A 47,420-nucleotide genomic window follows, 5' to 3' on the forward strand; every position below is an offset into this window, starting at 1 on the left:
TTTACTCTACCGGCAGAGTAACATCAAAAGGGGAAAGTCGTCAAGGGTAATTTCGGTCCAATTTCGGCCGGTTTGGGGGAGAAGCTGTTGCTTTCCTGACAATTCTTCTGTTGAAGGGGTAGCGCTACGTAAGCTGTCACCAGCCTCAAAGTAGCGGGCACTTTACGTATAAGAAGCTAGAATAGCATTATGTTTTTATTCAGAGCAAGGGGATTTTCTCTCTTGCATGTACATAGATGTTTTTCTGTTGTGTTGAGTGAACTTCTTCGTTATACTCCGAACGTTACTGCTGGCTTTGACTCTCAGAGGTGAAACTGGCAGATCATAGAGGTGAAATGGGGAGTGAAGAAGAAGAGATATGAAATGTCAATGGGAGCATGAAGAGCTAATCGAGCATTGGATACTGAGTGCTTGGGACCAAGCTCAAGTAGGGAATAAGACTGGAGCGACTCGCTTAGGATTTGCGGTGTTGCTCAAATTTTTTCAGCGCAAGGGGCGCTTCCCGTTTTTCAAAAACGAGATTCCTGGGGGGATTATCTCCTTTGTAGCAACACAAGTAGGCGTAGAGCCATCGGAGTATTTGCAGTATGATTGGCAAGGCCGCACGATTGAATATCACCGAGCCTTGATCCGTAAGGCACTTGGCTTCAAGGAGTCGAGCCAGGAAGATGCTGCACATGCAACAGTGGCTCATGACAGAAGTGCTTCCGCAAGAACATCAAGATGAACGCTTACGGGAGCAGGCATATACATGGTTCAAATGTCAGCATTTAGAGGCTCCGACTCCAGACCGTCTGACTCGCTTGATGCGGTCTGCTGCCTCCACTTTTGAACAACAGCTCTATGATGAAACGCTTTCTCGCCTTCTCGAAGCGGCGCAGACAGCTCTGGAAGCGCTACTGATACCAGAGATTACTTCTGCACAAGAACACGAGGATGAAGCGCAAGGGGATTCTCCAGATCGATCAGCTACAACTGTCAGTCCTCTTCAGCAGCTTCGCATGGACCCAGGACGAGTTGGGTTGGCGACGATGCTGGAAGAGATGGCAAAACTGAGACGTATTCGAGAACCCGGTTTGCCTGACGACCTATTTCCGGGCATTGCACGCAAAGTCTTGATCGTCTATCGAAATCGCGCAAGCGTTGAAGAACCCTCACGCCTCCGTGCGCATCCCAGAGCGAAGCGCCTGACACTCCTTGCTGCCCTCTGCTTTCTCCGCGCACAGGAGATTACAGATGGCCTAGTAGATCTCCTCATTCACATTGTTCACAAAATTGATGTACGGGCCGAGAAACGGGTGGAACAAGAATATCTCAACGAATTTAAGCGCGTGGCGAATAAAGAAGGCATCCTCTACCGCATTGCTGAAGCTGCGGTGGAACATCCAGATCAACCAGTACGTGAAGTAGTCTTCCCGGTGGCTTCGGAAAAGCTGCTGCGTGATCTCATCAAAGAGTACAAAGCTCGTAGTCCTGCTTTCCGTAAGCAAGTACATGTCATCATGCGTGCATCCTACAGCCACCACTATCGGCGCATGGTGCCAGAATTGCTTGATATTCTCAGTTTTCGCTCGAACAATGAGCTGTACCGTCCAGTGGTTCGTGCGCTCCAATTGGTTCAGGATTATGTCCGTTGCCCACGCCAATATTATCCTGACCATGAAATCATCCCCATTAAAGAGGTCGTCGCACCCAAATGGCGCGAGTTTGTGGTCGAGAAAGACGACGATGGGACGGAAAAGGTGAATCGGTTGAATTACGAAGTGTGTGTATTGCAGGCGTTGCGGGAGAAGGTACGGGTGAGGGAGATTTGGACCGTTGGGGCGAATAGGTATCGTAACCCTGACGATGATCTGCCCACCGATTTCAGCCAAAAACGAGATACGTACTATGAGGCGCTTCACCAACCTACGGAAGCTGACACGTTCATCGACTCCATCAAAGAGGATATGCGTAAGGCGCTGCTCTCCCTCGACGGAGCCATGCCCCACCTTCGCGATAAAGTCAAGCTCCTGCCAGGTCGCAAGAAGCCCATTTGTCTTTCCCCGCTGGCCCCCCAGCCTGAACCTCGCAATCTGCTCAGCCTCAAGCAAGAGGTGGGGAGCCGCTGGCCCATGACCAGCTTACTCGATATGCTCAAAGAAACAGCTTTGCGCACGAATTTTCCTGATTTGCTCACCTCAGTCGCGAGCCGAGAACGCTTGCCCCGCGAAGTATTACACCGACGGTTGATCCTTTGTCTCTATGGGCTGGGGACCAACACGGGCTTCAAGCGCCTCCCCAGCGCTGATCCTGGCACCACCTACTCGGACCTGCGCTATGTGCGCAGCCGCTATATTCACAAAGAACAACTACGCAATGCCATCGCCCATGTTGCCAATGCCATCTTTGAGGCGCGGAGAGCGGAGATCTGGGGAGAAGGCACAACGGCTTGTGCCTCTGACTCGAAAAAGTTCGGAGCCTCGAACCAGAACTTGCTCACGGAATGGCATATTCGCTATCGTGGGCCTGGAATCATGATTTATTGGCACATCGAAAGGAAATCTACCTGTATTTATTCGCAGCTCAAAAGTTGTTCTTCCTCAGAAGTAGCTGCAATGGTTGAGGGCCTTTTGCGTCATTGTACTGACGCTGAAATCCAGAAAAATTATGTCGATACACATGGACAGTCTGAGGTAGCATTTGCTTTTTGCCATCTCCTGGGCTTCCGCTTGCTGCCTCGACTCAAGGATATCGCCTTACAAAAGCTCTATCGCCCGGAAGCAGGCAACTCTTCCGACTACGAGAACTTGCAGCCGATCTTGACCCGGCCCATCGATTGGGATCTCATCCGCAATCAATATGATGAGATGGTCAAGTACACCACCGCGCTTCGGCTCGGCACAGCAGAGACGGAGGCCATCCTTCAGCGTTTCACGCGCAATAACCTCCAGCATCCTACGTACCGAGCGCTCGCAGAGTTGGGCCGGGCCATCAAGACCATTTTTCTCTGTCAGTATCTCGAATCAGAGGAACTGCGCCGGGAGATCCATGAAGGATTAAATGTCGTCGAAAACTGGAATTCCGCCAATTCTTTCATTCACTATGGAAAAGGGGGAGAATTTACCTCCAATCGCCTCGATGATCAAGAGGTCTCTATGTTGGCGCTGCATCTCTTGCAGATTTCGCTGGTCTACATGAACACGTTAATGATTCAAGATGTGCTAACCGAGAGTACCTGGCAGAAGCGACTGACCAAAGAAGATTATCGAGGGCTGACGCCCCTCTTCTACAGCCATGTCGAGCCATATGGGATGCTGCAATTGGATATGAGCAGGCGGTTGGCACTCGCTTCATGGGATGAAAGCTCCACTATGTGTGTCAAAACCGTTGGTTTGCTGAAATACACTCCACCTACAAGAGATTTTCGGGCGAGGGATGAACCAGCGTCGAAAATGATCTTCTCATGAATTTTGAGTCTTCCCGTTGCAATGCTGCCGCTATCTCCTCTAATTCGCTTCTTGTGTCGCCTAATTGCTTGAGGGCCTCAACTAAGCGCACCTGAAGATAGTGTTCAGGGAGAGATAATCCCTGCACATCCAGTACCAACAACTGGGCTAATGGGTCTATCGCTTGCCGATTCCCCAGGTGCCCAAGTGTTGCAATCAAGCTCATTTGAAAGCCCGACTTCGGGGTGAAATCTGGATAAGGACCTGGATAAGGATGAAGAAGCGCAAGCAAGGCATCGAGCAGATGAGGAGGATGGAGTCGTAGCAGCGTCTTCAGCAAATCACCCTGAAAATTCCCTGCGCGGGAAGAGGTAGGCTCCGGATCAAGGAACAACAGGAGCCGATCAGCGATTGCTCCTCCCCCGATGTGCTCTAGCGCTTTGAGCAGATCCCTCTGATAGTCGATCTCTTTGCTTTGAGGATTGAGCAACCGAAGAAGCGGTTCCTTGGCGCTGCTCTCCTGTAATCGGCCTAATACCTGGATGATCTTCCTCTCATTTGGGTACACAGGGATCAGGGACAGTAAGGGTTCCACCGCTCGCTGATCTCCTCGCGCCCCCAGAGTGAGTGCGGCTTGCAGCGCCAGTTCTGGTTCGGATGCACCCGAGAGCATCAGCAAGCGTTCCCGTGCCCCTTGCTGATCATACATCTGATCAAAGTCAATCAAGATTTTCAGCAATTCTCTTACCGCAAATCGCATTTCCTCATTTGCTGTTTCCAGGGCGGAGAGCAGTGGGAGCGTGATCTGGACCGATTGCAGTGCCGTGAGGATTTTCACGACCATCGGACCTAGATATTCTTTCTGCCATCTCTGATCGAGGTCGTGGGAGCGAGGGAAACGTTCCCTTTGCAACCCGTCGTTGAAAAAATTGAGGATCCGTTCTCTGTGTTCCCAGGAGTTCAGGAGATCAAGCAAGCGGTTGGCTGTCTGCTCGTCTGCACCCAGACTGAGGACATCTTCCACGAAGTCGGAGAAGGGATTCTTGAGAAACGTAGAGAGCAGAGGGCTGTCAGCGATGGCTTCTTTGGTCAAGCGCACGCCTGCTGCCTCCGCAAGAGCGGACATAATCTGGAGAGAGTCATAGTCGTCATTCTCAGTAGGCGCATCTGAGAAGCCTGCGCGGCGAAGCAGTTCTTGCACTTGGGGTGAAGGATTTGTGTAGAGGAGTGTGCCAGGTTCAGCGCTGACAATGGGTGTCCCATCTTCCGCATAACAAAACCAGGTATGTCCATTAACCTCGTGATTCAAGACTGAGACTGCTCTCGTGCCAGCAGAGATGGTGTGCAAGACTTCTGGGATCTGCCCCACGTATCCATAATCTTCATAGACAAAGGCCCATTCACCGCATTGACCTACCCAAAGCACCGTGCCAAAGAGCCCGAATTGCTCTATCGCGTTCTGGTCGTCGAACGAGACGAAGCGTGCCTGGGAAAGTTCCCCGCCGAAACGCTGCAAGAGTTCTCTTTTATCCAGGCCCTCTACAAACGTCATGCAATACCCTCTGTAGTTTTCGCCTACATTTGGGGTTGCGATCCTCGCCGCTGTGTTTGCCAGCATCGGAGGCTTTCGCTCCGCTCAGGCGTTCAGCAACGGGTTTTCCCCGGCGATGAGCGTCGCGGCAGCTCTGTCACTGATAGGAGCCATCGCTGGCCTGGTACTACCCGGCAGGCGCGCAAGAACTGTCGTAAAAACGCAGGCAAAGGCATCTGAGATAAGGGAAAACGAACTCTCCGGCGCGCCGGAGCAATCCTCGATCTTGTAAATCCCAGAAAGAGTAGCTTGAGCTGTAGAAGTCGTAGAGACGAAGGAATGATTGCATCACGATTCAAGCCTGCAATGGAGCGTCAGTTCCGTTGCAGGCTTGAGCAACGATTCTACCTCTATGGGGAGAGGGTAGGTGTTACACGTCCCTCCTAGGATTCATCATGGGGAGTTTCCTCTTCAACCGTACTATGCCCTTCCTCAACAACAGCTGTATTGCCTGGCACTTCTTCCACGCTGTCGCCTTGAGTTGACTCTTCCTCTTTTGTTGCAGTAGCACCGGCCTCCGCTTCCGCAGCAATTTGTTCTGTTTCGATCGCCTCCCCCTCTGCTTCTTCTCCGGCTTCTTCCACTTTGGTCGTCTCCCCCTTCCGCTTCTATAACGGCCTCTTCAGCGGCAATTGTTTCAACCTCCGCCTCGGTTGCGTCCGCCTCGGCCTCTACAGCAGTTTCCTCCGCGCCTTCTGCCGCTTCCTCTACAACAACTGCTGCCACCAGAGTATCGTCTGCTGCCTCTTCCGCTGCACTGGCCCGGACAGGAGCTTCAGCAACGATCTCTTCTTCGACCACTGCTTCTTCTCCTGCAACCATTGCTTCTGCCTCTGAGACGGTCGCCTCTGCTTCCGCTTCTGCAGCGGCTTCCTCTGCTTCGGTTGCGTCCGCCTCGGCCTCCACGGCGACTTTCTCCGCAACTTCTGCTGCTTCTTCAGTGAGAGTTGCCGCCCCCACTGTATCTGGGGGTTTTTGCATATCCCCCGCGCACGAGTACACCGTTTCGGGGGATATGCAAAAACCCCCTATGTCAGAGAGGCAAAAAAGAGATCGCAAAGCACTGAGCCATCTGCATAATTCTACAAAAATCGCCAAAATACGCATAATATTGTTTCTACCCGCTACTTTGCGGCGGGTGACACCTCGTATAATAAACCCATTAGCTTCTGGGAGGAAGTGAGGCCGTTCAAATCCTTGCTGGCCTCGACCGCGTAAAGTAGATGGCCCCGGCACCGACTCTTATGAGTGGTTACTCATATTTAAAGTATTCATTGCGACAAAACTGGCCTTTTCCCACTGGAAAATCCACTTGAGGAGCTGAGAAAGCGTCAGGGTTGCGACTTTTTATCGCAATCAAAAGTTGCAATATGTGTTACCACTCATAAAAGTCGGTGCCATGGCCCCCTTCCTCTCCACAGGCAACTCCATTCTGGACCGTATCCAGTGGCATTGACCACGCATCACGAGGAGAGAATGAGGATGCCCAGGACAGCAACTTCCTAATGGGAACGTTGTTTTTCGTTGCTTGAGGAGGATTGACCTTGCAAAAGCCATCGACACCTGTTTCCTACCACCTCTTTGTCGGCATTGATATTGCCAGCGAGACCTTTACTATTGCTCGTCTTTTGCCAGAAACAAAGCCGAAAGGGGAGCTAAAGCCTTTTGAACAAACTTCAGCAGGTTTCGCACGCTTTCGCACCCTGCTGCTGACACAAGGTATTGCACCTGCCAATACCTTGGTGGTCATGGAAGCAACTGGCAGCTATTGGATAGGGCTGGCCATCTTCCTCACCGAGGCAGGTTTCGCCGTGAGTGTCGTCAACCCGGCGACAGCCCACTATTTTGCAAAAGCTCAACTCAAGCATGCGAAAAATGATATGCTAGATGCCTGTACTTTGGCCCAACTCGCGCAAGCCCTTCTCCCTGCTTGTTGGACCCCACCTCCACAGATCTACCATGATCTCCAGCAACGGTTGACTCAACGCGCCAGTCTTCTTGAACTGCGTACTCAAGTCACCAATCAACTGCACGCGCTCTCTGTCCACCCCAATGTTGTTCCTTCCGTCCGTCAGCGACTGCTTCAACTGCTGGAGCTGCTCAATCAACAGGTAGCCCAAGTTGAAGCTGAAATCCACCAGTTGGTAAAGATCGAGCCGCCACCGCAGAAGCCCTGCTCACTTGAACGTAAACCGGCAGACGAGAGTGAGGACGTTAAAACGGTCGAGTGGAAGTGGAAACAATCTATTGTCCTGCTACAAACCATTCCTGGGATCGGGATATGGTCAGCCTGTTGGCTCACTACTGCGACCCTCAATTTCACTCCGTGTACGACAGCCGAAGCGCTGGTGCAGTACGCAGGTTTGGCTCCTTTGGAACGAACAAGTGGAACGAGCGTGCGAGGAAGAGCACTGCTGCGTCACCACGGCCATGCTCGCATCCGAACCATGCTCTATTTAGCTACCCTGTCTGCGACCCGCTACAATCCTGCGATCAAGACCCTGATTGTGCTCGCCTGCTTGGGATTCACCCCAAAACGTTGCGCCAATGGCTCCAGCAGGATGCCTTGCCCCTTTCCGCTCATCCGAGAGATGCTCGCATCAAGTGTCTGACTGCCCAACAAATTGAGCAGTTGGCTGTTGTCCATCATCGTTCACTTCCGTCTCAGTTGGAGCCTCAGACCAAGCAGGAAGTCGCTTCGGCTCAGCCCGCACCCCGCCAAGAGGTGTTGATCTCTTCCTCTGCTTCCCAGCAAGAAGCACCTCTTTCCCAGAAACTTTCCTTGTTGGAAACCAGAATCGCCCAGTTGTCTGAGCAGGTCGCTCACCTGACGCTGGCATTGCTAAAGGCGCGAGAGCGCACGGTTGAGCGAAGACTCTCGGATTTGGAAATGGTCGTCCAGGAACTGGCAGGGATGCTCAGTCTTTCCCCTCCGCTTCCTGTTCGTTTGGAGCAGCAGGCCGAAGGGAAGCCAGTGGCCGCGCGCCCGCTCATTGAGGCAGAACTCCGCGCTCGGTCCCGTATGCCCCCATTGATCGAATACAGCGCGCAAGGAACCTATGTGGTCGTCAGCTCGCTGGAGGGCGAACTGAGCTTGATGCCTGCTTCGCGAGAATGGTTTGATTGGCTGGCGACTCTTTCTTCGTTCCGCTTCGTCGGACAATCTGGTCGCTTTACTGCTTACTGTGAGACCAATCATGGCAAACCGACACGCGGTTGGATTGCCCATCGTAGTCTCCACGGTCGCCACTACAAACACTGGTTGGGTGTGACTGACCGCTTGACTATCGACCATCTGGAACAGATGGCGGCCCGCCTCCAATCTCGCCTGACGACGCTCTAATTGCTACTCTACCCAAACGGGAAAAATGAGCATGATTAGCAATATATATTAGGGATTGCTAGCGAACAAAGTAATATATTGCTTCCATTAAAGTGATACATATGCTACACTCAATTTTAGCAATCAATTGGTGTAATTGCTAAAATTGGCAGCATGTTGTTCATGCGCGCTCACAATCTTTCGAGAAGGCTGTTCCACTTTCGCTTTCCAGAGGAAGACAGAGCAAGGCACGACGACATCCCGAGAGAAAAAGGAAGGAGACCCTCTTTTGAATGAACAATGGGTACACGACTACACTGTCCTGGTGTTGAGGCTGCAAAAGGCCGTTGATGCGCGCACTTCCTACGAGCCCGTTGAGGAATATCTACCGCCGGAATGGTCTGAGCAGGTGCAGCATGAGCCTGTTCAGTTGGGAGAGACGCTCGTACGCGATACGCAGGCGTTGATGGATACTCTCTCTCAGCAACATTTTGAGCCGCAACGGGCAGCGTATCTGGCGAAGTTGCTGCGCGCGCTGGAAACGGTCAGCCGTCGTTTGCGGGGTGAACGCTTCTCACTGCAAGAGGAGGTCCTGCGTTGCTATGATCTTCACGTGGATTGGCTACCCGAGAGCATCTTCGAGCAGGCGCACGCTCTGTATGATGAAGCACTGCCCGGAAGCGGCGACCTGACTGAACGCTTCCAGCAATGGAAAGCGGCGTTCACGTTGCCGAAAGATCAAGCTCATTTGTTGCCTGTTTTTCTCCAGCGTGGCCTGGACGAGGTCCAGCTGCGCACGCGGGAGCTTCTTCCCTTGCCAGCGGATGAGCAGGTAGAGATCCAGCCTGTTGTGGATCGGCCTATACGAGCGATAGCCTGTTATCTGGGGAATCATCGCTCACGCATCTACCTCAACCCTGCGGTGCCGTTTCCGCTGACCGATCTCTTCTATGTGCTGTGCCATGAAGGGTATCCCGGTCATCTCGCAGAGGCTGTGCTCAAAGACGAAGCGCTTATCCAGCAACGAGGGTACCTTGAGCAGCGAGTCAGCTTCTCTCTGCCCGCCGCGCCGCTTTACGTGATCAGCGAAGGGCTTGCTCTTCACGCGCATGAAATGCTCTTTGGTCCTGGAGAAGCGGAGCAGTGGCTGGCCGAGCACATTTATCCAGAAGCGAGCATGACTCCCGACGGCAGCGATCTGACGAAGATCCAGCGCGCCACGGATCTGTTGCTTGGAGCGGTGTGCAACGCGGCCTGGCTCTTGGGCGAAGGACGTTCTGACACAGAAGTGAAAGAGTATCTCATGCGTTACGCGCTCCTGGACGAAGAGGCTGCGCAACGCCAGCTTGCCTCCTTGCAGCGGCCATTTCACGAGACTTACATTTTTACGTACTTCTATGGCCGCCGCCTGCTCGAAGCGAGCTTGCAGGGACCACAGTGCCGGGAGCGCCTGCATCAGTTGCTCACCCAGCAGATCTTGCCATCTGATCTAGAAGAAAGGTCACAGTAACTCGTGGAGACGGGGGCGCAAAGCTCCCGTCCCTGCATACAGGGAAGATAGGGAGTCAGCACATCCAAACCTTAGCGTACACTTTTCAGGTTTGGATACGCTGACCCCTAATTTGCTAAGCCGGGCTAGGAGGTTCTGTCAGAACTGAGAACGCAGAAAAGCTTACTGGACACAGAGAATGCTCGCCTTATCACTCGTGTAAGCTATGAGGCTGCTTGTATCATGATCTGGAGAGTGGCAAGGTGCTGGATAAAAGACTGCCGTTGTTCCAAGAGTGAGACTACTTCTCCCCCGGTACGGCGCGGACGGAGATAGTTGCACAATTCGTCAAAGGCACAGCAGAAACGTGCCGCTGCTTCAAATGTTTTAAAGCCATGCATCGGATAATACCGTTGCTTCATCCCTCGATGGTCTTGCTCCAGCAGATTATTGAGGTACTTGTTGGTTCGATGCTGGGTATTGCTGCTCATTGTTTCGCGTATAGCTCGTGGATACGATGCATGGCCATCCGTCGTCACTTGGTTGGGAATGTGGCCTACCACACCAACAGCCTGCTGAAAAAAGTGTTTGGCCGCTTCCATATTTCTCTCTCACTCAACCGAGAATCAACGAGCTTGCCATCTTGATCAATAGCTCGATACAAATAGCACCACTTCCCATGTACCTTCACGTAGGTGTCGTCAACGTACCAAGAAGCTCCGGCTTGGCCTCGCCGTTGCATTCGTAACTGCCCTGCTATTAATGGTGCAAACCGTGTTTCCCAGTCTCGAATGGCTTCGTGCGTAAAAACAAAGCCACGTTCAAGAAACATCTCCGCAACGTCACGTAGACTGAGTTTATAACGCAGCCGCCAGACAACTGCGAGGAGGACAATGTCCGTCGGAAATTCCAGATAGTTGAAGGGCGTGCCAGTTCGTTCATTGAAGCTATGGTGACAGTGAGGGCAGAAGAATGTTGCGTAGCCCAGTTTTGTTTTCTTCGTTCGCTTCCTGGTAGTAGTTGCAGTACAATGGGGACAATTCATAAGCCAACATTCCTTCTTGAAGCCCGTTTTGCTGTGATCAGCATAGCAGAATTCCGGTTTCTTTACCAGAGCATTGTCTGAGTTCTGACAGAACCATCTGATCGAACAAGATCATCGGTTCATCAAGAGATTGACGAAACCTGGGATGGGCTTTTTCTCGTTCGAGACGGCCTGGCGAACACTCCAAGGATACGAGGTGATGAATATGATCAGGAAAGGGCAACTGCAGGCAGTGGTCAAAGGGGATGTGAAAGGCCAGATGGCTTTGGTTGCCATACTCTTTGGAGTGGCCGTTTAAGAAAGATTGTAAGGAACCATTACGCTCAGTTTCTTCTTTGCAATTGCTTGCAACACAACCTTCTGTGGAGGCTGCGCTATAAGTTGAGTTTGCGCGATCTCGCTGAGATGTTTCTAGAAAGAGGTTTTGTGTTCACCCACGAAGCAGTTCGGGATTGGGAGGCTCGTTTTGCACCGCTCATCGCTGATCAGCTGCGAACCCGCGCGACGCGGACAAGCAAGCCGGTCCTGGTATGTTGATGAAACCTACATCAAAGTGCATGGGAAATGGTGCTATCTCTATCGTGCTATTGATCGAGATGGTAATCTGGTTGACTCCATGTGAAGTGAGAAACGGAATATGGATGCAGCCAAACGGTTTTTCAAGCAAGCCGTCGAGACGGTTGGTCATGCGCCAAAGCGAGTAACAACGGATGGGCATGACGCCTATCCACGTGCCATTTATGAGACGCTTGGTGGTGACGTTCTCCATCGGTGTAATCACTACCTCAACAATAGAGTAGAGCAAGATCATCGCGGGATCAAACAACGCTATTATCCGATGCGCGGTTTTGGAAACTTCGTGTCTGCCACACAATTTTGTCGAGCCTTTGATGAGGTCCGCCAGTTCTTTCGGTTCCGTACGACGATCAGGCAATCTGTTTCCCTCGCACAGCAACATGACCTGTTCCGTGAGCGGCTGAATGCCTTCACGACACTGATTTTGAGAGCGTAATACCAATCCAAATGGTGGGCGAGCAGTATCAAAATGCTCTGTTCTGTGCTTGTATTCTCAGTTCTGACACATCCATAAATACTACTGGAGAATGATCACGCTTTACTGGGAAAGGATATGACCGTCAAGCTTTGAAATCTTCGTACGCATCGTTGATACGAAGGGAAAGTTCCTGAGGTGACTCAAATACCAACAGATCAAGCCACACACGCACTCGTCTTCCTGTTCCCTTGCGTAGGTTCATCTCTACTTTCCAGCCCCAAACGTTCATGCTTACAACATTTTTGTAGTTGATCACAAGGGATGCGAGCTTCGCGCTCCTTTTCCCAGCGACGACACCCATCGGACAAAGAACCAGCAGCCGGTCATGATCGATGATCCACGTTCCTGTTGCCGCAAGAAGCCCAAAGAAAATTATCAGAAGAGCGATCATCAACAACGTTCCTGTTACCACAGTAAGCCCAGAGAAAATTATCAGAAGAGCACCCACCAACAATGAAGGACTCAAAACCAAAGCCAAAAGAAATCCCAAGCCCGAACCGAGAAGGCCATTTCCAAGACACTTTCTCTTCACTTCTGCTCGCGAAGCGTAAAAGACGTGCCAACTCGGAGGAATATCACCATCACGAACTCTCCTCAATACTTCTGTTCCATCAATATCAGGAACAACAGGTTGCCGTGTTTTCTGAGAGGAGGCTCTGACTGAGAGAGTATTTTTCTCAGGTGAAATACCTGTAGGAACTGCGCTGCGCGCCCCATCCGCTTTGTTTTCACTGGAAGTTGGCGCAGGCTGTATCTCCCTCAGTGCAGCAAGAGAGGTATCTAGCGCCGCATGAGGAGGCATAGCTACGGGAGGAAATGCCTGCTGAAGTGGTTGAGCAGGTATCCAAGGGGTGGTGGGAGAGGAGGAAATGGACCTTTGGTTGGAAATGGCATGGGGGGATGACGCATCGGGCATTTCTTGCGTCACCTGTTCAAGAGCTACGGCAAACTCCTGCACTGAAGGGAAACGCTCCTTCGGTTCTTTGGCAAGCGCTTTGAGAATGACCTGATCCACCCGAGATGACAAGCCAGGAAGTTTCTGGCAGAGCGAGAGTGGCTCCACGGTTAAATGCTTGATGGCAATCTCTTGGGGTGTTCCAACAAAAGGAAGTTGGCCACAGAGCCACTCATATGCGACGACAGCTAAAGCATATTGGTCGCTCTCGCGGCGCGGATGTTGTGTGATTTGTTCAGGAGCCATATACGGGGCGGTCCCAGCAAAGTTTTGGGTGCCGATGGAGGAGGTACTGTGTGCGATGGCAACAATCCCAAAGTCAGAGAGCACAATTTCCCCTTGTCGGCCAATGAGCATATTGGCCGCTTTGACATCGCGATGGATAAGTCGATAATCATGGGCGTGTTGCAGGGCCTCGGCAACCTGTTTCACATAGGAGACCACGTTTACTAAAGGCACCTGTTCTCCTCGGGGATGGCGCTCACGCAGCGAACCATCAGGGTAGTACTCCATCACTAGGAAAGGGATACCTTGTTGAATATCAAAATCCAAGACATTGACAATGTGAGGATGCTGGAGGGCAGCAATGATATTCGCTTCTTGTTGGAAAGCTTTAACGTCTTGCTCAGAGACGCTCGTATGCAGGATTTTGATGGCTGCATATTTTTGCTGGAGCCGAAGATGTTGCCCCAGGTACACCGAGGCTTGCCCTCCCTTTCCAATCAGGCGCAGCAACTGATAGCCACCAAACTGCTGATTGATGAAATCTGCCACAGACGTTTCTCCTCACGACTTCAAGCATGCGTACAGTGACGAAAAGAAAGGACAATGCCAAACGATGGGAGACAGGATACAGTACGCTTGGCAGAGGAGAAAAAGGAGCGACCAATGCCTAAAGCAAACCTAGATTTTCTCTGCCATTGTTCTGATAACAGCATACTCAGTTTTTGAGAGAAAAACAACCCTTTGCCTTATATCTTGGATCTTGTCCGTTTTGACGCATTTCTGAGACAACAAGTTCAGAAATGTTTGTGTATTGGAGCCTCTTTTTATGAGAGTGAACCAAAGGACATGTTATGGTTCCTAAATGGGACCAAGAAAGAAGATATGCATCAAAACGGAGAACTACACCACACTGTTCGGTTGCTGTCAACTGAGGAGAGAAGCCAGTCACTTGACACTTTATGGGTCAATCAGCAGGACAGAAAGCAAGACAAATCACACTCTGGAAGAGATTGCCTACTACTTGGGACATATCACCCTCAGAGGCACGCCTGCAGTGCAGACAACGATTCGCTATACGCAGATGACGCGAGCGCAGGTCAAAGAGAAATTGAAAGCGCTCAAAGGATAGTCATACCTGAAGGAGCATCGCAAGGCTTCTTCTGAAAATGCTCCTCGATTGTAAAGAGGTGCACCTAAATTATGCTATAGCACCTTTCTCCTGAAGAGAGACAATAAAGGGGCACTTTAGAGAACTCGACGCCGAAATTTGTAGTTAAACCACTCAGGACCTTGCTCTGCAAGAGGTTCCCAGCGATCAGCAAGTAATCTTGCCTTCATAGTATCACAAGCCTGGACATCTTTTTTAACACCTGGATGGGGAAAATTCGTGGAGATAGTGACGCTTGGATCTGTAGCCATGTAAGGTCCTCTAGGGCCAAGAGCCTTTGCAATAAAACGATGAGAGAATCCCAGAGCACCAACAAGCTCATATTCAATCTGACAATGTTCCCACACCGACTCGGTTGCGTTTGCCGTGATCCGGATACCACAAACGTGACAAAAGTTTGCATTGTCCGGCTTGAGCGTACCAGCAGAACCGAGCCGTCTGGTGCCGCAAACATGACAAAAGTTTGCGGTAGATAGCAACTCTGCTCCACATTGAGTGCATGAATTAGGAATAGCCATTGCAATCTCCTTCACTTCCTCCTGATTAGCCCTGTGCTCCATTGAGGCGCGTCATTGCGGCCTGTGGAAGATCACTCACCGATACGAGCTTGACCATCACAGGTCATCTCGGTTAAGATCATTCGGGCGAGCGACCAAATACAGTCGGCCCTAACGCCGCGCACCTCATGACAACATCCTAACAAGGCTTCATTCCAGGGACAGCCATTTGCACCGCAAAAGATCCAGCTTATTATTTACGCTCTCTCTATACTCTCTTGTCTGCCACCGCATTTCATTTGACGGTCAATTTTCTTCTTCCACTCAGTCCTCGCTTCTATCTACACCATTTTGGCTCAGCCTTGTGATAGCCTTACGTCGTACTTGCTCCAAGTTAATACCCAAGCTTTCCAGGACACCTGCCGCAATACCCTCTCCCTCGGCAACTAATCCAAGTAAGAGATGTTCTGTACTGAGTGACTGATGATTCAGGCGACGAGCTTCATCAGAGGCAAGCTCTACTACCTTCTTGACACGGGGAGTCAGACCGACTTCACCCAGCACAATACGATCCCCACGACCAATAATAAATTCCAGGGCACTGCGGACTTTCTCAGGCTCTACGCCAAGCTCATTCAGTAGTTTTCCTGCTCCTCCCCCAGGCTCATCTAGAAGGCCGAGCAAGAGATGTTCTGTACCAATATAATTATGCTGGAAGCGCTGAGCTTCTTCTTGAGCGAGTCTCAAGACCTTCCTGGCTTGCTGGGTTAACAACGCTCCATCATTCTTCGACTGGGCAAGTTCTTGTCTCCCTTGAACGGAATATACCTGGTTCTCCTCATCCCCTTTGGCAGTTGTTTGAGTATCAACCACTGGGATTTCTTCCTCGCTCTCTGTCTTGAATTCCGTTTCTTGCCGCTCACGAAGCATGCGCATAGCCTCATTTAAGCGCCACTTATCGGCTTCTGAACTCCCGTCAGAGTTTGCCCCCTGAAGGACACTGCTGATGGCTCTAATCGCTGTGCCAATGTCCTCGACATCTTCATATTTATAGTGGCATAATGAGAGCGCTGCTACCTGGCGAATATCTCGATCACTACTTTGTATGAAGAACCTGATTCCTTGAAAAACTTCTTCAGCATTCATACTGGCGAAAACTTCGTCTCTCATCTTGCTGGCATCACCTTCCTTGATCATTTTTGTCTTTATGATCAACCTCGTAAGACAGGCGATTCCGCATTGCTTGAGGCATTCTATATCGGCTCTGGTCGGATGTCCCTGGGCTATTTGCGCTATCGCAAGGTCAATCTCATCTTGCGCTATCACAAGGTCAATCTCAATCTCATCGTTCTCAGTTGCCCTGGCTGTTTCGACAGCTTCCCCTTTGTGGACTAAGACATTCACCTGTTCTTGCAGCGGACAATGGCGGATGTATATGGCTCATCTCCCATATACATCCGCCATTCCTCCGGCGTCAGGTCATAAGTCAAGCGAGAAGATGCCTCATTAATCAGGTCCTGTGGCTTCCAGAGCCATACCTTCGCTGTCCCATCCTTACTCGCAGTAATCAGGTAGGTATCACCTGGGCTAAAGATCGCTGCATAGACTTCGCTTTCATGTGTCACACGGGCCAACTGACGGCCACTTGGCACTTCCCAGATTCCTGCTGTTCCATCCCAACTTGCTGTTGCCAGATAGGTTCCGTCAGAACTAAATGCCACTGCATGTACAGCTTTCTCGTGGGCTAAACGAGCCAGCCGACGGCCACTCGATACTTCCCAGAGACCCGCCGTCCAATCATTACTAGCGGTGGCAACATAACGCCCATCGGGACTGAATACCGCTGTTCGCACCTCTAATTCGTGAGGAAGGTGAGCATGTCTCGTACCACTCGACAGATCCCATATCTCTGCAGCTCCTGGATCAAGGAAATTGCCACCAGCAGTAACTAGGTAGCGCCCATCCGAGCTGAAGTTCACATCAAGGAGTCTTTTCGACGTGCCTTGCGACTCATTGAGATAGTCATGGATGAAGTACGCTTTACATTGCCCACTGTTTACTTCCCAGACTTTTGCTGGAGCAGTGACAAGATCATGCCCTTTATATGAGCCAACTTCACTTACTGTTGCTATATACTTGCCATCTGGGCTAAAGGCGACTGCCATGACTGCATATAAATGGGTAAGCCGAAAAAGCCGACGGCCACTCGGCACTTCCCAGATCCCCGCAGTCCCGTCCGCACTGGCAGTGGCAAGATAGCGAGTATCTGGACTAAATACCACATCCACAACTGCTTCTTCATGAGAAAGCTGAACAATCAAATTGCCGCTAGGGATGTGCCATATTCGGGTGGTATGGTCTCCACTTGCAGTGGCGAGATATTGTCCATCCAGGCTGAAGGCGACTGCACGTACCGAACCGTTATGAAGTAAACGAGTTTCAAGATGACCTTTGACAACGGTTGGTTTACTCTTGCTTTGTGGGGTGATACCTTTCCACAGTTGTGTGGTTCCATCCTGAGATCCTGTGGCGAGATATTGTCCATGAGGGCTGAAGGCGACTGCATAGACAGGACCATCGTGGCTCAGACAAGGGAAGTCAGGTGTACTTGGCACTTCCCAGATCCGCACCGTACGATCATTGCTCGCGGTTGCGAGGTAATGCCCATTTGGGCTAAACATCACAGACTGGACATTCCCCTCATGCGTTAAGCAGGCAAGTTGACGGCCGCTCCGCGTCTCCCAAAGTCCTGCTGTACTATCTCCACTTGCCGTAGCCAGATACTGTCCATCAGGACTGAATGCGACTGCTCCAACATACCCCTCACCATGTTTGAGTAAAGCAACCTGCCGACCACCAACGGCCTCCCAGATGCGTACAGTCTGGTCATCACTGCCAGAGGCGACATAGCGACCATCTGGACTAAATGCGACGGCATAGACTGCCCCCCAGACAGGGTCAAAGGGGCTATATCGAATAGTTTTTTTCTCATGAGTAACAAAAGTCATGACTCGACCAGTGGAAACTTTCCAGACTCGTGCTCTACAATCACGACTGCCAGTGGCGATGAAGCGCCCATCTGGGCTAAATGTTAGTGCTTGCACTTCCCCAGAATGCTGCAGATAACCCACCGGACGAGGGAATAGGGCTAATCGGCTACGGAGTGCTTGATCTGCCTCCAGACAAGGAAAGTGCAGCATGGCCTCCATAGCTAAGAGCATGCTTCTTTGTAGCATGTGCGTTTTTTGATGTTGTACAACTTCAGCCTGAACAGCAAGTTGACGGGAGACCAGTTCCCGACGTTGGCGTTCAACAGACTTGCGGCTGATCGTGATAAAATCTTGCTGTGTCAGATCAAAATCGAGAACACGCTCTGCCATCCAACGTTCCGCCTCATCCAGATCACGCCCACGCAATAGTCGGCCTTCATCGCGCAAAAGGGAATCAGCCGGGTCTGTCTCTACCCACAACTGAACGCGTTTCTCAAATTCCTGGCGCCATGATAAGAAACTTCTATCCTCTTCGATCCAGCGATGCAATTGTTGCCACTCATGCAACAGAACATCATGGATAATTTCCACAGACTCTTCACCGTCTCTCGGGTCACGACTTGTTATAAGAAGCCTAGCTTCTGCCAAGCGAGCAATTACTACATGAGCATCTTTTTGTTCAGGATAGAGCTCAGAGAGTGTTCTCCTTTGACGGCTGTGAGGAATATTCTGGTTCTCATTGCCTAAGTGGACAAGCTTTGTGAAAATAGCGCGTGCGAGTGGCTGTAATCTTTTGTCAAGCTCGCGAAAGGCTTTATCTGCCCATACCGTTAGTCCACCACTCACACGGCCTATTCTATTGTATGACTCACGGGTCATTTCTCTCTCTTGTCGCTCTTCCCATAGCCGGGTCAGAGCAAATTCAAGTAAGGGGAGGACTGTATTGTCTGTAACCAGCTCCCCCTCTACTTCGGTAGAGGATGCAGCCAATATGTCTTCTATGATCGTGTCAACCAGACTTTCTGTAAAGCGCAACCTTTCCTTCCTGGCAGGTCCTTCCATAATTGCAGTCAGTTCTGTTCGTCTCAGCGTTGGTGGTATACGCACGCGAGATGCATCGACAAGATCGGCCAGTGTCTCGTGTCGTCCAAGATGAGGATAAAAATCATCGCGCATGACGAGGATGAGGGTCACGCTCACAGGGGCATTGATGAGGGCAACGAGCTCGCGCGTAAAGTCTTGTGCCATCTCTGGGGACAGAGTGTCCAGACTTCCTCGAATTGGTCGATGATCAGGACAAGCCGCTCCTTTTCGGGATGTTGCTCCAGCCACACTTGCACCCTTTCAGTTAAATTTATTGAGGTGCCAGGTAATCCTTGTAACGCGAGTTCTGCGAAAGGATTACTGGCAGGGCGTGAAATGATAGTGCCTAGGCGTTCGCCAGGGCCAAGCCACGTCCCCAGACGTAATTGCCTCATTACACCTGCTTGAACGAGAGATGATTTACCACTGCCTGATGGGCCAAGAAGCGCGAGAAAGTCAGGACGGTTTTTCAGATGCTTTAACAGTGTCTCTATTGCACGTTCGCGTCCAAAGAAAAGCTCATGATCTCGCTCAGTAAAAGCCGCTAAACCACGATACGGACAAACCTGGGAAACCGGAAGAAATTCTTCTATAACTTTTCTGATTCTCTTCTCATCTTTTGATCCCATCATATCTGATGAGCTTTATTTTTGCAACACAGCCCCGAAGACCCCTTTTCTGAATATGGGTAGACCCCTCGTAACTAATTGGGGAGGCGCTTCCAGAGCCCTGATAAGCATTTGAGGAGCTGAGCAACCTCTCGTGTGTCTTTGGGTAAGACACCTCCACGGTTCCTGGCCTCTCCACCCCCAAAAAACTGTTCCTTTCTCCCTAGGATTCCATAAGCATTAACTAGCGAAATCGTGCTCACTTAGCAGCGATGATGCGACTTTGGTTCGTTGGTGCGAACGCGCCCGTCAAGGCATTTGTTAAGCCTGAGCATTCAAGGTGCGAACGAAAACGCAGGATATAACAGAAGTTATATGGTACATCCTACTTTTTCGGCGGTTTCGCGCTGATAGGCCTTTAGCCAACTGCGCTTCTTCCTTTTTTCTCTCTTCACGAGCGAGTCTCTTCTTACTTGCTCAGCTTAGCGTACAGCCTTCCCGTTTCGTGCCCGCAACACCCCCTTCTTCTCTCGTCTTCTCCTCTCCTGGTAGGCTTGAAAAGAGAATGGGGAGATTTCGTTCCAGGCGCATCCATTGAACCCATTGATAACGCTGATGAATACTCATACTTGCCAAGAATGCTACGACTCCCACACTTGTGCAGACCCACACTGGCAAGTTGAACACAGCAAGGAGCAGGCCCACAAAGCTCCCGATCAACACACTCGTAATCATGGCGATCATGCCTGCCACATTGAAGAAGATCTGCACCCAGGAGGGAGACATCTCTTCCTGGCTCATTGTTGCTTCCCGATTGTCATGAGCAGAAAGAAGCAAGTAGGGCCGCAACTGTGGGGCAGACTCCAGATAGAGGTGGCGAAGACGGTTGATCCCCCGAGCATAGAGATAATCTGTCCCGCCCGCTTGCATCACGCGCGCAAAGGTGATCAGCCCCATAAACACAAGGGTGGGAATCACGACCAGGCTAAACACAAAAAAGGCCGTTCCCAGGTGAGAAATCTGTCCTACAAAGGTGAGTGCAATTAACCCGCTGGAGACGGCCCCAACAAAGAGCGAGGCCCGACCATTCGCTTCTGAAATGGTCATGGAGCGCCCTGTTTGTAAGGTATAGTGTTCGGTCGTGATGATCGAGACGAGGTGTGAGGAAAGCTCCACCGGGAAGTGTTCGTTGTTGTGTTGTTGCATCGGTATCTCTCCTTTCGAGCAAAGCGCTCTTCCCATCGGCTTACGGAAAGAGTTGGTAAAGTATCAACACTCTTTAGAGACTCACTAACAACACGCCTGCCAAGACCACTGCTATCCCCACTGCCTGTACACGACTGAGTCGCTCACGCAGAAATAGCCATGCCAGCAGCACTGTCACCGCACTATAGAGCGAGGCCAGCGCGGTGGTGATCGTCGTATAGGTCTCTCTGATGCCCAGATTGAAGGAAAGATAGCCAATCGATTCCAGCATGGAGGCAATAAGCAGGAGAAGGAGGATCTTCCACGTCCATTCAAGCTTGAACGACCGGCGCAGACTGAGCATGAGGAGGGTGCCGATGAGCATGACCAGGCGGGTTACCCACACCGGCCATACCTCTCCCAAGAGAGGAGTTACCTGCTTGAGCGACCAGAAGTAGACCCCGAACGAGAAGGCAGCTCCAAGCGCTTCTGGAATGCCTGCCAGCGAAGGTGATCCGCCAGGTGCCTTCGCACGTGAGACAACCACGACCCCCACAATGAGCAGAAAGGTTCCTAAGAGCGTCAGCACAGGCGGGCGTTCACCTGCCCCGAGAGCCAGCACTGCTGTGACCACGGCGAAACTGGAGGCGATAGGGGAGACGAGCGAGAGCATTCCGAAAGTAAAAGAGCGATAGAGCAGCGCTATCCCGACAAAGTTGAGAAGAGCGATGCCCGCCATCAATGCCCATGTTCCTGGTGACTGTATGGGTACCTGTCCTGTGACGACAAGGACGGCCCCGACGATCAATACACCACCTATCTGAATAGCGAGCATGGCTTGCAACACACCAATGTGGCGAGTAGCCTGCGTGACCGCAAAGTCTGAGAGCCCAAAGCAGATGGCAGTGAGCAACCCGAAAAGAATTCCCATGGGTCCATGTCCTTTCTTTGTTCCTGTTGTTGAGGATACCCTTCAAACGGGATAAATGTACTGACTCATCACATGGCTCAGCGTGAAGGAAGACGCCTTGTAGCCACAAAGTAGATAAGTACGGCACAGTTTTCGTTTAGAGCGCTTCAGACACACTAGGTCATCAGCAGACACGCATGTATAGATATACCGGCATGATCCAGTAGAGGCTCAAATGGCAGGAAGAGGTCTAAGAGCTATCATCATGGCAGCTTCCTTTCGGTACACAGCATGGAGATGAGGTGAGAGCAGGTGCATCTCAACTTGCTGGAGGAGGCCATCTGCTCTCACCTCACTCCCTCTGAGAAGTAGTGCACGACGCAGATGGCTGCTCACTCAGGAACAAGCCCCCAGACAGTTGTCCACAGGATCATTGGTGCCAGCCTGGAGATGTACCGGCGTCAAGATAGGCTGGCTTGGCTCGCCGAGCAAAACGGCGACAAAGACGGCCCGACGGAAAGGACTGGGGTTATTTGCGAGCAAGTGAAGGCAGTTATACGGCTCGTAGAACACCTCACCTTGCTTGTAAATCCTGGGAGCATGGCCGCGCATTTCAAAGAGGATCTCGCCCTCGACAACGTAGCCGAAGACCGGACCCGGATGGCGATGGGGTGGCGCTCCCTGCACGCCAGGGTCCAGCGTCACCGTCAGGACACTCACCTGGACGGGATCATGGACCTGCACCATTTTCTCCATCAGTATCGGGACCTGCGCCTTCGGTGCCGGATAGCCATCCCGTTCACGATACCAGGAGCGAACAAACTCGTCCCAGGTCTGCTTGCCCCTGACCGGCGCTGGACTCGGTGGCTCGTCGGAGCGAAAGGCTGCAAACAGGGAGTTGGGCAGTTCTACGGATCGCAGACTTGCCTTCCTCCCTCGCTCGCGAAGATAGCTCTGGACCATCTCTTCGAGGGTGAGCACCTGGGGACCGCCCATCTCCTCGATCTGCTGTGTCGCACCATGCTCGACTAGGGCCACCAGACGTTCGGCAACCTCCTCGGTGGCAATGGTCTGCAAGCGTGTATTTGGCGGAACGGGAATGACATTCAGAGTGTCGGTGCCAAGCGATTGAAGAAGGCGTAAGCCAAAGCTATGAAACTGCGTAGCACGCACTAGAGACCAGGGAAGCTTTGCTTGTGCAATAAGGAGCTCAGCTTCATGTTTGGCTCGGTAGTAGGGCGCTGGTGAGCGGTCAACCCCGACGATGGAAACAGAGATGAAATGGGGAGAACCGCTCTCGCGTGCGGCTTGAACGAGCATCCGTGTTCCACCGATGTCAGTCGCCAGTGGCGCTTTCGGCGAACTGGCGCAGTGAATGATGGCGTCTACCCCCTTGACGGCCTCGCGTAGCCCCGACCCTGCTGTCAGGTCGCCGGTCAGTGTCTCGGCTCCTGGCAGCAGATCGGGGGATGTTTGACGGCTCAACACGCGAGGGATATGGCGCTGAGCGAGCAATTGCGCAACGACCGCGCGGCCCAGGCCGCCGGTTCCTCCTGTCACTAAAACGTTTGCCATGGTCGTATCATGGTCCTTTCTTTATTTTGCCTGGCTCTTCCATTCACGCGCGGCGCGAGGAAAACCTTCGCGCCAGCTTGAGTACGCGGGTTGCCAGTTCAGGTGGCGATGGGCTTTCGTATTCATTGCTCCACGTGCCGCGCGGGGGTGTTCTGCCTGCACGGTCGGGGCCGGGGCGCCGAGGGTCGCCGCGTACACGGGAAGCCACATGGTTGCCGGGGCAGGCTCGTCATCCACCACATTGATGACGCCATGAGGCCAGTTCAGCGCGAGTAGAGCGGCACGCGCTGCGTCATCGACATGCAGAAAGGAGGTGATGCCCGAATCCGCGACCAGTTGGCCGCGTCGTACCTGCTCGGCGATCGAGCCGTCGGGGGCATACCACGTTCCCGGCCCGTAGAGCACGCCATAACGCAGCACAACGCCCCGCTCCATTTCACCAACTGCCGACTCAAGAGCTTGGATACCCTCAATTGTGACGCGACGTGGCGCAGGGGCCGCAATGTCCAGAGGCACGCTCTCGTCGGCTGGCCCCTCACCTGGAGCGTGGGCCCAGGCGATGCTTTGCGCGATAAGATGGCGTACACCGGCCTCCTTCGCGGCGTCAACGAGATTGCGCGTCCCGACCTTTCGTATACGCGCGTTCGCTACCGTGTTCCTTTCGCTCAGGTCAGTCAGTTGGTGGATGACGACATCTGGTTGCGCCTCGCGTATGACAGTGAAAAGTTTCTCGCGCTCAAACACATCGACGACCACGGGGGATGCACCTACCTGCTGAAGAAGTTGACGCTTCTCGGCGACACGTGTCGTACCAGTTACAGCATGACCAGATGCGATTAACAATGGAATGAGCCGTCTGCCGATCACTCCTGTTGCACCCACAAGGAATATCTTCATATTGAACCTTCTTTCATTCTCCAGGGAGATTACCTCTTTTGATGAAACTCTATCATAAGATTGGCATGCTAAAAATAGCCATTATGCCATATAATGAGATAGCCATTATTTCTGTTGAGAACAAGGAGGCTGCTGATGCCAAAGCCAACGCCACATATCCCGCTGTCCGGCATTCAATTGGATGCGAGCGCCAACCTGCCTCTTCGCCGCCAACTCTATGAGCAGCTTGGCCGAGCCATTCGCGCCGGGCACCTGGCACCTGGGACACGGTTACCTTCAACCCGTGCCTTTGCTCGCGAGTTGGGCGTCTCGCGCACGACGGTCGAAGAGGCATACCAGGATCTCTTTGCCGAGGGGTACATTGAGGGACAGGTGGGAGCAGGCACCTACGTCACGAAGCACCTTTCCGAACATCTTTTCCGCACGGCAAGCATGCCCGCAGAGGGAGCGAAGTCTCCTGGATCAGTGGATCGGTACACAGGCTTATCGCAGTATGGGAGGCAACTTTCCGCATTCTCATTACCGCCGGGCATGCGCCCCGGCAATGCCCGCTTCCCTTTCCGTCTCGGACTCCCTGCGCTTGAGAGCTTTCCGTCGCAGGAGTGGGCACGGACAGTCGCGCGAGTGGCACATCATCTTTCTCCCGCTCTGCTCGACTATACAGATGTGGCGGGATATCGCCCGTTGCGGGAGGAAATTGCGACCTACCTCACTCTTTCGCGGGGCGTGCGCTGCACTGCGGATCAGGTGATTGTTGTCGCGGGTGCGCAGGCGGGACTGTCTCTGGCGGCGCGCCTGCTGCTTGACATGAAAGATGCCGTCTGGATAGAAGATCCCGGCTATCCCCCTGCGAAAGCGGCATTTGAGGACGTAGGAGCCACTGTCGTACCGATTCCCGTTGATGAGGAGGGGATAGATGTGGTGATTGGGAAGGAAAAGTGTTTGGATGCCCGGCTCGCCTATGTGACTCCCTCACATCAATTTCCTCTTGGCGTCACGATGAGCCTTGCCCGACGCTATGAGCTGTTGCACTGGGCACGAGCTGCTGGGGCCTGGATCATCGAAGACGACTACGACAGCGAGTATCGCTACATTGGCCGCCCTATTCCGGCATTGCAAGGACTTGAAGGGGCAGAACGTGTGCTGTACCTGGGAACTTTTAGCAAGGTTCTTTTCCCTGCATTACGTCTGGGATATCTGGTCGTTCCGCCATTGCTGGTCGATACCTTTGTCACAGCTCTGCGCGCAGCGAATATCTTCCTGCCGACGCTTGAACAGGCAGCGGTCGCCACCTACATGAGGGAGGGATATTTCGCTCGCCATATCCGCCGCATGCGTGCGTTGTACGCGAAACGAGGAAACTTCTTGCGGGATTGCGCCAGGCACTTTCTTGGAGAGGTGCTCACCATTGAACAGCCAGCCGCTGGATTGCATCTGATCGGCTGGCTAAGAGCAGGCACCGATGATCGCGACATGGCGCGTAAGGGAGAGAAGCAGGGCATTATCGTTTCTCCCCTTTCAGCGTATCGCATGGAATCCACGGGTCCTGGCGGCGTATTGCTCGGCTATGCCTCCTGGTCCGAACGCGAGATTGAGGAAGGTGTGCAGCACCTTGTGCGAGCATGGAACACCAGGCTGGGAGAGTGAAAGAGAGACCCGCATCTAGCACGCTCCAAGGGAAGACAGTCATGAGCAAGAAGGTTGGCGTGGATTGACCCCTCTCTTTTATCATCAGGAGAACCCCTATGGCCTATCAGCGCGAAACCGCCGAAAAAGTAGGATGTACCATATAACTTCTGTTATATCCTGCGTTTTCGTTCGCACCTTGAATGCTCAGGCTTAACAAACGCCTTGACGGGCGCGTTCGCACCAACGAACCAAAGTTGCATCATCGCTGCTAAGTGAGCACGATTTCGCTAGTTAATGCTTATGAAATCTGAGAACGGTAATGGCAACTCACAAGGTGATCTGAACAATGCGATTCCCGGCGGCTTGCCTCTTCAACGGCTGGTAGTTGCCGGTGCGATGCCGCCGGTGGAGATCTGGATCGTACAGCATGGGCGCCGGTGGTTTGGCTCCAGGGGCAAGATGGCTGAGCACTTCTTCATCTTTTTTCAATAGGGCATAAATCAGGAAGATCAAGCGCCCAGCCACATGACCAATCACTTTGCCTTTCCCTCGATAGGACTGCGTTCTCTCGTCATACGCACAGAGCCGAGGGACCAGGCGCTCATAGAGCTTGGCCCACTCGGTCTCCTTCATTCGGATCGACGTCAAGACGATCAAGAACATCGCCCGTTTCATTTCGCGCGAGCCTCCCCTGTCCAGCCGGGTCTGATCAAAAGAGACTCCCGTTTGCTCTCTTTTCGGGGCCCACCCAAAATACGATTTGAGTTGAGAAGGACGCGAAAAGTTGGCAATATTGCCAATGGTCGCGATAATAGTCGCAGCGAAGATCGGCCCGATTGGTGGGATCGAGGTGAGAATCTGCCCCTCGCGGCTTTGCTCTACCAACAGACCAATCTCGTCCTCCAGGAGCTCCAGATGCTCCTGAATGAGCCGTAATTCTTTGACGAGCAAACCTTGTTCAAGCGTTAATCCACGTAGTCGCCCCGGATCTTTGGTGCCAATGCTCGAAGCGGCGAACTGCTGCAACTGGACGAGTTGGACTTCTGAGGGAAAGTTCTTTTTTCTCACGCCTCGCAGGGACGACAGAGGAGCTGCCACAATGGCAGCAGGCGTTGGGAATTGCTCGCGCAGATCTAGCGCCGTGGGCAGATTGGGATTTTTGAAGACCTGGGTGAGTTCTGGAAAGAGTTCGTCGCAGATGGAGGTCAGCTTGTTCTTTCTCTGTGTCGCTTCATTCACCAGCTCATAGCGGTGGCGCATGAGTCCTTTGAGCTGGGCAGCAGCAGGCGTCGGGGGAACGGCACGTCGCACAACCTGTAAGGTGTCCGCAACCTGAACTCCTAATTCTAATTGATTGTAAAGCTGGTTGGCTAAGTTTAATGCGTCCCGTTTGTCCGTTTTGATGATCCCAGCCTGGCGACGCTGAACGTGGATGATAGAGACCGCGAGGTCGCATTCTAAGAGATACTGCTGAAGAGGACGATGATAGTGGCCGGTTTGCTCTAGAAGAAGGAAACAATGTTCAAGAGGGCCATAAGCACGAATGCGCTCAACCAGGGCTTGGAAACCCTCTCGCGACTGCTCAAAGCTGAAAGCAGGGCAATTTTCAAAGTGCTTGTGACGTTCCAGCAGGGTTTTTGAGACAAAGCCAGCGACATGCTTAAATTTTCCAATGTCCACCCCAATATAAATGGCCTCGGTCGGAAGCATGGGCAGGGGCGTAAGTTTGGAAGGTGCCTGCTTCTTCTTCGTCATCTCTCCAGCTCTCCTTGTTTCTGGAGCAGAATAGACTCTCCCTTACTTGTTGTGGTGGGTGAAAGGGCCAGAACCCGCGGATGTGGCTTGCCCAAATACACACGAAAAGTTGTATCTGGTCTTCAAATGCTTATGAAGGATTCCACACACATCCCCTAATTAACTAGCAAGAGTCAAGCTCCACTATGGTACGAAGGTTCTCCGGTTCCTGATCGCTGGCTAGCTACACCAACGTGCCCTTTCATTGAAAAGTATACTTGAAAATCCGTTCAAATTTCAAGTCTCGTGTGTATATGGTACGTCGTACTTTTTCGTTAAAATCACACCGACAGGCCAAAGAAACCCAGAATCCCTCCCACCAGGATCTCGGATCGTTTCTTGCGGGCCGCGCTCACTCCCAGAGCTGGACCTCCCACGGACATAGCTGCCAGGCCACCAACGGTCAACAGAACGGGTTTCCAAGACCGTCGAGGGCTCCTCCCGCGCACCCTTTCATCATCATCGTCGTCATCTGCGGCCTGCTCCGCCAGACGCTTGACGGTGGCTTGATCCGTTCGAAAGAGCAGGAACGTGTAGCCAGCAAATACGAGCAGCAGAATCCCTCCCTCCAGTTGGGTCACTATTCCCAGAAAGAGCAACACGATAGGAAGAGCTGAAACGAGGGTAGCGATCACGGCTTGTCGTCGTACACTGCGGTCGATTACTACCGGACAGAGCAGCGCTGAAAGCCCCAGGGCCACCGTTGCAATGGTGACATTGGTGCCCACAATATTGCCTACCGCCAAGGCTGGAGCGCCGCGTCCCGAGGCAATGACGGCGCTGAGCATCTCTTCGGGTTCCAGTCCCGCCAGCAGTACTCCCAAGACCAGCGCACTGATGCCAAGCGCGCGTGCAAGGTCGCTCGCCCCATCCAGAAACCAGTCGCTCCCTAAGAGCAGCAGACCCGCTCCCACGACGAGCAAACCGAGAGCGATGAGGACTGCTACCATGTTTCTGGTTCCTTTCCTTCCTCGACCTCGCCTCTCCTGATTTGCGCTGCCTCCTCCGTGGAGGGTTGAGGAAGCCCTTCCTGTTCGTAGACCGCAGCGGTGAACGTCGCTAGTGCCTGACGGCACTGTGCCAAGTGCTCCTGCGCGAGGGTGCTGGCGTGACTTGGAAAAAAGTCACGGTACTGGATCTTGCGCAGCCATCGGGTAAGTTTGAGCAGATCCTGCTCGTTTTCTTCCAGTTCGGCAAAGGTCAACTTGTGGGAAGTGTCAGAACTCAGAACTCGACCTAGAAAACTCACGCGAAGTGGGGAAACTACCTCCAAAATGGGCAAAGAATGAGCACATGTTGTCGCCTTTTGGTGGCTTGAGTGGAGAGAGATTCCTTTCATCACCGAGCCTTGTTCTGAGTTCTGACACTTCCCGAGAAATATGATATACTTGCTCCTGAAAACGAGCCTCTCGCAACATGCCTTCTCCACTGGCTTTCTTGGCCGGATCGCAGCGAGAGGTAGCAATGGGTGGCTTCGCGATTGAGCGATTGAAAGGCTCAGGTCTATAACATCACCATCGATGTTCACACCGTAGCAATGGGTGGCTTCGCGATTGAGAGGGCAGCAATTAATTCATTTGTAGAAGATGGAGAAGGACAACAAATCATGCGAGAGTTCATCCAGGTCATTACGGCTCTCAATTCAGAAGAAGTCGTTCGCAGAATAGCCGATACCCTCGTAGCAAAACGACTTGCGGCAAGTGTATGGATTTCTGGTCCGATGATCAGTACCTATCGGTGGAAGGGGGAAACGGAGCATACTACCGATTGGGTCTGTACCATCAATACGAGAAGAGAACTCTATAATGATATAGAACAAACAATTAAGGATCTGCACCCTTCCGAGGATCTAGGAATTTTGGCGGTGCCGATTGTCACAGGAAACCAGAGTTACTTAGATTGGATCGAGCAGGAAACGCAAAGTGACACAAGCCGTCCTGTCGAGTAGGAAAACCAACAGCTTTATCTTAAAAGAGCAGTTTGACTTGAGCTATGAATTACTTGCTATCGTATGGATGCGATATCGAATAAAAGAAATAGTAGGGGAAAATAGCTAATTCCAGTTATGAATTACTTGCACCCCTCGACTGAGCGATTGAAACCCGCCAGTAAAGCACCGAACGCCTATCTGCCCAGCGTAGCAATGGATTGGTTCGCGACTGAGCGATTGAAACACACACTGCACTACTTTACCAGCTTGAGGGCAGAGAAGGTGGCAATACCGAGATTCGCGTGTGAGCGCTTGAAACAGCGCTGAAGGCATGGTATATGAGGACTCTGGAACCTGGGAGCAAGCCTTTTCGCGACTGAGCGATTGAAACTCAAACGTGCCAGCGCCAGTTGTCGTTTCGCCGGTTGCGTAGCAGTGGGTGGCTTCGCGACTGAGCGATTGAACCTCTGGTCTGGAGTGGTTTGAGTACTCTGAAGATGATACTCCCACTCAGACAGAAGGCAGCAAAGGAGATCAAGCGAGGGAGCGCTGAGCACGCTCTCCTCGCTCCGGGTTCAGTCTTCGTTCTCACCTCTCCCTTCCACGAGGGAAATGCCAAGCAGGTCAGCCAGCTCTTTCGTCACAGAAACCAGGTAATGAGCGATTTCGGGACGAGTGAGATGATACGCATATCCCTCGTCAAAACACCATCTCAATAGAGTTGTAGTTTCCTATCTCTCTCTGCCCTTCTTGCTGTTTTTTTCATGAGCGCGACGGCACTGATCGGTGTCCATGAAGAGCCATCCCGCAGAGCACGTGGCCCACAACATAGAGCAGGGCTGTCTCTCTGCGAGCTAGGCTCCAGGCCAGCATTGTGGCTTTACTCACAGGTGCCGTTGTGAGTGGCATTTCCCTTGCGCGCTTACCGAACGTCAAATCCGGTCAACTCCCGGCTCTTTTGAAACGGATCAAATCCACACGGCAACTTGCCCCACCAAACTAAAAGAGCGAAGGGAACGACGCTCTACTTCCTTATGTATGCCACTTCAAGATCTATGACTCTCCACAATCGACTCTTCCGCACTTCCAGGAGAGGTTCTGGGTGAGTCCCGTTTTCGTTTCCGGTTTTGTCCTCGTCGGAAAGAATATATAGGTAGATGACACTTGCAAATTGCAAGTTATTTGCGAAAGGATCAGACGCAATGACTACAGCGACTCTCGAGCACGAACAAGTGACCCGACCTTTAGAGGACGTGTTTCCCATTGCTCTTCATGATGGAATAGGTTTTGCGAAAGCGAAGGCAAAAGCGGGGAGGAAAGAGCAGTCGGTAACGGTGGCATTGGGTTTCTTGATTGGCTGCGTGACGTTGATGATGACGGGCTTCTCGGTGATTATTCCTGTGTTTCCCCAGCGATTACAGGCGTTGGGACTTGGAGCGGAAACACTGGCTCTGATGGAGGGGGCGTTTGGGCTGGGAATGTTCCTCTTCAGCACCCCAATGGGCACGTTGTCGGGACGAGTTGGGCGCAAGACGATCCTGTTTGTGTCGCTGGCAGGCTATATTCTGACGAATCTGCTACTGGCGTGGGTGAACGTGCCACTGCTGTTCGTGCCCATTCGTTTTGTTGAGGGAGCCTTGCTGGCAGGCGTTGGACCGGTCGCCATGTCGATGATTGGCGATACCATTCCAAGCGAGAAACAAGGACGCTGGATTGGTCTGATGACGACGGCTCAGGCAGTGGGGATTGCCCTCGGCCCTGGCATCGGCGGGTATCTGTATCAGACGCTTGGCTTCACCGCTCCCTTCCTGCTCACGGCTGGAATCGCGCTCGTGGCTTCCCTGCTGGCAATCTTCATGGTTCCTGAGACACTGCCAGAGCAGGTGCGCCACCAGGCACGCCAGCGCAAAGGACAGCGTCAGGGGCAACAGCCGAAAGAACTGCGTTTCTCCAGCCTGATCTGGCTTGTGCTTCCCTTCCTGGCCATCGATTTCGGCATGATTTTCACCTATCCGTTCGTGTTCCCGCAGTTCCCTTTCTTCTTCGAGAAGGTGTTGCACTACAGCGCAGCACAGTATGGAATGTTGTTCAGCGTCTACGGGATGGCTCTGGCGGTCTTCCCCTTCCTGCTGGGACGCCTCTCGGAGAAGCTGTCGAAGAGGCCGCTCATCGTCATCGGCAGCCTGCTCTTCAGTGCCCTGATCGTGGCTGCGTTGCTCGCCCCGAGCTATCCGCTCTTGCTTGCAGGGGCAGCTCTCGCAGGATTGGGCAGTGCCCTGGTCGAGCCAGCAATGGGCAGCATCTACCTGGCAGCAACCAACAATGAGAATCGCGGGCAGATCATGGGGATGCGTGGCTCAGCCGTCTCTCTTGCGGTCATGCTCGGGCCTCTTGCGCAGGCAGCCATCGCCCCCTGGAGCACACCGTAGATGACGTTCGCGATGGGGGTGGTGATCTCGCTGACAATGGCAGGAATGGCGTTCTTCCTGCTCAAGCGGGAGAAGTAAGCCACAGCAACAGAGGTCCTCCCAGGTGGAGGACTTTTTTGCTGCCCTTGGCGCGCGTGGGCTGATAGAGTCGGTTGGCTTCTTGCCGATAATGGAGGCAAGGGCCTCGATACGTGGATGGACAGGTCTCTCCTGCCAGAAGAGAGCAAGGAGGAGTCTTCTTCTCGCCTCATGCCTCTCTTGGCTGTGATCTTCATGCGTGTAAAAACGCCCTCCTCGCTCCGGGTTCAGTCTTCGCTCTCCTCTCTCCCCTCAGCCAGGGAGATCCCAAGCAGATGAGCCAGTTCCTTCGTCGTCGGGGTCACGTATCTAGCGACTTCCGGCTGGGTCAGATGATACACATGTTCCTCCTCAAAACACCATCTCAATATATCTGCAATTCTCTCTCTATTCGGATTTTCGACACATTCGATGTGCCTCCTCGGCCTGATTTTGCGCTATAATAGCACCAGTTTCAATCAAAGGAGCGAGAAATAATTGTACAGCAACATTCCCCGTTCCGAGGAATACCAACATCGTCTGCTTGAGTTCATTAGGCAGGAATATGGAATAAGCGCCGCCGTACTAGCTCCCGCAAAACGCGGCTATTACGGTGAAACGTGGCGGCTGGACGCTACGACTAGCAGCTATTTTCTAAAACTGGTTTACCCCACCGCGCATAAAGCCGTCTATGAACGCAGCTTTTCTCTCATCCAGCACCTATGTGACCACGGCATTGACTTCATCAGCCGAATCGTAAAGACAAAAGACGACGACCTGTCCACACGATTTGACGGCGCAATACTCGGCGTTTTCGACTGGATTGACGGTGAAAACAGAGAAACAGACGCGACAAAAATCCCGGAATATCAAATGCTGGCGAAGGTCTATGCAGTTCCGTCTTGTGGCGTTCCCATTCGACGTGAAGATTTTTCGGGCAAAAGTGCTGATACGTTCTTCGAGCAATGGAACGTGCTGGATAACATACAGATTCACTCACTGCTTGAGAAAAATCGCGCCAAGTTGGAGCAGAGAGCCAAGAGGTTGAAATACTTTGCCGAGCTGTGCCGAGGTGACACAGCGGACTTCTTCATCACCCACGGCGATGCCGGAGGAAATCTGATTGTGAACGGCGACAGGTACTTCATCGTGGATTGGGACACCCCCATCCTCGCGCCGCCGGAACGTGACGCATGGGTCATGTGCAGCCGAGATTGGGCAAGGGACGCTTTTTCTAAGGCTCTGTGTCAGAACGGCATTAGCTACACTCTGCGTTTGGAGCGGCTGGCGTATTATTGCTATCATTTTTTCTTTTTCTATCTCACTGCATACCTCGATGGGTTCACGCAAACTGACACTGTGCGGGAGATTGAAGAATACATTGACGGCTGGATAGAGGGAAGTATTCAATACGCAGACACAAATAGTCAAAGTTAAAAAATGGTTCTGGGACATATTCGGTGTGCTTACTGACTTGACTTTGTGGTAGAATAGCATCATTTCCAATTATTTGAGGTATCTGAAGGCATTCCATCGATCTCACCCCTGTTTTTGCCTTTCCTTCAACGGTACGCCTTGAGACCATCGAGGTCCAGGATCAGACTGGAATTCACCCGTTTTTGTGGAGTTGGAGAAGCAAGAGGGTGAGCAGAGCAAGAGCGCGTGTATGGGAAGCCTTGAGCAGGCTCAAACAAGACCAGAAGAGGCAAGAGCATCGCCTCACTTCACACGTCTGGAGCATTCATAGCCTCCACCAAATTGGGTCACGATCAGCGTCGTGACTGAACAATTGACATATGGGGAATCGACTTGAGCTTTCCGAGATGTTGCAGCCTTTCAGTGGAAGAACTCAAACCAGACGTGGCGAGGAACGCATGAGACGCGTTCCTCGCTCCGGGTTCAGTCTTCGCTTTCGCTTCTCCCTTCAATAAGGGAAATGCCTAGCAGGTCGGCCAGCTCTTTCGTCACAGAAACCACGTAATGTGCGATTTCGGGCCGAGTCAGATGAGAGACATGTTCCTCCTCAAAACACCATCTCAATATATTTATAGATATTATATGTGCATATCTTATCTTTCTGCTGTTTTTCGTGAGCTTGACAGCTCTGATCGGCGTCCATCAAGAAGCATGCCGCATAGGATGGCACGCCAAACGGAGCAGAGCTGTCTCTCTGCGAGCCAGAGCCTCAGCCAGCATCGTCGTTTCATTCAGCGGTGCTGTAGGAAGTCGCATCGCCCTTGTCGCTCGCCTCTCGTCAAAGGCCGTCAACGTCGAAGAGAGGTGACACATTATTACTGGATGGATCAAACGTTGGCGTGTATGATGAGGCGAAACCAGGCACATTTAGAAATTTTCAAAATGTGCCGCGCTTCAGCAATCTCTTGCATGCTCTTCCAGCGGGAGTGAGCTATCCTGGGCATCCCTCTTGCTTCGTGATCATCGTTTTGCGCTCTGTGCTCTTGCTGCTGTTTATTCTGAGGTGAAGACCTGTCTCGGTGTTCACCTCGAGCCAGCCTGCCTCGGGCTTCCTGCGTCAAAGGCAGGCTACTCCATGAACGTGGACCAAGACCAAGCTCTTAGTAAAGAGCGTGAATGTTCGCCGATTTTTCGGGTGAAACCAGGGAAATCAGCGTGAAACAGAGGAATCGGCCAGGGAGACAATGGAAAACCGCTCTCCACCTGGCTTCGTTCATCGCTATTTTGTAAATTGGGGCTGCATTCGGGCAGAAAAAGGCGCTCCTCGTTCACCAGAGGGAAGCCCAATTGAGCCAGACTCATCTCTCTCCTATGAAAGGATCTGTGAAGATGAATGGAACGGCTCCGGACGACTCTCCAACTGGCGTTGGAGAAAAGCCAGCTTGTCGGGATTCACCAGGGTATACAGCCCAACGATGACATGGTCGCGGATATCGAGCGTCAGAACCCAGTTGAGATGACCAGAACGTGAGCAAAGAATGGCGGGTGCTCCATTGATTTCGTCGAGAAAGAGTACGTTATCCGCAGGCACTCGGTGTATCAAGCCGACCATAAAGCGCTTGGCCACCCGTTCCTGACCAGAAATAGGAAAGAGGCTCGCACGAACCTTGCCACCACCATCGGCCCAGGCCGTGACATCGCTGGCCAGCAGTTTGGTCAGGGTGGCGAGATCCCCCGATTGACAGGCCGCCACAAAGGACTCGGTGAGTTGGCGCTGAGTGGCGGGCGAGACCGAGATGCGCTGGCGTTTCTCTGCGAGATGGTTTTTCGCGCTATGAAAGAGCTGGCGACAATGCTCCGGGGTTTTCTCGATGATCTCGGCAATCTCCACCAACGAGTAGTCAAACACCTCATGCAGGAGGAACACTGCGCGTTCGGGTGGCGAAAGACGCTCCAGGAGCACGAGAAAGGCGATCGAAAGGGATTCTTGCTGCTCATACTGCTCTTCGGGAGAGTCACCTTCGGGGAGAGCAGTAAGAACGGGCTCAGGGAGCCAGATCCCAATATATTCTTCCCGCTCTCGCTGGGCGGATTTCAGATAGTTCAGGCTGAGATTGGTGACAACTGTGGTGAGATAGGACTTTGGCGAGTGAATAACGGCGTGATCCGCCTGTTGATACCGTAGATACGCGTCCTGAACAATATCTTCGGCCTGACTGGCGTATCCAGTCAGGCGGTAAGCGATGGAAAAGAGAAGGGGTTGATAGGTGTGAATGTTCTCCATTGGATTGTGTGAAATGGCTCCTTCAAAAGTTAATTCTCTCTTTATCATAATCCGATGTGAGCGTTTTCAGCAATGTTTGGGCCTTTCTCTGCGAGCTTGAGTCCCGAGTATTGGGCTGCGCTGTGTTCTTCTTGAGAACGGGTGCCGAAGCAACGACCATCGGGCATTTTCAAGAGACGAAAACTTTTCGTCACGCAGTTGTCACGTTTTGAGGGGCTCACTTGTCCCCTTTCTGGAAGCGTAGAGACACGAAAGCGACTGATGACCGTCGCTTTGGAACATCTGCTGCTCGATCCAGTAGCGTTCTATCACGTTCCACTCAACATCGAGGCTTGTGAATGTAAGTCTCGATCTTATGTGAGAGATGCTAAAAAGCACCATCTATAAGGAAAGAAAGAGTAGGACATAAAGCATCTCCCAGAGCATATGGATAAAGGAGCTCGTTCCCGCTTCTCGTACAGTCTAGATGACCAGACGTGCGTTTGAATAGAGAAAGAGGAAAAAGAACATGACTATTCAGTCACCCAAAGAACAAATCGCAGATACCGTTCTCTCGATATCTCCTCCAAGCGACCTTCCTCTCCAAGAACAACTAGATATATTAAAGGATCAGGCCTACAAGTATATGCCAGAGGATGCAGCAAAGGAGTCGCAGAAAGCCCTTGAAGCCCTGGTAAATTCCGGTATGGTGGAAAAAGCCCTGAAGGAAAATGATCTAGTGCCTGATTTTACGCTTCCCAATGCTCTGAACCAGCGCGTCACCCTCTCACATCTGCTTGGGCAGGGGCCGGTTGTGCTGGTCTTCTATCGTGGTGGATGGTGTCCCTTCTGTAATCTGGAATTGCGTGCCTACCAGAAATTGTTACCAGAGTTCCAGGCTCTGGGGGCAACACTCGTTGCCCTTTCACCCATGTTGCCAGACCGTAGCCTCACGATGGCGGAAAAAGAGCAACTGACCTTCCCGGTCCTCTCAGATGGCGGCAACCTGGTGGCACGTCAGTTTGGCCTCGTCCATCAGATGGATGAACAAACACGTGAGCGACGCGCTAAACTAGGTGGCGCAAATCTCCCAGAGTACAATGGCGACGATTCGTGGGAAGTGCCCATTCCAGGAACCTTCCTGATTGATCAGTCCCGCACAATCCGCCTGGCTTACGTCGATGCAGATATCACCCACCGCCTTGAGCCATCAATTGTGCTCGCACGGTTGAAAGAACTGAAAGGTGAAACGGAATAGCACACATCTGCATGCGTTCATGCTCTCTCAAAACGGAGGTATCACAAAAAATGGAGTGCAGGGAGTCCTCTGCACTCCATTTTGCAACGTGCATCCTACAGAGGCAAGTGCGTAAGATCAAAGAAGTTTTTCTGGCCCGATAAGCATGCTGAAAGTCAACGAGTCACTACAGTTGCACTTATGAGAGGGAAAGGGAAGATATCCTGAAAGCCGAGGGAAAGCTGCTCAGGGAGTAGTCAGATAAGACTGGAAAGAGGGGAATGACAAGACCCCCGAGAGCTTCGTTCAAAGAGAGGACAATGTTAGCGCCGAGAGTATACTGAGCCGGTGAAAATACGAGCCGGTTTAGAGATGAAATGACACCTTTTTAAGACAAAAAAGAAATGACTATTTTTTTTGCTTCAATGGCATAAAAATTTCCTGAGCGGGCTTCTCAAGTGGTGTCAAGGGAAAGCGCAGCGGCCTTGATACCACTTGAGAAGTCTGCTAAACTCACTCAGCCATTGAAGGAAAACACCCTTAAACCGGCTCGTATTTTCACCGGCGCTGACACCGGAAAGCTGTGAATTGAGACAAGTGAAGTATCTCAATAATCTGGTTGAACAAGATCATCGTTTTATCAAACGGCTCGTCAAGCCAGGAATGGGCTTCTTTTCATTTGTAACGGCCTGGAGAACATTACATGGATATGAGATTATGAACTGTATGAGAAAAGGGCAAATCGGTGGGGTGGCTAAAGGAGATAGCAGAAGTCAAAGAGTCTTCAGATCTCCAGTCTGTTTGGAGTGGCGGTCTAAACGGAACAAGAGGTGAGGCTTCACTGCCAGAACATTCTTCCAGATTTCTTGCAACACAACCAGTCATCGCGGATCTTTATCGTATTCGGGTGTGTCGTCCCCAACTGCTGCTCAATGATCGCCAGTGCCCGTTGATACAGTGGCTCTGCTTGTTCGTATTGCCCCTGATCGCGATACCCATTTGCCAGCCCACTCAGCGTTTGGGCCACTTCGAGATGCGTTGGACCCAGAAGGCGTTCGCGCATGCGTAAGGCTTGCAGAAACAAGCGCTCAGCCTCTCCAAATTTTTTTTGCCTCTGATACAGGATTGCCAAACCCTCGAGGGTTTCAGCAATATGTGGATGTTCACCTCCTAGTTGCAGCTCTTGCATGCGTAATACCCGTTGGTATAAGTGCTCAGCCTGCTCATATTTGCCTTGATCCCGATACATCGTCGCAAGATTGCTCTGCGTGTAGGCGGTTTGTGGATTCTCAGGTCCCAATTGCTGTTCGCGGATGTCTATGGCTCGTTGAAACAACGGCTCAGCCTGCTCATATTTGCCTTGATCCCGATACATCGTCGCGAAATTGTTGAGGATGATAGCAAGAATCGGGTGCTCAGGTCCCAACTGCTGTTCTTGAATGCGCAACACTTGTATCCACAAGGATTCGGCAGCCTCATACTTACCCAGGGTATAGTATAAAAGGCCCAGGTTAATGAGCGTATCAGCGGTCCTGAGGTGGGTTGATCCCAACTGTTGTTCGCAAATGTCTAATGCTTGTCGGTAAAGGGGTTCGGCAGCTTCATACTTTCCCAGGGTATAGTATACAAGGCCCAGATAGTTGAGGGTGTCAGCGGTCTTGAGGTAGGTGGGTCCCAACTGCTGTTCCCTCAACAGGAGGACTCGCTCTAAAAGTGCCTCGGCGTCTGTATATTTGCCTTGTCTCCACAACAATTGTGCTCGTTGCTGCAACCGTGCAATCAGGACGGTTGGGTCGAGCCCCTGTTGTCGCTCTGCCAGCGTCACTGCCTGCTCCACCAGTGGTTCTGCCTCGCGGTAGCGCCCACGTGCCAGCAGATACCCCCCAGCCTTGAAGAGGATCTCACCGGACTCAGGCAGATTGCTCCCAGCCGACTCAATCAGCGGGAGGCAGGCCAGGACCTGTGCCAGTAAGCGCTCACATTGGATCCAGACCCCAAACGGTTCATAGCCCCAGTTCCCTGACTGCCCATTAGGAAAGGCAGCATTGACCATGCGAATGACCCGCTGGCTCCACAGGCAGACCGAGGCTGGCTCCATCTGGTCGGCGAGCACGGCTTGCACCAGTCGATGCACGGCGAGGGTGTGTGTTGCCGGGGAACGGGTCACCAGCGAGGCACTGCGCAAGGCAGCCAGGACGAGATGAAGCTGGTACGGATCAGCCACGACCGCACCCAGCCTCGGCCCCAGATGAGATGCCCCTGCGACCAGCATTTCCTCGGCAATCGCCTCTGGGTGCAAGAAAGCACACAGGTGCAAGAGATCCTCTGCCGCCGGGTGCGTCTTGGCGATCCGTTGAACGGAGAGCGAAAGGGTTGTACTCACGGAATCGGGGTGAGCCCCCCCATGGAGACCTCGATGAGCTAAGACGTGCTTACGTTGGTGGCTCTGATAGAGCGAGAGGTATTCGACCAGACTACATCCCGTTTCTTCCAGGTAAGCTCCTGCTTGATCGAGCGCTAGAGGCAATCCCTCCAGCAACTTCGCCAGTTCGGTTGCTGCTGCTACAGCAGAAGGAAATCCCGTTTTCTCTGGATGAGCCGTGCCTGGGGTGGACGCTTCAAACTGCCTGCTGCGACGAAGCAACAGGGTAACGCTTTCCTCCTCGCTCAGAGGAGGCACCTCCAGTGGCTCGGCCAGGGGACCGAGCGCCTGACGACGAGTGGTGATCAGGAGTGCTCCCTCCCGCATGGGAGGTAAGACCATCTGGAGGAGATCAAGCTCTTCCACATTATCAGCGATGAGCAACCACCCTGGATGGGCGGCAAGCCATCGCTTCACCGCTCCTACCATCTGGGCTTGCTCTGCCGCCTCTCGTTCGGGAAGTTGCAACTGCTCCGCGATGTGGCACAGGCTCCTCATCAGGCTCTCCTGGGTCTCTGCCTCTAGCCAGAAGACGGCGCGATACTGCGAGGCAGAGCGGTAGGCATACTCTACTGCCACCTGCGTCTTCCCAATCCCTCCCAGTCCCCAGAGTGCAGATGCCTGAGTCTGCGCGATCGTCTGTTCGATGGTGAGTCTGGTCGCTAAGGTGCATAAGATCTCTTCGCGACCAGTAAAGAAGGGATGACGGGGAAACGGAACCGTCCAGAGCCGAGCAAGAGGCACGTCTAGCCCAAGATCCTCAAACAACTCCTCTGGAGACAGATCGAAGAAACGAGCAAGTTGCTGTCGAGCAAAGGAGCGAGGGATTGCCAGATCTTGCTCCCAGCGACTAATCGTTTTCGATGCGAGACCCAGAGCTTCCGCAAGGGCCTCCTGGGTCAGGTGACGACGCAGCCGTGCCTCCCGCAACCGTGCTCCAAAACTCATAACCTCTTTGTCCCTTTCCTTATGTGCTTGGTAGAGCGAAACCATTCTTGGTGATTCATTATTTCCACGTAAACTGAAGTGAAGACTGAGAGAGTAGAGAAACAGATACCCTGCAAGAGTATATCACACTTGCTTTCCTGGAATATGAGAAAGATCACAATCCAAGGAGACAAGAAGGTATTCTAGCAGAAGCAGGTGTACCTGAAAACCTGCACTGTTCATGCCTTGTTCCTCTTTTGAAAGAAAGGAAGGTGGGAACTGTCGTCATGACAGCAGGTCCAACAAAAAACGGAATTGCAGTGAGAGGAACATCTCCGTGACCGTACTCGCTTTAGGAGAAGCAGCGCTCTTATGTGAAATTCAAGCTCTTCTCGCCTCTTTCTCCTTTTTAGCTATACCACCACTTATCACGCCAAATAGCATTTACTTTGCTATATTTCTGTTTTTAGCAAGAACCCTTTCTATTCTATCAAGAACCTTCTCTATTCTATAAGGAAGGAGACAGAAACAAAAGTCCAGCAAAAGTCCAGGAATAGTCCTGGGCAAAGCCGGCTTCTCCAGGTATCATTTTCGTAGGATACTTTCTGGTCACGTCCGGTATGTCGCGAGGAGGGAAGCCTTCTTTCCTCAGGGTTTCGCGTTCGTAGCCGTGCCAACAAGAACGATTCCTCTCTCAGACGGACCCTGGGGAAGAAGGATTCTCCAAGAGATCAAGAGAGGAAAAGGTGTGCCTGCGCTCACAGCCTGCTTTTGACCAGAGGTAGAGACGAACACATGAACTAATGACAGGAAGAGCTTATCTTCTCTCCTTGAGGTTCGGTTCATGCTTAGTTGTTGAAAAGGAGAAATCATGTTGAACTCTGTGAAAACTCTTGTCGTCGTCCTGGCATGTACAAGCGTTCTCATCTGTCTATTAGCACTGGGGGTTTTTGCTACTCCAGAGGTGAAGCCCAATGGTACTCGTGTTACTTTCATTGCACAAAGCAGCCTAGATAACCGGGGTGGCAGACCGTCTTTGGACAGTGGTATCGAGTACTAAGGCGCAGAGAACATGCCGGTATAATAGTCGCATCGATGCGTTAGATCAGTACATATCTCTTCGGTCCATCTGAGAGGCGAAGGCAACTGTGACGAAGAGCGCCGCACGCCTCTTCGTCCTGTTTTTCTACTCAAAAGAGGCTGTATGACACAGGCCGGTGTGCAGCCAGCAATCTTCTCTCTGGAAGCAGAGCCTGCTTCTAGGGATGTTCTGTGTGCTCCTGCTCGGCTGGTTTACTTCCAGCATCTTTGTGACGATACCTCCCTGATGTTGCGTGTGACTCTACGTGAGTTGGTTGGGCGCGTCATGGCGTTTCACGGCCCGATGATGAGCTGCTTCTCTTGCTGGGTGGGGATATCGTATCAGCGACTCTCAATGCTTTCCATGCATTTTTTACATTGCTTTCCTTTGACCCTCTTGATACCATTTTCACAGCACTAGGGCTGCTGATGATAGATGCTGGCTGTTATGGAACGTGTTCCTGACCAGGGCTGTCAAGGATGACGAGATGAAGAAGATTTCTCATAGTGGAGGCAAGAGACAACGAGAGAGGCTTATGGCTCACATAACGAGAATGTTTCTGCTAAAAGTTATTACGAGAATGAAAGAATTCTCTTCATCGCAATCCAGTTTCTGAGGGAAATCAAATATGTTTGAGATGACACCGGACTCCCAATTTGACCGTTCATCTAGCAATCTAACAAGCAGCAGAGAGGAACTGATCTTCCTCCTTACGTATGCATCGGATCTCGAACATAGCCTGGCCTGTGTTTGCCTGTTTGCAGCCTCCTCGCTGAAGAATGATGCAAGCGAGGGAGGATTAACTGACGCACAGGCGGAGATGGTTCGTGGCTGGCGACGACGCCTCACTCAGGCTGCAGGAAAGAGGATACGTCATCTGGCGCAACTCTCTCTCCTGCTTGTTGCGATTGATGCTATGTCAGCCATAGCTCGTCCAGCCTTGCTCAAGCCAGCATCGGTTCCTTCTTCTGAAAGCAGGCTCGCCTTGGAACCGTTCTCACAGCAGCTCCTTGATCATCTCGTGACCTATGAACACCTGAGCGCTCCTCTCACGAGACCTCAGCTTTCTGTGCATGATAGCCATGAATACCACAATCTCCCGTTCGCCTCACTCACCATCCGCGACCTGTATGACAGGCTCACGGCAGGTTTCAGTGATCTCTCAGCAGAAGAACTCTTCATCGGTCCCAAAGAGGCTCAGGCCGACCCACGCCTGCCCGATCTGGGCAATCAGCTCGTGGACGTGGTTGATCTCAAGTCAGCCAACGAGGCGCTGGCCACGATCACCGAGATGAGCAAGGGAGGATCCGGCGAGGCGGAAGCCAGTCTTTTCAGCACGATCCGTCAGGAGTACCTTTCCGCCCTCGAAGATGCTAGGCGGTCAAAGCAGCCGTTTGAGCCTGTGCGACCGGTGGTGACCAATCCTGCGCACCTCCACGGGGGAACGGCCAGCGGTACACCCATCGTTGAGACACTCACGGTTGCGGTCGCCAATCTCTTCAATGATGCCTATGACACGTTGTTACTCATGGTACGTCACCTCTTTACCCATACAGAGGAGACGGATATCGACCTGGAGCATCTTGCGCGGGCCTCATTCCACCTGATGACCACTGTCATCCGCCCGCTTGGTGATGCCCTCACACAGATGCCAGTCGATAGTACTTCCCTGCCTGGTAGGTGTGCTGGTGCCCCCTTTGGCGATGAGGGAGATATACCTGAGTTGGCCCATCGAACGGCTGTATGGGCCTTCCTTGATGAACGATTGTGGCAACTGGCTCTGACGGCAACCACATTGCGGGTGACTCCTGGTCTCCCAACGGAAATCCAGGAGGCGACAGCCGCGCTTCAAGATCTGACCTGTCAGTTTGCACCAGCAGACGGCCCACACGGGGTAGAGGCCAGGATCGCCGAACTCTCGCAAGTGCAGGCAGGATTGGAGGGGAGCATCCAGTCCTCGCTCAATGGTCCCTATTTAGTGACCAACGCCCAAACCCTGCTCAACTGGTTGGGAGAGCGACTCCCGACGCGGCCCCAGATGGCGCTCTGTCGTTGTGGAGGCTCAGCCACCAAGCCATTTTGTGATGGCACTCATGCCCGGATTGGCTTCACCGCCCACAAAGATCCCAAGCGCGTCCCAGACCAGCGTGATACCTACGTTGGAACCGCCATCACTGTGCTGGACAATCGAGGGATCTGTGCTCACTCTGGCTTCTGTACCGACCGGCTGAACACCGTGTTCCATGTAGGTGAGGAGCCATTTGCCACCCCCAATGGAGCCAGGATGGACGAAGTTATCCGAGCGGTGCGGGCCTGTCCCTCGGGGGCACTGAGTTATGCCCTGGGAGGGATCGAAATCCGCGATGGCGTGGATCAAGCACGCCCACCCAGCATCGAAGTCTCTAAGGATGGGCCGTATCGGGTGACTGGGAGGATTGCCCTCAAAGATTGGCGAGGCAATGAGGAACTGCGCAATACCGGGGTCTCCTGGGAGCACTATAGTCTGTGTCGCTGTGGTCACTCCCAGAACAAACCCTTCTGCAGTGGGATGCACTGGTCTGTCAATTTCCATGATCCGCAGGTGGATGAGGAGCAAGAACCGACGCTGTTCTCCTGGGTAGGCGGTTTGCCTGCGCTTGTGCGCATGACCCATCTCTTCTATGACAAATATATCCCCCAGGAGCCTTTGCTGCGTCCTCTCTTTGTCGAAATGTCCCCGGATCACCCAGAGCGGGTGGCAGCCTGGCTTGGCGAGGTGTTTGGCGGACCGAAGAGCTATAGTGAGCCATACGGCGGCTATTCCCGCATGCTCTCGCAGCACGTAGGCAAACAGATCACCGAAGAGCAGAGAGAGCGGTGGGTGAGCTTGTTGTGCCAGGCTGCCGATGAGGCGGGGGTGCCTAACGATCCTGAGTTCCGCTCCGCCTTTATGTCCTACATTGAGTGGGGATCACGCCTGGCGGTGGAAAACTCGGCGACGAACGCTCACCCACCACTGCAAATGCCGATGCCTCATTGGAATTGGGGCACCGCAGGACCTCCGGGATCACGGATCTCAGCGCTTGCCCCAGTAGAGGAGGAGGAACAGCCCGTTGCATTGCCCTCGGCGAATGAAGTGGTCCACTTTGCTCAACACATCAAGCCACTCTTCCGTCCAATGGATAGGCAGTCTATGAAATGGGCTTTTGACTTGTGGTCCTACTCAGACGTGACCAGGCATGCCGCTGGTATCCTCCAACGGGTACAAAATGGGTCGATGCCATGCGATGGAGCCTGGTCCCACGAGCAAGTGGAGGTCTTCCAACGCTGGATGGAGACAGGCATGCAGGAGTAAGAGTCTTAAGAGGAAATGATACTCACAACAGAGAGGGGAGAAAGCGTTGGTAATGCCTGTCTTTTGCTAATCTGAAGAGTGATAAGTAGCTGCTTTCCATATTCCGGCCCATACATGTGGAAGGCTACCCAATCGTGAGTGGTATGTGGGACTCCCATGTGAGAGATCTCCCTCTGTGATTGAATGGGATTTCATTTTTCTTCACTAGAACGTCTCTCGCTTGTTTTTTATCCCCTGGTTTTTGTCAGAACCTATCAAAGGAGGAACAATCCGGCCCTCTTTGGGTGACATACTACAATGAGAAAGCGAGCAAGAGGCATAAGCATCCAATATACTTCATATGAAAAGGAAAAAGAAATGGCCGAACATACAGAAGCAATCCCAGCACGTGGACTCATCGAGTATTTCAATCCCGAGCCTTTGCACAAAAATCCAGCATTTACGCAGGTGATTAGCGTCAGCGGACCGGTGAAAACCGTCTATGTGGGTGGGCAGAATGCAGTTGATGCGCAAGGAAACATCGTCGGTAAAGGAGATATCAAGGCCCAGGTTCAACAGGTTCTCGCTAATCTACGCGAGGCGTTAGCTGCCGCTGGAGCCGGGCCAGAGTATATCATTAAATGGAATATTTACCTGACTCAGGGGCAATCGGTGCACGAAGGATTAGCAGTGTTTCAGCAATTCTGGGGGAATCATCCCAACCCGCCAGCCATTACCATGTTGTATGTCTCAGGGCTGGCGAACCTGGACTTTCTCCTGGAAATGGAAGCGATCGCGGTCGTTCCACTTGCCTAGAGAAGCGCGATTTCTTGGGGTTGACGGACCCACGGAATGTGCAACGAGCTTGTTGAAGATCTCACTTCTTAGCCAACGAGTGCTATCAAATCTGCTTAGGTCGTGTTGAAAGAAACAAGCTACCAATGAAAAGAGGCTAGCTCGCGAATGGCCTCTGGATGAGCTTGCCGCCAGCGGCAACGCTCAGCCTGGACCTGCTTTAAGGCATCGAGCGAGGTGAAGTCCTGTGTCAACAAAGTAGCGTTACCGGTAGTTTGTTGACTCAGGATCAAGCTGAACTGTACAGAGCAATGGCCTGCCCCCGCTCAAGGCATTGGAGCAGAAGTTGCAGAGCAGGAGGTGGGGGCTGTTGCGACCATCCGTTCCAGTAGCGCCGCAGCATGATCCAAGGCTCCAGCCAGCCACGTACGGTTCGCAGTGCTACCGGCCAGGACACCTGTGGTCGCGCTGCTCTTTCCTCGCTGATTTTTTTCCCCGGTTCTTGCACCATCAGCAGGAACCTCTCGTGGGGAAATCTCTTCCAGCGCAAACAGCTCCAGAGCCGTTTGCTTCATTAGTGTCAGCGGGCGGCTGGCGTGATACCAACAGAAGGAGAAAGCGCAACAGACCAACTGCCAATGCCGTCGCATGGCTTTGTCACTCCTGACTTGTGACTTCGACCAGCCCAGAGCATGTTTGACCTGTTTGTAGCTCTGTTCCACCCGATTTTCGCAACCCATAGAGCCGGATCACTTCTTCCAGGCTGGCTGGAGGAAACGGCAGTGGCAGAACCCGTTGCTCGATAGGAGCAGGCAGATTCGTCACGAGATACCAGGTGGTCAAATCGGGCAAGGTCTCTGGATCAGTGGTGGCGACGACGGCCCGTTGCATCTTGTCTGGTCCATAAGGTCCTGCGACGATCTCCAAGGCCCACCAGTCCTGCATGCTGCCATCACGGAATCTTCTGGTGACGCGTACCCATTGGCCTGGCTGCTTTGCACCCTGCCACCCCGCCTCGCGTGCCACGTCTTGCAGGGTACCCGCCACGTCTTCGGGATGATACCAGGCATGCGACGGACCCAGCGCCATTACATACGGCACACCCAGCTTTTGCAGTTTCTGCTTCAAACCGCGATCCTCTCCGTAGAAATTATCTGCCACGACGGCACGGAAAGGCCATCCTTGCTCAACCGCTCTTTGGACCAGTTGCCAAGCCATTTTGAGTTTCGTGCGAAAGGCGGGATCATTCTTCCCTTTGGGAAAGTACTTCTCCGGGGTGTATGGTTCAACTTCCAGAGGATAATAGACCTGCGCATCTGCCCACAGGCTGGTCACTGATACGACTCCATCATCGATATTGCCTACGCTACCCAGATATTGCCGCCCAACATGAGCCGGGATGTCGACCTGCCTTGCGATCTCCCGTCTCATCAATGACCAGCACTCCCTGCCCATTGGGGGCAGTTGTCTTCTCCTCGCGCAAGAGCCTAAGTCGCTGAGCCTGTACGGCTTGCTCATCCCATTCTGACTCGGAAAGAAACCATTGCAGCTTTTGTGCACGTGGGAGTTGGGCTCCCACTACCGGTTCCGTGTTGACGAGCCCTGTCAGCGTTTTGTTCCGCTCGCTGGGTAGCAGCAGCCCTTCGAGATATTGCCGGAAACTTTCGCGTTGATTGCTTCTGTTAAATAGAGGGTCAAAGTGCTCACAATACTCCTCTAAGGGCGCTGGGGCTTTGGCGACTTCCCTGCGTTTGGTCATCGGTTTCCCTCCGTTCTTTTCTTTCAGTTTATCACTCCCTTTCCCAAGTCAACAAACTACCGCTACAGCGGTGTACACAACGATTGAGCTAGAGGCAAACTGTCTGGGAAATGTCCAGGAAATGGGCTGGTCTTTGTTCCTCTGTCTGCTCTAGAATGGTCACAGCAATCCAACACAGTCCTCCCGAATGCAGTCGGGAAAGAAAAGAAGGAAACACCAATGAGTGAGCAACATTCCAATCTGTGGGATACGTCGAAGAATGGAGGGCAGCCGATGGCTGAACCCCTCGACACCTCTGCGCTACCTGCGGTAGTCGGCCGGGCCACCTTCCAGCCGAATGGACAGG

30 protein-coding genes and 7 pseudogenes are annotated in these 47,420 nt (G+C 52.5%); 18 read left to right on the forward strand and 19 right to left on the reverse strand.

Annotated features, from left to right (window positions below):
- Positions 1-358: 358 nt before the first annotated feature.
- A pseudogene (locus K3T83_RS52510) lies at positions 359-3,329 on the forward strand (Tn3 family transposase); the annotation flags it as partial.
- A gap of 64 nt (positions 3,330-3,393) precedes the next feature.
- Here K3T83_RS52510 and K3T83_RS52515 read toward each other — a convergent pair.
- A complete protein-coding gene (locus tag K3T83_RS52515) occupies positions 3,394-5,046 on the reverse strand; it encodes a DUF6461 domain-containing protein (RefSeq protein WP_268963599.1) in 1,653 nt (550 codons plus the stop codon).
- On the opposite strand from K3T83_RS52515, the gene K3T83_RS52520 reads away from it, so the two are divergent.
- Entirely contained in the window at positions 5,033-5,251 is a 219-nt protein-coding gene (locus tag K3T83_RS52520) for a hypothetical protein (protein WP_220211021.1), read from the forward strand. The two genes, K3T83_RS52515 and K3T83_RS52520, sit on opposite strands and share 14 nt — an antisense overlap.
- 200 nt (positions 5,252-5,451) lie before the next feature.
- Here K3T83_RS52520 and K3T83_RS52525 read toward each other — a convergent pair whose 3' ends face one another.
- Positions 5,452-6,000 carry a hypothetical protein gene (locus K3T83_RS52525; RefSeq protein ID WP_220211022.1) on the reverse strand — a complete coding sequence of 183 codons (549 nt, stop codon included), beginning with the start codon at positions 5,998-6,000 and terminating at the stop codon, positions 5,452-5,454.
- Between the two features lie 563 nt (positions 6,001-6,563).
- Between K3T83_RS52525 and K3T83_RS52530 the strand changes: the two genes are divergently transcribed.
- The 3 genes from K3T83_RS52530 to K3T83_RS52540 all read left to right on the forward strand — a co-directional run bounded on the left by K3T83_RS52530 (position 6,564) and on the right by K3T83_RS52540 (position 9,851).
- The gene (locus K3T83_RS52530; RefSeq protein ID WP_220211023.1) at positions 6,564-7,631 is read left to right on the forward strand and encodes an IS110 family RNA-guided transposase; all 1,068 of its coding nucleotides are present in this window, start codon (positions 6,564-6,566) and stop codon (positions 7,629-7,631) included.
- Positions 7,586-8,362, forward strand: a complete 777-nt coding sequence (locus tag K3T83_RS52535; RefSeq protein ID WP_236065306.1) for a hypothetical protein — start codon at positions 7,586-7,588, stop codon at positions 8,360-8,362. The genes K3T83_RS52530 and K3T83_RS52535 overlap by 46 nt, the downstream gene beginning before the upstream one ends.
- A gap of 268 nt (positions 8,363-8,630) precedes the next feature.
- Positions 8,631-9,851: a hypothetical protein gene (locus K3T83_RS52540; protein ID WP_220211024.1), complete on the forward strand. Its 1,221-nt coding sequence runs from the start codon at positions 8,631-8,633 to the stop codon at positions 9,849-9,851.
- 203 nt (positions 9,852-10,054) lie between these two features.
- On the opposite strand, the pseudogene K3T83_RS52545 reads toward K3T83_RS52540, so the two are convergent.
- Positions 10,055-10,662, reverse strand: a pseudogene (locus K3T83_RS52545) (IS6 family transposase).
- 304 nt (positions 10,663-10,966) lie between these two features.
- On the opposite strand from K3T83_RS52545, the pseudogene K3T83_RS52550 reads away from it, so the two are divergent.
- A pseudogene (locus K3T83_RS52550) lies at positions 10,967-11,173 on the forward strand (DDE-type integrase/transposase/recombinase); the annotation flags it as partial.
- 5 nt (positions 11,174-11,178) lie between these two features.
- Positions 11,179-11,887: pseudogene (locus K3T83_RS52555) on the forward strand (IS6 family transposase).
- A 124-nt stretch (positions 11,888-12,011) separates the two neighbouring features.
- Here the strand turns inward: K3T83_RS52555 and K3T83_RS52560 are convergent.
- The gene (locus K3T83_RS52560; RefSeq protein WP_220211025.1) at positions 12,012-13,658 is read right to left on the reverse strand and encodes a serine/threonine protein kinase; all 1,647 of its coding nucleotides are present in this window, start codon (positions 13,656-13,658) and stop codon (positions 12,012-12,014) included.
- A 400-nt stretch (positions 13,659-14,058) separates the two neighbouring features.
- Between K3T83_RS52560 and K3T83_RS52565 the strand changes: the two genes are divergently transcribed.
- Positions 14,059-14,238: a hypothetical protein gene (locus K3T83_RS52565; RefSeq protein ID WP_236065307.1), complete on the forward strand. Its 180-nt coding sequence runs from the start codon at positions 14,059-14,061 to the stop codon at positions 14,236-14,238.
- A 116-nt stretch (positions 14,239-14,354) separates the two neighbouring features.
- Here K3T83_RS52565 and K3T83_RS52570 read toward each other — a convergent pair whose 3' ends face one another.
- Both K3T83_RS52570 and K3T83_RS52575 read right to left on the reverse strand, forming a co-directional pair.
- Positions 14,355-14,795 carry a zinc ribbon domain-containing protein gene (locus K3T83_RS52570; RefSeq protein ID WP_220211026.1) on the reverse strand — a complete coding sequence of 147 codons (441 nt, stop codon included), beginning with the start codon at positions 14,793-14,795 and terminating at the stop codon, positions 14,355-14,357.
- A gap of 303 nt (positions 14,796-15,098) precedes the next feature.
- Entirely contained in the window at positions 15,099-15,944 is an 846-nt protein-coding gene (locus K3T83_RS52575) for a Clp protease N-terminal domain-containing protein (protein ID WP_236065308.1), read from the reverse strand.
- Between the two features lie 69 nt (positions 15,945-16,013).
- Between K3T83_RS52575 and K3T83_RS52580 the strand changes: the two genes are divergently transcribed.
- The gene (locus tag K3T83_RS52580) at positions 16,014-16,169 is read left to right on the forward strand and encodes a hypothetical protein (protein ID WP_220211027.1); all 156 of its coding nucleotides are present in this window, start codon (positions 16,014-16,016) and stop codon (positions 16,167-16,169) included.
- A gap of 5 nt (positions 16,170-16,174) precedes the next feature.
- On the opposite strand, the gene K3T83_RS52585 is transcribed toward K3T83_RS52580, so the two are convergent.
- The 6 genes and pseudogenes from K3T83_RS52585 to K3T83_RS52605 form a co-directional block, all read right to left on the reverse strand.
- Positions 16,175-18,154 carry a hypothetical protein gene (locus K3T83_RS52585; protein WP_373324763.1) on the reverse strand — a complete coding sequence of 660 codons (1,980 nt, stop codon included), beginning with the start codon at positions 18,152-18,154 and terminating at the stop codon, positions 16,175-16,177.
- 132 nt (positions 18,155-18,286) lie between these two features.
- A pseudogene (locus tag K3T83_RS58490) lies at positions 18,287-19,479 on the reverse strand (nSTAND1 domain-containing NTPase); the annotation flags it as partial.
- A gap of 453 nt (positions 19,480-19,932) precedes the next feature.
- Positions 19,933-20,661 carry a hypothetical protein gene (locus K3T83_RS52590; RefSeq protein WP_220211029.1) on the reverse strand — a complete coding sequence of 243 codons (729 nt, stop codon included), beginning with the start codon at positions 20,659-20,661 and terminating at the stop codon, positions 19,933-19,935.
- A 73-nt stretch (positions 20,662-20,734) separates the two neighbouring features.
- Positions 20,735-21,571 carry a DMT family transporter gene (locus tag K3T83_RS52595; protein WP_220211030.1) on the reverse strand — a complete coding sequence of 279 codons (837 nt, stop codon included), beginning with the start codon at positions 21,569-21,571 and terminating at the stop codon, positions 20,735-20,737.
- 375 nt (positions 21,572-21,946) lie between these two features.
- Complete coding sequence (locus K3T83_RS52600) at positions 21,947-23,125, reverse strand: NAD(P)H-binding protein (RefSeq protein ID WP_220211031.1); 1,179 nt, start codon at positions 23,123-23,125, stop codon at positions 21,947-21,949.
- 21 nt (positions 23,126-23,146) lie between these two features.
- Positions 23,147-24,022, reverse strand: coding sequence for an NAD-dependent epimerase/dehydratase family protein (locus K3T83_RS52605; RefSeq protein WP_220211032.1), 876 nt, complete (start codon positions 24,020-24,022; stop codon positions 23,147-23,149).
- A 135-nt stretch (positions 24,023-24,157) separates the two neighbouring features.
- On the opposite strand from K3T83_RS52605, the gene pdxR reads away from it, so the two are divergent.
- A complete protein-coding gene (pdxR, locus tag K3T83_RS52610) occupies positions 24,158-25,669 on the forward strand; it encodes a MocR-like pyridoxine biosynthesis transcription factor PdxR (protein WP_220211033.1) in 1,512 nt (503 codons plus the stop codon).
- 309 nt (positions 25,670-25,978) lie between these two features.
- On the opposite strand, the gene K3T83_RS52615 is transcribed toward pdxR, so the two are convergent.
- The 3 genes from K3T83_RS52615 to K3T83_RS52625 form a co-directional block, all read right to left on the reverse strand.
- The gene (locus K3T83_RS52615; protein WP_220211034.1) at positions 25,979-27,406 is read right to left on the reverse strand and encodes an IS110 family RNA-guided transposase; all 1,428 of its coding nucleotides are present in this window, start codon (positions 27,404-27,406) and stop codon (positions 25,979-25,981) included.
- Between the two features lie 320 nt (positions 27,407-27,726).
- Positions 27,727-28,395, reverse strand: coding sequence for a sodium:calcium antiporter (locus K3T83_RS52620; protein WP_220211035.1), 669 nt, complete (start codon positions 28,393-28,395; stop codon positions 27,727-27,729).
- Positions 28,389-28,694: a Chromate resistance protein ChrB gene (locus K3T83_RS52625; protein ID WP_220211036.1), complete on the reverse strand. Its 306-nt coding sequence runs from the start codon at positions 28,692-28,694 to the stop codon at positions 28,389-28,391. The genes K3T83_RS52620 and K3T83_RS52625 overlap by 7 nt, the downstream gene beginning before the upstream one ends.
- A 357-nt stretch (positions 28,695-29,051) precedes the next feature.
- Here K3T83_RS52625 and cutA point away from each other — a divergent pair, with 357 nt between their 5' ends.
- The 4 genes from cutA (at position 29,052) to K3T83_RS52645 (ending at position 34,145) form a co-directional block, all read left to right on the forward strand.
- Positions 29,052-29,393, forward strand: coding sequence for a divalent-cation tolerance protein CutA (gene cutA / locus K3T83_RS52630; protein ID WP_220211037.1), 342 nt, complete (start codon positions 29,052-29,054; stop codon positions 29,391-29,393).
- Between the two features lie 1,184 nt (positions 29,394-30,577).
- Entirely contained in the window at positions 30,578-31,804 is a 1,227-nt protein-coding gene (locus K3T83_RS52635; RefSeq protein WP_220211038.1) for an MFS transporter, read from the forward strand.
- A 555-nt stretch (positions 31,805-32,359) separates the two neighbouring features.
- Positions 32,360-33,298 carry an aminoglycoside phosphotransferase family protein gene (locus K3T83_RS52640; protein ID WP_220211039.1) on the forward strand — a complete coding sequence of 313 codons (939 nt, stop codon included), beginning with the start codon at positions 32,360-32,362 and terminating at the stop codon, positions 33,296-33,298.
- 652 nt (positions 33,299-33,950) lie between these two features.
- A complete protein-coding gene (locus K3T83_RS52645; protein WP_220211040.1) occupies positions 33,951-34,145 on the forward strand; it encodes a hypothetical protein in 195 nt (64 codons plus the stop codon).
- Between the two features lie 501 nt (positions 34,146-34,646).
- On the opposite strand, the gene K3T83_RS52650 is transcribed toward K3T83_RS52645, so the two are convergent.
- Positions 34,647-35,609: an RNA polymerase sigma-70 factor gene (locus K3T83_RS52650; protein WP_220211041.1), complete on the reverse strand. Its 963-nt coding sequence runs from the start codon at positions 35,607-35,609 to the stop codon at positions 34,647-34,649.
- A gap of 460 nt (positions 35,610-36,069) precedes the next feature.
- Between K3T83_RS52650 and K3T83_RS52655 the strand changes: the two genes are divergently transcribed.
- Entirely contained in the window at positions 36,070-36,798 is a 729-nt protein-coding gene (locus tag K3T83_RS52655) for a peroxiredoxin-like family protein (RefSeq protein WP_220211042.1), read from the forward strand.
- Between the two features lie 552 nt (positions 36,799-37,350).
- Positions 37,351-37,595 (forward strand): annotated as a pseudogene (locus K3T83_RS52660) (DDE-type integrase/transposase/recombinase); the annotation flags it as partial.
- Positions 37,596-37,615: 20 nt separating this feature from the next.
- Here the strand turns inward: K3T83_RS52660 and fxsT are convergent.
- Positions 37,616-40,147, reverse strand: coding sequence for an FxSxx-COOH system tetratricopeptide repeat protein (fxsT, locus tag K3T83_RS52665; RefSeq protein ID WP_220211043.1), 2,532 nt, complete (start codon positions 40,145-40,147; stop codon positions 37,616-37,618).
- 1,688 nt (positions 40,148-41,835) lie between these two features.
- Between fxsT and K3T83_RS52670 the strand changes: the two genes are divergently transcribed.
- Positions 41,836-44,541 carry a CDGSH iron-sulfur domain-containing protein gene (locus K3T83_RS52670; RefSeq protein WP_220211044.1) on the forward strand — a complete coding sequence of 902 codons (2,706 nt, stop codon included), beginning with the start codon at positions 41,836-41,838 and terminating at the stop codon, positions 44,539-44,541.
- Between the two features lie 5 nt (positions 44,542-44,546).
- Here K3T83_RS52670 and K3T83_RS52675 read toward each other — a convergent pair whose 3' ends face one another.
- Entirely contained in the window at positions 44,547-44,699 is a 153-nt protein-coding gene (locus K3T83_RS52675) for a hypothetical protein (RefSeq protein WP_220211045.1), read from the reverse strand.
- Between the two features lie 199 nt (positions 44,700-44,898).
- Between K3T83_RS52675 and K3T83_RS52680 the strand changes: the two genes are divergently transcribed.
- Entirely contained in the window at positions 44,899-45,336 is a 438-nt protein-coding gene (locus tag K3T83_RS52680; protein WP_220211046.1) for a RidA family protein, read from the forward strand.
- Positions 45,337-45,641: 305 nt separating this feature from the next.
- Here K3T83_RS52680 and K3T83_RS58750 read toward each other — a convergent pair.
- A pseudogene (locus tag K3T83_RS58750) lies at positions 45,642-47,074 on the reverse strand (IS701 family transposase).
- Between the last annotated feature and the right edge of the window lie 346 nt (positions 47,075-47,420).

Source organism: Reticulibacter mediterranei (assembly GCF_016587455.1).

Coding starts and splice junctions, on each gene's coding strand:
- K3T83_RS52515 (WP_268963599.1), bottom strand. CDS start 5,046: ATGCTGGCAAACACAGCGGCGAGGATCGCAACCCCAAATGTAGGCGAA.
- K3T83_RS52525 (WP_220211022.1), bottom strand. CDS start 6,000: ATGCAAAAACCCCCAGATACAGTGGGGGCGGCAACTCTCACTGAAGAA.
- K3T83_RS52570 (WP_220211026.1), bottom strand. CDS start 14,795: ATGGCTATTCCTAATTCATGCACTCAATGTGGAGCAGAGTTGCTATCT.
- K3T83_RS52575 (WP_236065308.1), bottom strand. CDS start 15,944: ATGAGAGACGAAGTTTTCGCCAGTATGAATGCTGAAGAAGTTTTTCAA.
- K3T83_RS52585 (WP_373324763.1), bottom strand. CDS start 18,154: ATGGCAGAGCGTGTTCTCGATTTTGATCTGACACAGCAAGATTTTATC.
- K3T83_RS52590 (WP_220211029.1), bottom strand. CDS start 20,661: ATGCAACAACACAACAACGAACACTTCCCGGTGGAGCTTTCCTCACAC.
- K3T83_RS52595 (WP_220211030.1), bottom strand. CDS start 21,571: ATGGGAATTCTTTTCGGGTTGCTCACTGCCATCTGCTTTGGGCTCTCA.
- K3T83_RS52600 (WP_220211031.1), bottom strand. CDS start 23,125: ATGGCAAACGTTTTAGTGACAGGAGGAACCGGCGGCCTGGGCCGCGCG.
- K3T83_RS52605 (WP_220211032.1), bottom strand. CDS start 24,022: ATGAAGATATTCCTTGTGGGTGCAACAGGAGTGATCGGCAGACGGCTC.
- pdxR (WP_220211033.1), top strand. CDS start 24,158: ATGCCAAAGCCAACGCCACATATCCCGCTGTCCGGCATTCAATTGGAT.
- K3T83_RS52615 (WP_220211034.1), bottom strand. CDS start 27,406: ATGACGAAGAAGAAGCAGGCACCTTCCAAACTTACGCCCCTGCCCATG.
- K3T83_RS52620 (WP_220211035.1), bottom strand. CDS start 28,395: ATGGTAGCAGTCCTCATCGCTCTCGGTTTGCTCGTCGTGGGAGCGGGT.
- cutA (WP_220211037.1), top strand. CDS start 29,052: ATGCGAGAGTTCATCCAGGTCATTACGGCTCTCAATTCAGAAGAAGTC.
- K3T83_RS52635 (WP_220211038.1), top strand. CDS start 30,578: ATGACTACAGCGACTCTCGAGCACGAACAAGTGACCCGACCTTTAGAG.
- K3T83_RS52650 (WP_220211041.1), bottom strand. CDS start 35,609: ATGATAAAGAGAGAATTAACTTTTGAAGGAGCCATTTCACACAATCCA.
- K3T83_RS52655 (WP_220211042.1), top strand. CDS start 36,070: ATGACTATTCAGTCACCCAAAGAACAAATCGCAGATACCGTTCTCTCG.
- fxsT (WP_220211043.1), bottom strand. CDS start 40,147: ATGAGTTTTGGAGCACGGTTGCGGGAGGCACGGCTGCGTCGTCACCTG.
- K3T83_RS52670 (WP_220211044.1), top strand. CDS start 41,836: ATGTTTGAGATGACACCGGACTCCCAATTTGACCGTTCATCTAGCAAT.
- K3T83_RS52675 (WP_220211045.1), bottom strand. CDS start 44,699: ATGGGAGTCCCACATACCACTCACGATTGGGTAGCCTTCCACATGTAT.
- K3T83_RS52680 (WP_220211046.1), top strand. CDS start 44,899: ATGGCCGAACATACAGAAGCAATCCCAGCACGTGGACTCATCGAGTAT.